Origin of the sequence: Chryseobacterium polytrichastri (assembly GCF_900142445.1) — a bacterium.
Taxonomy (GTDB): Bacteria; Bacteroidota; Bacteroidia; order Flavobacteriales; family Weeksellaceae; genus Chryseobacterium; species Chryseobacterium polytrichastri.
The window spans coordinates 1-57,671 of sequence record NZ_FRAV01000009.1 but is presented as its reverse complement, the minus strand read 5'-3'; the positions used below and the strand labels follow the sequence as shown (position 1 = coordinate 57,671).

Sequence of the window (57,671 nt, the reverse complement as noted above, 5' to 3'; positions counted from 1 at the left end):
AATGATGGTTTCCTTATCATAAGAACGGTGAGATTGGTTAAACAACTGGGTTTCTTTATCCTCCGTTCCAAATATTTTTTCATTAAGATGGAGAATGTCTAAACTAGATAATTCTTTCTTATTGAGTATATTTTTACACACTTCTCTTTTTTCAGGATATTTCATTTGGATCATATCATTGAAAATTCTTTTATAATCTGGAGCTGTTAATTCTTGATTTTTCAACTGAAGTATCATAAGGCTGTATTTTAATTATTATCTGGTCTTTTATATTTTGCAATCCACTTATAAAGGGTTGTTTTAGGTATTTTATAATCTTTAATAATCTGTGTTTTTGTTTTCTTTTTTGTATCAATCATTTCGATAACAAAATCAACAATTTCTTTAGTATAGATGCTTTTTCTAAACTGAGGCAAACTGGTTTTTTCTATTTTAGATTGATTAGATTGGATTGATGCCTGTGGTGAATACAGAATCAAATGCTGAGAATAGAGTCTGAAAAAATCATATTCTAGGAGCTTGCTCCATTTTAATAAATGATAAGAATTCAATGAATCGCTTAGGTACATTTCATTAATGAGATCTTCGTCACAGTTTAAAAAGTTACAGATTCTGGACATGTTGATATCACATTCCGTAACTCTTTTTTTGATAAGTGATCCTATATGGATGTCTTTTAGATTTTGCATTGCTTATGTTTTGTATCATTCTTTTGAAAACGGAAGAATATAATATTCTTTATTAAACTCTAGAATGAATTGGTGTTTAGAAAATAGATGAATTTATAAAGGGTTGAATAGTATAGTTTTATTGAACCTCATCATCTATATGATTTTGTATTTTTCGGTTTTTATAAATTATTTTTATTTTGTGAATCAATTTTTGAAATTTTCTAATCATTTTATTTTAGATTTTCTGTCGGTTTTTGCAAATTTTCATTGAAAGCTTATTTCTGGAAAATACAGAACAGATTATACAATTTTGGAAGGATTAGAGCTAGCTGTAATTAAACCTGCCAATCAGAAGTAATAAAAAGTAGTGAACTTACTTTTCAGTGCATCCACTACTAAACCCTTACTATAAACAAAACTTTTTCAGTTTGAAAAAGCGGAAGCAAATACTCATATAAAATGGGATGAATTTTTATAATACATATTTGCTTTCCAACTTTCATTTCACTTTAATTAATATGTAAATTATTAAGAACGTGAAAATTTAAATAACCAAATAACTTTATTATGTTACTCTGCATCAATTTTTAGTGTAAAAAATAGTGAGTGTTTTGTTGGGGCTACACTCACTATTTAAATCCTTATTAGGGAACAAATTTGTGTTTTTAAATACTAACTCTAGAATGTGATACAAATGTATTGTGAATTGTGGAGAAATCTATTACTGCAAATGTACTCTTGTGTTTTAATTGCTTGATTTTTAGCTATATGTGTATTGTTGTGTAGTATGTTTGATGTAGTTGTTAATAATTGTTTTGTGGACTTATTAATGTTATAATACAAAAACCCTTTACAATATTTCATGTAAAGGGTTTTAGAATAAGTTTTATTTGGAAAAATTAAAGTTCCATCATCCATTTATTAAGATCTACATCTGAAGGAAGATCTAATTTTTTTCTTAGTCTGTATTTTCTAGACTCTATGGTACGGATTGATATGTTTTTATATTGTGCAATAGTTTTAGTAGAAAGGTTAAGTTTTAAAAAAGCAGAAAATTTAATATCATTGGCCGAAAGATTTGGGTATTTTGTTATCAAAGTTTCATAAAAATCTGGATATATTTCTTTGAATCGTGTAAGAAAGAATGGGTCATTCGTCATCGCCAACTTAGATAATTCTTCAAATGCTTCGTTGAGTTTACTTTTTAGTTCATCTGTTTCATGCAGGCTCTCAATAATTATTTCTTCAGCCTGTTTCTGTTTCTTTATATATCTTCTTGTAACGATGATAACGATAATAATAGAGGCCACGATTAATACTGATATTAATAGCAAATATTTAGTTCTCTCATTTTTTTCTCTTTCTTTTTCTTCGTTGATTATTTTATCTACAGGTATTCTTAAAGCCTGTCTTTCAGCTTCTTTGATGCTGTCTGAAATAGCAGAATATTTTTCCAGATATTCATTCTTTTTATCAGGATTATTAAGAGAGCCATATGTATCTGAAATAATTTTATAGACATTCTTAATATCGTTTTTTCTTGATATCTGCTGTAAAATAGATAACGATTGTAGATAGTAATCTAGTGCTTTTTCAGGATCCTTTTTTTCTGTATAGAGCTTACCGAAAGTTAGTAAGGTCATAGATTTCTGATAATGGCTAAAATCTCCCGAGATTTTAGTGGCCTTATTCAGATAATATTCCGCTGAATCTGTTTTTTTATTTTTTATAAAATTTTCAGCAATATAAACATAGGTAAGCGGTTGGATGGTCAGCTCCATTCGTTTTTTTAGAACGTATTGAATAGAATCTTTCTCACCAAGTTCTTCAAAATTGGCTAGCTTCCAAGTATAAAAGAAATACAGAAGCTTTTCTCTTTCTTTTTTCTCAGTAATTTGTTTTGCAAAATGAATGGAAGTGGTTAGGCTGCTGTTAGATTGGTCCAGAAGTCCTAAAGAAGCATAATTTCTGGCATATTCTCCATACATTTTTGCACACAGTGTTAGATTGGTTATTTTTCTTAACTGCTCTTCTGCATTTTCCAGATATTTTAAACTCTCTTTATACTTATGTAGATTCCAAAATAGACCACTCATATTAATATAAGAAGCTGCTATACCATCTTTATTACCTTGTCTTTCATACTGTTTTAATGCGTTGAGATTTAGTTCTATACTTTTCTTGATGTTGCCTTCCATTCTATATTTTTCTGTAAGGCTGTCGAGCTCTTTTATAGAATGTACTTGCGCTTCATAGTTAACTATAAATAATAGAATAAGAACATATAATGTTTTTTTTTGGTATTTTTTTAAAAACATGATTTGTGGTTTTGCAATACAAAAGTAGTTTTTATAGTATATGATTGTATAGTTTATAGATGTAAATTATTATTATTTATTTGTTCTTAATATAAACTAATCTGTTTTTGACTTGTTTTTACGACTATTTTTTAATTTAAAATAGGTATGAATGCGAAATACCTAAAACAAAAATCTTCTCTAAGTGTAAGTGTTAAAGGGATAAAATCTGAATTTTGAAATTATTAATGAGTATGAATTTTTTAAAGAATAGATATTGTATCCGCAATACTTAGTTTTTTATGTTGTCACATTATTTACTATTATGCATTTCTTTTAATTGATTTATTCTAAATAATAACTCTACTATTTGAGTCTTTTTTATCTGATTTTTAATCACTTCATGATTACTTCAAGTGTGTTTGTAATTAATTGATAATCAATTATCAATTGTATTTGAGTAGAATTGCAGTATTCATTTTTTCACTTTATGGTTCTACATTTGCAACATGATTTAGTAGAAGTATTAATTTAACTTATAATTGTTATTCTGTTGATATTTTCCCAAAATCTATTCAATTGTATAAAATACAAATTTAACATAAAAACTAAAGATCTTCTGAGATTAGAATAACGAAGAAATCTTTAAACAAACTCCTAAACATAAAATACTGTTGGTCTACACTTTCAATAAGATTATTAATGTCACAGGAGTAAACACTAAATGCTAGGACAAATGAAAAACAAGATTACTTTACTATTTGCCATTACTATGGCTGGTATTATTCAAGCGCAAGTTGGGTTTAATACATCAACACCAAGAGCTACCTTTGATATTGTTGCCAAAACAGCTACAGGTACTTCTGCGACTCCGGAAGGATTAATAATCCCGAGAGTAGACAGACAAAAGGCACAGTCCATGACTGGACTGACGACTTCCACAATGATTTATGTAAATAGTATTGCCACAGGAACCGCCGTGGGAACTGCAGTTAATATAACAGCTGTAGGATATTATTATTTTAATGGATCCGTTTGGGTTAAATTAGATACTGATACCAATATTTATAATGCTAATGGTAGCCTTGATGGAAATCGTATAGTGACCCAAAATACCAATACGTTGGCATTTACGAGTAGTGCTACTACGGGAACAAATCATTTCTCAGTAGACGGAGCAACATTATCTGTGGATGCGGTAAATGATAGAGTTGGAATAGGTACAACTGCTCCTAATAATAAATTGGATTTGGGGACATCTACTGGGAAAAAATTAGCAATATGGAATAGTACTGCAGGAGATGATTTTTATGGTTTTGGAGCAGCACAAAATGTTATACAGTTTTTTGCGGGAGCTCAAGCTACAGGAGATGCATTGATGACTTTGAATAAGAATGGAAGAGTCGGGATTGGAACTGGTAATCCGCAAACTAACTTTCATACTATCGGAACAAGAAGATTTGAAAATGCAACTGCAGGATCTGTTTCTACAGGATCTGTGTTAGTTGCTACAGATACTAATGGTACTGCTGAATGGCAATCTCCTAGAACACAAACTACAATGGGAAATTTAGGGGGAGGATATGATGTTCCGTTTGCTAAAATTAATGATTTTAGATATACAGGTTCTTCTATTACTTTACCTCCCGGAAAATGGATGGTGACAATTACTATGTTGGTAAGACCTCAAAACGGAACTTTAGCAGCTGACGATTGGTTGTTTGTAAGAAGTACTTTTTCGCATGAAAACTTAACTACCATCGGACAAGTTGGAACGTCATCGAGTGATGTTATTAGACCTACATTGATGAGTTTTCAAGTAGCTGGACCATATACTTCAGGTCAAAAATTTAATGTAGTAACAGGTGCAATACAAGTTAATAATACAACTTCAGCAAATAGAACATATAGATATATTGTAGGAAATACTGAAGTAAGTAGAACGGTTGCAGGTGCCTCTATTAGTACAGTTGGAGGGGGTTGGTCTGAGAATTCCATTGTTGCAACAGCAATTAATTAAATATTTAAGATATAACATAGATTTTTGATGAAAAATAATTGATCCCTCAATTAGAATGATTAAAACACAAAAGAAAATGTAGTGGGTTAAGATGTGGTTGAAAAAAAATGAGAGTCACTTTACGAAATGTAAAGTGACTCCTTTATGATGATGTGTTTTATGAAAAAGAATTTATTTCTGCCATACAAATTTGGCTAAAGGAGCCATTTTAGCCTTGTTAAGGCTTAAGGTATTACCGTTTACAGTATAATTATCAGCTGTTAATAAAGCCTTTAGAAATAATTGTTCGGTTTCCAAATCTTCGCAGGCGATCATGGTAGACATTCCTTGGTTGAATTTAATGCGCATTATTTCAGGTTTAATCTCAAAAGTACCTCCGATACCATTGCAGCTGCCGTTTCCTTCGTATCTCATATCTTTCATATGTAATGAAAAATGAGGATTACTTTTTGGGTTTTTAAGAGTGATGGGTCTTCCGTTGAGTTCTGTGAGTTTCCATGTTTTTCCAGTGATATCATTAGGTGAGGAAGGAGGTGTAGTAGGTTTGCTCATACATGATGCCATCAAGATGACAAACAATAAGCTGGTGATATGAGTGTATAAAAATTTCATGGTTATCGTTTTTTAGGAGTGAAGATTTTTAATAAGATGCCATCTTTGTAGGGCCAGGTTGTTTGTCATCTTTTTTGTGATGAAACAGTACCATGTCTACATTTCTTTTCAGAAAAGTAATATTCCCTCTGATATTGGAATATAGATATTCTGCGTTGGATGCTGTGTAGTCAGGAAGATCTTCGTTTTTTTTTAATTCATATGTTTTACCGTCCAAATGTATAGTGATGGTATTTTTAGAATTATTCAGAGCAACTTCCATTTGTTCGCCATAATTATCTGTAAAAACATTTTTAATAATATCATCAGTTTTAGTTTCTACAGGTGCAGCATTATTGGAGATTATTTCAGGGTCTTTTGAAGAGTGTCTACACGCTGTTAATGAATAGGCAAAAATGCCTATAATAAGGATTTCTAATAATTTTTTCATAGTGATAGGTGATTATGTGTTTCATTTGTCTGGTGCTAATGTTGTATAAATTTACGTATATTTTTAATTCTAATGTGTTAATTTTGTATAAATTAAATAATAATTTTCATTTTATGGTTTTTTAAGGCAGATTAACTAGAGATTTATTTCATGCAGAAAAAGGAGTTATTGTTCATTCTTAATTTTTTATGAAGCAGTAATTTGATGTGTCATAAAAAATGATATTATCGTCTTTCTCGTACCAGTAAAGCAATGGCAAGAATTATAGATCTTTGAGATTTGCTAAATCATTAATTTTTTATACATCACTTTTTCACTAAGTGAAACCTTCCCGGTTTTCTCAATGGACATGTAAATAGGCTCTAAAATATTTTCAGAAATTGATAGTTTAGTGTAATGTATGTTAAAAAGAGTACCTCTTTGGGATAAACTGAAATCATACAAAAGAAGTTAATCTAAAGTTTTTAGTCTTTCATGTGATAGATGAGATATTAAAATTAAATGATTCTTAAATGTGTTTTATTCGTAATAATTGATTGGAATTATTTTATAAATGATAAATATATTTAAGTATTGTAAATTTTAATTTGAAGTGAAAATGTGCGTTTTTATTAAAGAATCCTATTCATCGGTTTTCATGTTATGTAAAGTAGAGTTAAATTTTGTTAATCCGTTATGTTTATATCTAAATCTAAGTGTACCTTTGCCACTTCAAAATGAGAAACTGCATAGTATACTTTTTGACAGGGTTATTTCTGCTTTTTATTGTAGGCAGCAAAATTCAGGTCAACACTTTACGAAACGATTATTCGGGTCCGGTTTCTCATCATATGCCTAAAAGAGCTAATCGTTTAAATCAGACCTACGAAAAACTTTCTGTTCAGCAAAAGATGGATGATGTAGGAAATTATTCTTTAGAATTTGATGAGAATGATTTTCAATTGTCCGACACTGTACAGGCTTTTGTGGTTTTTGCAAGCGTTTTTGGGTTATTACTTATTTTCGGTTTACAGTTTCGTGAACGTCTTAAGCACACATTAGATAGTTTCCTATCTGATCCATTATCCGTAAAAAAATACATTCTAATACGTTCTATTAGAATATAATACTCCTTTTTATCGATTTATTTTCTGCTCTTCATTCTGGGTGGGAAATATTCTGCATTGTGTTTGTTGGTAAGTTGCACAATATAACTACTCATTACCACCTCTTTATTTCTATTTAAAACATTAACGATTTATATAAACTCTAGTATTATGATGAAAAGAGTTGTCTCGAGCCTCGCGCTTGGCAGTCTTTTGTTGTTCGCAAGCTGTAACAGCAAAAAAGAAGAAAAAGAAGAAGCTACAATTTATCCGGTGACCAACCCTATGAAAATGGATACGGTGATTAATAAAGAATTTGTAGCGCAGATACAATCTGTAAAAAACATTGAAGTTCGTGCACAGGAAAAAGGTTTTCTTGAGAAGATTTTTGTAGACGAAGGTCAGTTTGTTCATCAAGGTCAGACATTATTCCAAATTATGCCTAAATTATATCAGGCAGAATTGTTGAAAGCTCAAGCTGAGGTAGAGCAGGCTTCCATTGAGTTAAAAAATGCAAGTACATTAGCCAACAACAACATTGTTTCTAAAAACGAAAAAGCAATGGCAAAAGCAAAACTCGATGCTGCCAACGCTGAAATGAAATTGGCTCAGACGCACTTGTCATTTACAAACATTAAAGCTCCGTTCTCAGGAATCATCAACAGGATTCCATTGAAATTAGGAAGCTTGATTGATGAAGGAGCTTTGTTAACATCACTTTCTGATAACAATGAAATTTACACGTATTTCAATGTATCAGAACCTGAATATCTGAATTATCAGACACATGTGAATGATAGAGGAAGTAATCAGGTAACATTAATTATGGCGAATGGAGAAGCTTTTCCTCAAAAAGGCGAAATCCAAACCATAGAAGGTGAATTTGATAATGAAACAGGGAATATTGCTTTCAGAGCAAAATTTCCCAATACAAATAAACTGTTGAGAAACGGGCAGACAGGAAAAATCCGAATGACTTTACCTCTTCAAAATGCTTTAATTATTCCGCAAAAGGCAACTTACGAAATTCAGGATCAGAAATATGTTTTTGTAGTAGACAAAAATGGTGTGGTGAAATCCAGAAATATCAAAGTAGCCTATGAACTACCTGATCTGTATGTTATTGCTTCCGGAATTTCAGGAGAAGATAAAATTCTTATTGAAGGAGTTCAGAAAGTAAAAGACGATCAGAAAGTTAAGGTGACATTCCAGGATCCGAAGAAAGTTCTTCAAACATTGAAATTAAAAGCAGAGTAGGATTATATCTAATAATGAAGAAGTATGTTTAAAAAATTCATTCGCAGACCTGTTCTGTCTATCGTAATCTCATTGATTATCGTATTTATGGGGGTTTTGTCTTTGGTAAAGCTACCTATAACCCAATTCCCTTCCATTTCGCCGCCTAAAGTAAATATTACGGCAGAATATCCGGGAGCCAACAATGAATTGTTGATCAAATCCGTAGTTATTCCTTTAGAAAGAGGATTAAACGGTATTCCGGGGATGAAGTATATGACTTCAAATGCCGGAAACGACGGGGAAGCTGCTATTCAGGTTGTATTTGATTTGGGTACAGATCCAAACGTTGCAGCCGTTAACGTTCAGAATCGTGTATCTTCGGTTGTTAATAAATTACCACCATTGGTTGTTCGTGAAGGGGTGAAAATTACCCGTGAAGAACCCAATATGTTGATGTATATTAACTTGTATAGTGATGATCCTAAAGCAGACCAGAAATTCCTGTTCAATTATGCAGATATTAATGTAATGTCTGAATTGAGAAGGGTAGGTGGAGTAGGATTTGCCGATATCTTGGGAACTCGTGAATATGCAATGCGTGTTTGGCTAAAACCAGATAGATTAACTGCTTATAATATCTCGGCAGATGAGGTAATGGAAGCGTTGAATCAGCAGAGTTTGGAAGCGTCTCCCGGTAAAACTGGAGAGAGTTCTGGAAAGCGTTCTCAATCATTTGAGTATATCTTAAAATATTCAGGGCGTTTCAGTAGTGAAAAAGATTATGGAAATATTATCCTTAAAGCAAAACCGGGAGGTGAGTTTGTAAGGTTAAAAGATGTTGCAGATATAGAATTCGGTTCTTCCATGTATGATATCTATTCTACATTAAACGGAAAGCCTTCTGCGGCAATTACGGTTAAGCAGTCTTACGGTTCCAATGCAAGTGATGTTATCAAAAATGTGAAAGCATTGATGACTGATCTTCAAAAAAATAACTTCCCGAAAGGAATGCATTATGATATCAGTTATGATGTTTCCAGATTCCTGGATGCTTCTATCGAAAAGGTAGTGCATACGCTATTTGAAGCATTTATCTTGGTAGCTATTGTGGTTTTCTTATTCTTAGGAGACTGGCGTTCTACGTTAATTCCTGCTCTGGCAGTTCCTGTTTCATTGGTAGGAACATTTGCAGTAATGTCTGCATTTGGAATTACACTGAATATGATTTCACTCTTTGCTTTGGTAATGGCAATTGGGGTCGTCGTCGATGATGCGATTGTGGTTATTGAGGCCGTCCATGCCAAGATGGAGGAGAAAAACCTTTCTCCATTGAAAGCAACAGAAGAGGCAATGCATGAGATCAGTGGAGCAATTATCGCGATCACTTTGGTAATGGCATCCGTGTTTATTCCTATTGCATTTATGTCTGGTCCTGTTGGGGTATTTTACCGTCAGTTCTCTATTACGATGGCTTCTGCAATTATCCTTTCAGGGGTGGTAGCATTAACGTTGACACCGGCTTTATGTGCTTTAATTTTAAAGAATAACCACGGAAAAGCGAGAAAGAAAACTCCAATTACTATTTTCCTTGATAAATTCAATAACTTATTTACAAAAGGAGCTGGAAAATATGAGAAGTTACTGAATAAAACAGTTACTAAAAAAGCATTTACATTACCCCTATTATTGGCCTTTTGTGTAGGTACTTTTTTCCTTACGAATTCACTTCCTTCAGGATTTATTCCAAGTGAAGACCAAGGGATGATCTATGCTATTATTCAGACGCCTCCTGGTTCTACACTAGAAAGAACAAACCAGATTGCAAAAGAATTATTAAGAGAATCTGAGAGTGTTGATGGGGTGCAGTCTGTATCTTCATTGGCAGGTTACGAGATTTTAACGGAAGGTACAGGTTCAAACTCGGGTACATGTTTGATCAACCTTAAAAGCTGGGAAGATCGTAAAGAATCTGCTGCGGAAATTATAGAAAAGCTAGAAGAAAAAGCTAAAAATATTCCGGGAGCCAATATTGAATTCTTCCAACCGCCATCCATTCCGGGATATGGTGCGGCAGGTGGTTTCGAACTTCGTCTGTTAGACAAGGCAGGAAGTGGAGATTATCAGAAAATGGAAAAGGTAAGTAATGACTTTGTAAGGGAGCTTAAAAAGCGTCCTGAATTGGGTTCTGCATTTACTTTCTATTCTGCAAGTTTCCCACAGTATATGATGAAGATTGATAATGATCTGGCAGAACAAAAAGGGGTTACCATTGAAAATGCAATGGACAATATGTCTACGTTGATTGGATCTAACTACGAAACCAGTTTCATCCGTTTCGACAGACCTTATAAAGTAATCGTTCAGGCTGGGCCGCAATATCGTGCGTTGCCGACAGATTTACTGAAATTATATGTGAAAAATGATAAAGACCAAATGGTTCCTTATTCTGATTTTATGAAATTGGAAAAAGTGTACGGTTTATCTGAAATTACAAGACATAATATGTATAACTCTTCTGAGGTGAGTGGTACTCCTGCACCGGGCTACAGTTCAGGACAGGCAATTGCAGCTATTCAGGAGGTTGCTGATAAAACACTTCCGAGAGGTTTCGGGATCGACTGGGCTGGTATCTCAAAAGATGAGGTAAGCAGAGGAAATGAAGCGGTGTTTATTTTCTTGGTGTGTTTAGGATTCGTGTATTTGATTCTTTCTGCACAGTATGAAAGTTTCATTCTTCCACTACCGGTAATTTTATCATTACCGACAGGTATTTTCGGAGCTTTCTTATGTTTAAAATTATTAGGATTAGAAAACAACATTTATGCACAGGTGGCAATGGTCATGCTAATCGGGCTTCTGGGTAAGAATGCTGTATTGATTGTTGAATTTGCTGTACAGAAGAAAGCCGAGGAAGGTATTCCGATCGTGCAAGCAGCTATTGAAGGGGCTACGATCCGTTTCCGTCCTATCTTGATGACTTCATTTGCATTTATTGCAGGTTTGATTCCGTTGGTGATGGCAACAGGTCCGGGAGCTGTTGGAAACAGAACAATTGGTACTGCGGCAGCAGGAGGGATGTTAATCGGAACTATTTTCGGATTGATGATTATTCCTGGATTGTATTACATCTTCGGAACAATTGCAGAGAAGTCTAAACTGGCAAAATATGAAGAAGAAAATCCTTTAACAGAACAAACAGAACCTTATGAACACGATGGAAAATTTGAAGACTAAAAGTATTATTACAGCCATCGCTCTATCGCTTGTTGTAGCAAGTTGTAAAGCACCAATGGCAACCGTTATAAAAGATGAGGTTAAAACAAATATACCTCAGAACTTCCAGCAGGAAGAGCAGCAAGATGCTAATAACAATAGTGGAACAACGCCTTGGAGACAGTTTTTTACTGATCCTAATCTGGTGAGTTTAATTGAAACAGCTTTAAAAAACAATCAGGAATTACTGATCACACTTCAGGAAATTGAGATTGCTAAAAGCGGTGTTTTGGCTAAAAAAGGAAGATTAACGCCAATGGTTTCTGCTGGGATAGGAGCCGGAGTTCGTAAAGCCGGACGTTATACCAGTGAAGGAGCTGGTGATGCCACAACAGAGATTGAACCAGGGAAATCAATCCCAGATCCATTGGGTAATTTTGAAGGAGGTTTAACGGCCAATTGGGAAATTGATATCTGGAAAAAGCTGAGAACGGAGAAAGAATCGGCAGTAGCTCATTATCTTTCTACGGTTGAAGGAAAAAACTTTGTTCTTTCTAATCTTATTGAGGAAGTGGCCAATAACTATTATGACTTATTGGCGCTGGATAATCAGTTGGATATTATTCAGCAATACATCAAGCTTCAGCAAAAAGCGTTGGAGATTTCTAAAATTCAGAAAGAGGCAGCAGCAGCTACGGAATTGGCTGTGAAAAAGTTTCAGGCTGAGTTAGCAAAGTCAAAAGCTTCGGAATATACAATTCGTCAAAGTATTACTGAAAAAGAAAATCAGATTAATGCGCTTTTAGGAAGATATCCTCAAACGATTGTAAGAACGAAAGAAAGCTTTATGTCCACCATTCCGCAGACTGTTTATACAGGAATTCCGTCACAATTATTGGCGAACCGTCCAGATATTAAACAGGCTGAATTTGAATTAAAATCATCAAAACTAGATGTAGAAGCAGCTCGAAAAGAGTTTTATCCTTCATTGGAAATTTCTGCAACATTAGGATTGGAAGCTTTTAAACCTTCATATTTAGTTAAGTTGCCGGAATCAATTGCCTCAAGTTTAGTGGGTGAATTGGCAGGACCGCTTATTAATAAAAGTGCGATTAAAGCTAATTTTCAGGCGGCGGATGCTAAACAGATTCAGGCTTTATATGAGTATGATAAAACGATTCTGAATGCGTATTTGGATGTGGCTAATTTAATGTCGAAAGTGAAGAACATAGATCAGTACTATCAGCTAAAGTCTCAGGAAACAAAGGCTTTGGATGAGTCTATCGATATTGCGAATCAATTATTCCGAAATTCAAGAGCAGATTATCTGGAGGTTCTTTTGAATCAAAGAGATGCTTTAGATGCCAAAATGGAATTGGTTGAAGCAAAACAAAAACAGCTGAGTACAGTTGTTGATATTTATAAGAGCTTAGGCGGAGGCTGGAAGTAATTATAAATCCTTAATGTTTTAAAAAGAAAAGAGGCTGCCTGCAATAGACAGTCTCTTTTCGATTATTATAGACGTTGATTTGGTAAAGGTGAAGTAAAAAGGGTTCGGTAAAACTGAACCCTTACATTCATTTGCATAATAAAGCAACTAAATTAGATGTTTTCATGGTTACTAGTTTTTATCATCTTAAAAAATTTAAAAAGGATATTTGGCTTGCATTGTCTAAGATGAAGATGATAATTCGGTTTTTAGTTTTTGGTTCTCCAGTGGGTCCCATTTTTTACCGGAGGGTCTGCTTCTTGAAGATCGGGTTTTATGCCATCTGAAGTAGTCTCTTTTTGGGGCCTACTGGTTACTTCTTTATTTATAATCGTGTTTTTTTCTATTATAATATCATTCTCATCGTCTTGCCTGCAGGATATTAAATTCATAGATAAAATGGTTATCGCTAATAATGAAAATGTTTTTATTGAGATAAGCTTTTTCATAAAATTTTAATTTTAAAAGGTTATCCCGGCCAGGTTTTCGATTAGAATTCTGGGTTCGAAATTATCCTCATAAATCGATATAAAAAAGCACTTGTTGTCACTATTCGGAAATTAAGACGTCCTTATTTATGAATTAGGACATATTTATTTTATTGATAATCAATTATTTAATTGTTTGATTTAAGACTTGATGATTATTGAGATTAATTCATCAGCGAATGATAAAATTTGATGGATTTTCTGTATTTTTGGATGTAAATTATATAGCGATTAACAACTTAAAGTGATTAAAAAACTACTATTTATATTTCCTCTAGTAATTTTTCAACTTTTCCTTTCTCAGAAAGGATATAGTGACTATTATAAATTGAGAGAAAAATATGAGAATTTCGAAGAAAATAATGAGAAGGCATTTTCATTTATTCAACCTTATATCAACAAAGCAAAAAAAGAAAAGAACTATGAGAAGCTAGTTCAGGGTTACAAAGACGCTGTTTTTTATACTACATCCAAGGATAAGAAATTGATGTATTCTGACAGTGCAATTGGAGCTGCAAAATTATCTGAAAATAAAGATTTAATTAGTATTGCTTACCTTGAAAAAGGGGTTGTATATTATTATCATTATAAAAAATACCAGCAGGCGCTGAATGAATATTTGTTGGCATATGAATATTCAAAAGATACCAAAAATGAATTTTTAAAATTTCAGAATCTATATTACATTGGTGTTGTAAAAAGTTATCTTGGCTATTATCTGGAAGCTGCAGAATTATTTAAACAATGCATTGATCATTACAGTTCTCAAGCAAAATCAAATCTGCATCCTAACGAAATTTTCAATAATAAGAAAGGGTATTTGAATAGTTTACGACAGTTAATTATCTGTTATCGACATTTAGGTAAAAACAAAGAAGCAGATTCCGCAGTAGAAATCGGATTATCAGAAGTTGGAAATAATAAAGACTATGCTCAGGAAAAAGGATATTTTCTTTTATCTAAAGGAATTTCAAATTATAAGAAAAATGAATACAGCGCTGCTATAGAAAGTTTTACCCAATCTTTAATTCCTGTTAAAAACAGTGATGATTTTGCGTGGCTGTCTGTAGATTATTTTTATATGGGTAAAAGCTATCTTGGGCTGAAAAATAATTCGGAATCCATTTTATACTTCAAAAAAGTAGATTCTATCTTTCAAAAAAATCAATTCATTCTTCCTGAATTAAGAGAAAATTATGAGTTGCTAATCAATCATTATAAGAAAGAAGGAGATAAAGAGCAGCAGCTTTATTTTACAGGCCAGTTGCTAAAAGCAGATAGTATTATTTCAAAAGACTTTATGTATCTATCTTCAAAAATTCATAAAGAATATGATACTAAAACCTTATTAGATGAAAAAAAGAAATTGGAAAAAACGAATTCCTGGGGAAGTTTTATCATTATTGGATTAGTAATTCTTGCGATAGCATTGGCAATTTTATTGATCATAAGATATAGAAGAGAGAAAGATATTCAGCAGAAATATATTTTGTTAGAAGAGAAATTCTCAACTCATCATAGTGTATCAGAAAAGCCACTTCCAATAATTGAAGATAAAAGAATAGGATTAGATGAAGGGAAAATTGAAGAGCTTCTTAAAAAATTAAAATCATTTGAAGATAAAAAAGACTTTACTCAAAAAGGATTAACGATTAATAAATTGGCAAACCAAATGGGAACCAATTCCAATTATCTTTCTCAGGTCATCAATGATTGTAAAGGAATGAATTTCAATAAATACCTGAGCGAATTGAGAATTAATTATATCACCAATTTATTATTTGAAAATAAAGAATACCTTAAATATGGCATCGAAACGTTAGCCAAAGAATGTGGTATTGCTTCAAGACAGAACTTCTCGGATCTTTTCTATGAACTCAACGGAATCCGCCCCACAGATTTTATCCGAAAAAGAAAACAGGAACTGGATAGTAAGAATAATTTTACAGGTTTGAATCCTGTGTAGATATTTTTAAGCTTAATTCTTCGGAATTGAGCTTTTTTATTATGAATGAAATTTCAGACCTCAATAAACTTACCTCTTTGATGAGGCGTTGGCAAATAACATTTCTGATTGGCCAGTTTCATTCTGTTTCTGGAAACCATATCGTAAAAGATATCACTAAAAGATATTGGAAAAATTTTTCCAATACCAGAAAGGGTATAAATTCCGCCTAATATACCTGCAATTTGCAATACAGCTCTTGACTTGATCATGTAATATTGATTGGGTTTCCAAAGATATAAAGTGTTGAATACTTTTGTTTCAAGCCCTCTTTCTGATAAAAATTTTTGGCCAAAATCTGATTGTAATGACGCAAACATAAACTGGTCTTTCTTATCTCTTTCCAGGATCCATTGAACCCAAAAATTACAGACACCACATTCTCCGTCAAAAAATACAATATGTTTATGTTGCCAATCTTCCTGCATGTTGTTGTTTTTAAAATACCATTGATCTTTCAGTTTCCTCTTTTACTTTTTTAAAGTAATTAACTAATTCCTGCCTTTGTTCGGTGGTTAATTTAGCATCTTGATGTCCCAGAAAATAAGAATCTAGAGGCATTTCCTCTTTTTCTACCATCTTAATACATTCTTCCAGCTTATGGACCTGTCTTTTAGGCTCGTACATAGCAAAGGTAGAAAAATTAAAATGTTTTCTGCCTTCTGTGATATGATTTTTCAACAACCATGAAGAGGGAGCAATATCTGCATACCAAGGATACTTTGATTCATTGGAATGGCAGTCGTAACAGGAAGTAGTGATTATTTTTGCGATTTCTGGTGATGTTTTTTTTATTCTTAAAAAGTCCATACCGGGAGTTGGTGGAGGATTCGTTTTATCAATCGGGAAAAACTGAATGAGAATAAATGCGACAAGAATAACAACAATTGCTTTTTTCATACACTGTGATTTGGGTTTCTAAACAGATAAAGGTATTAAATTTTTAAGTATAAAAAATGTAGAAAATATTTAAATGACGAGGCTAAATTGAATTATTCTAAATACGCCTCCATCTTATTAGTTTTTATCTAAGGTAATACCAAATTTTATTAACTTAATTGCATTATTGTATTTTTTGTTATACTGGCAATTAGAAATCAATAGTTTATGATATGTTATAGTTTTTAACTATTGTAAAAATATTTTCGATAGATTGTATTTATTGGTCAAGCGTTGTAAGTTTGCAGAGTTGTTAAACAAAACAAATTAGTAAAAAGTTAAAATCCAACATAAAAAATTAAGCGATAATGGAAAACGATTTAAATGACATCAGCAAGTGCCCATTTCATAATGGAACAATGAAAAAAGAAAATGTTGCAGGAGGTGGAACTCATAATAAAGACTGGTGGCCGGATCAGTTAAGAGTTGATATTTTAAGACAGTATTCGTCTTTGTCGAATCCTATGGAAGAAGATTTTGATTATGCTGAAGCTTTTCAAAGTCTTGATCTTGAAAGTGTGAAAAAAGATCTTCATGCGTTAATGACAGATTCGCAAGATTGGTGGCCTGCAGATTTTGGACATTATGGACCTTTATTTATCCGTATGGCTTGGCACAGTGCCGGAACATATCGTGTAGGTGACGGAAGAGGTGGAGCAGGAGCTGGTCAACAGCGTTTTGCACCCTTAAATAGCTGGCCGGATAATGTGAGTTTGGATAAAGCAAGAAGATTACTTTGGCCAATCAAACAAAAATATGGTAAGAAAATATCGTGGGCAGATCTTTTAATTCTTACAGGAAATATTGCTCTTGAATCTATGGGCTTCAAAACATTCGGGTTTGCAGGAGGTCGTGAAGATGTCTGGGAGCCGGATCAGGATGTATACTGGGGAACAGAAAAAACTTGGCTAGGCGGGGATCTTCGTTATGCTCACGGTTCTCCGGGTGTTGAAGGTCATGGTGTTCTTCCGGCGGAAGATGATTCTGAGGTTAATCACTCCAGAAACCTTGAAAAACCTTTGGCAGCAGTACAAATGGGACTTATTTATGTAAACCCAGAAGGACCAGACGGAAATCCAGATCCTATTGCAGCAGCAAAAGATATCCGTGATACGTTTGGAAGAATGGCAATGAATGATGAAGAAACTGTAGCATTAATCGCAGGTGGACATACGTTTGGAAAGACTCACGGTGCTGGTCCGGCAGATCATGTTGGAAAAGAACCAGAAGCAGCAGGTATTGAAGCACAGGGATTTGGATGGAGTAGTTCTTATAAATCAGGAAAAGGACCAGATGCTATTTCGAGCGGATTGGAAGTGACATGGACTGAAAAACCAACAGAATGGAGTAATCTTTTCTTTAAAAATCTATTTGAAAACGAATGGGAATTAACTAAAAGTCCTGCAGGCGCTCACCAATGGGTAGCGAAAAACGGCGAAAAAATTATTCCTGATGCATTTGATCCCAATAAAAAGCACAGAGCAACAATGCTTACAACAGATCTTTCACTAAGATTTGATCCTGTATATGAAAAAATATCAAGAAACTTTTTTGAGAATCCAGACGCTTTTGCAGATGCCTTTTCTCGTGCTTGGTTTAAATTAACGCATAGAGATATGGGACCAAAGGCCCGTTATTTAGGTCCTGATGTTCCGGCAGAAGAATTAATCTGGCAAGACCCGATTCCTGAAGTGAACCACGAATTGGTTGATGATTCTGATGTTGAGTCATTGAAAAGTAAAATTTTAAATTCAGGATTAAGCATTTCTGAATTGGTTTCTACAGCTTGGGCTTCAGCCTCAACTTTCAGAGGAAGCGATAAACGTGGTGGTGCTAATGGAGCGAGAGTTCGTTTGGCTCCACAAAAAGATTGGGCTGTAAATAATCCGGCTCAGTTGCAAAAGGTTTTGAGCGTATTAGAAAATATTCAAACAGAATTTAATAATGCTCAAGGCGGAAATAAGAAAATTTCATTAGCAGATTTAATTGTTTTGGCAGGAAGTGCAGCGGTTGAAAAAGCAGCAAGAGATGCCGGACAAAATATTAACGTTCCTTTTGCTCCAGGCCGTATGGATGCTTTGCAAGCGCAAACAGATGTTGAATCTATGCAGTATTTGGAACCTGCAGCAGACGGTTTCAGAAATTACTTGAAGAAAAAATATTCGGTTTCAACTGAATCTTTATTGATTGATAAAGCGCAATTATTGACGCTTACTCCTCCTGAACTAACGGTTTTGATTGGTGGAATGCGTGCTTTGGATACAAATTTCGATAGTTCCAAAAATGGAATATTCACACAACGTCCCGGTGTCTTAACCAATGATTTCTTTGTTAATCTTTTGGATATGAAAACCCAATGGAAAGGCATTTCGGAAGATAATGAATTGTATATGGGAACAGATCGATCAACGGGGCAACCAAAATGGACGGCTTCAAGGGCAGATTTGGTGTTCGGTTCAAATTCTGAATTGAGAGCATTGGCAGAAGTGTATGCAAGTTCTGATGCACAAGGAAAATTTGTAAAAGATTTTGTAGCAGCTTGGACTAAAGTAATGAACTTAGATAGATTTGATTTAATCTAATTTTTATATTCATCTAATTTTTGAAGACAGCCGCTTTGGCTGTCTTTTTTCTTAAACTTCATTTAAATTGATTGCTTATTTCTTAAAAATAGTAAGCAGTTAGATTTACAAAAACAAGCTATTCAAAATATCAAATTCATAATCTGAGAGATTATTACTGCTTAAATAATAAAAGCCTATCTTTGCAAAAAATTGAGCTCCAAAAGTTGGAGTAACTCATTAATAATTATTTATTAAACATTTTTATGTCAAATATTGTTGCTATCGTTGGGCGTCCCAATGTAGGAAAATCCACGTTATTTAACCGTTTACTGGAAAGGAGAGAAGCTATTGTAGATTCTACTGCTGGGGTTACAAGAGACCGTCATTACGGGAAATCAGACTGGAATGGTGTAGATTTCACTGTTATTGATACAGGAGGTTATGATGTGAACAATGATGATGTTTTCCAGGAGGAAATTTCAAAGCAGGTTCAGTTAGCTATTGATGAAGCTACATCTATCATTTTTATGATGAATGTAGAGGAAGGTCTTACAGATACGGATTACGAAATTCACGAACTTTTAAGAAGATCAAACAAGCCGGTTTACATTGTTATCAACAAAGTAGATTCTGCTAAAGAAGAAATTGATGCTACAGAATTCTATCAATTAGGAATTGAAAAATACTATACTTTATCTTCTGCTACAGGTTCTGGAACAGGAGAAGTTTTAGATGATATCGTTAGAGACTTCCCAACTACAGATTATAAAGATCCATTTGAAGGGTTGCCTAAAATTACAATTGCAGGTCGTCCAAACGTAGGGAAATCTACATTAACAAATGCTTTATTGGATGCAGATAGAAATATCGTAACTGATGTTGCAGGAACTACAAGAGACAGTATTCAGACGCTATATAATAAATTCGGACACGAGTTTGTATTGGTAGATACGGCAGGAATGAGAAGAAAGTCTAAAGTAAATGAAGACTTGGAATTCTATTCTGTAATGAGATCTATCCGTTCTATTGAATATTCAGATGTTGTTATTATCATGGTGGATGCTACTTTAGGGTGGGAATCTCAGGATATGAACATCTTCGGTTTAGCACAGAAAAACAGAAAAGGGATTGTAATTGTGGTTAACAAGTGGGATCTTGTTGAAGATAAGCACACCAATACAGTGCGTGATTTTGAGGAATCAATTAAAAATAAAATTGGTCAGTTCAGCGATATTCCAATTCTTTTTGTTTCAGCATTAACGAAGCAGAGAATTCTGAAAGCGGTGGAAATGGCAATGTTGGTATATGAAGATCGTAAGAAGAAGATCAAGACTTCAAAATTAAATGAAATCATGCTTCCTATTTTTGAGCGTACTCCGCCACCAGCAAATAAAGGTAAATTCATTAAAATCAAATATTGTGTACAGCTTCCAACGCCGTCTCCACAATTTGTATTCTTCTGTAACTTACCACAGTATGTAAAAGAACCATATAAGAGATTTGCTGAAAATCAACTGAGAAAAGAATTCGGATTTACCGGAGTTCCAATTGAGGTTTATTTCAGACAAAAATAAAGAAATAAAGATGGAAGTTTGGGTAGCGTATAGTTTCCTAAATAAGAATAATTCTGAAAGAGTAGACGAATTATTTGATGAACTTCCTGTTTCCATTAAGCAGTCTGTAGAAAGATATCAAGATCCGAACGATAGACTGGCTAGGAAAATTTCAAAATTATTATTAGAAACTCTGATAAGGAAAAGTAGTCCTTATCAGAGTTTTTTTTGGGATTTATATCAAAAAGATGATTTTTCAAAACCTTACATTAAAGGATCTGAATTTGATTTCAGTAGCTCTCACAGTAAAAACCTAGTGGTATCATGTCTTTCCCTAAAAGGAAAATGTGGAATTGATACGGAGTTTATTCAGCCTTTGAATATTGAAATTTACAATAATTTTTTACATCTTGAAGAAAGGAGATTTATAAAGTCTCATCAAAATCCTCAAGCTGCTTTCTATGAAATATGGATAAAAAAAGAAGCCTCGTTAAAGGCTTCAGGTTTTGGTATTTCAAAAGAATTGGGAGAGATTGATGCTCATCAAGAAAAAGTAATCATTGAGGATGATACTTACTTTACAAAGCCTCTGTTTTTATCTCCTGATTATATAAATTTTATTGCTTCTGATTTCAGGATTACCGATTTACATACAGAAGAAATTATTTTCTGATTTTTTTATAACCATTTTTCATACACTAATCTTACAGGTTGGTAACCTTGGTTTCCAAGCCACTTTTGCATCGTGTCATTATTGCATAAAGTATAGCGATAAATTTTTCGGATATTATAGTCTTTATAAGTCTCTTCAAAAGCTTTGTTAAGAGCCGAATAAATTCCATGTTTTCTGAATTCCTGTTTTACATATCCTTCTGAAACATACAAATCATCGGCATCACCAAGTTCAAAATTGCTGTCATCTTTTTCGTCGATGTATCCAAATATAAATCCGATGGCTTTCCCTTCAATTTCAGCAATAAGAAAGGTGCCATCATTTTCTTCTTCGCATTCAGACATAAAACGAAGGTAGTTTTCTCTAATCAAATTCCAATCAGCCGTTTTATCATTCATGCTTTTTTCGGAAATATGAAGTTCACCCACCAGTTCATCTGCGATGGCTATATTTTCTGCGATTTTTATTTTTTTAATTATATAATCCATGTCTCGTTTTTTAGATTATTTACCTCTTAACGGGCTTCCATGCCATGAGGTATTATCGGAAAGAGCTTCTCCTTTCATTACTAGAGAAAGAGCATCAATGTGCACATTATTGCCAATCTCAGTATCGTATAAAATAATCGTTCGCGAGTGAATCGTTGTCTGGCTTCCTATTTTCACCCCGCCTACTTTCATAATTCTGTCTTCAAAAAGGTGGGTTTGAGGGCCACAGTCTTCATTTAACATCGCTTCATCTCCGATGGAAACCATATCATATTCTGTGATGTCAGTGGTGTTAAGCCATACTTTCTTTCCTATTTTTACCCCTAAAAATCTCATGAAGAAAGGCAGCCACATGGTACCACGAAGGAAATCCAAAAAGAAAATAACAGGCAGCGCTTCATAAATTGTGGTAATGCCTTCACTGAGCCATACTTTAAGGCTGTACATTGGCATTTCGGTCTTTTTATATTTTCCGATTAATATCCATTTTAATAAAACGGTAAGGAAAAATGAAGGGAGTGCCACAATTCCTAAATAGTAAAATGGGGCAAATATCAAAAGATACAGGATTTTTCCTTCAAGGTAATTACTGGTATAGGCAATGAATAGCACGCTGCAAATAATGATTACCGTTTGTGGCAGGATAATTCTTATTCCCTCTACAATAGCTCTTGCAAGCTGAAGACGAAGTGGAGGGTTGTAGGTAAGACTGTCTTTAAATGAATCTGATTTCTGTCTGGAAGGTAGCCCAATAGGAGGAGACCCAAACCAATCTTTTTCAGATGAATTTTCAAGTTGCTCTTCTGTTGGCGCTTTGCTTAAAACTCCAATCAACATATTGTCACCAAGTTCATATCCTTGGGGAATCAGTCCGCTGTTTCCTACAAAACTGTTGTTTCCTATTTTTGTTTTTGCTAAAATTAATTTTTGATTTCTTATATCATGTTCTCCAAGAATCACGGCATCGGCAATAAATGAACCTTCCCCAATTTCCAATAGATTATGGGAAACATCGCTGGCCGTTGATATTTCTGAATTCTTCCCAACCTTGGCACCCATCATTCTATAAAATTTACTGATATAGATTGATGCAAAAAGAGGATGAACAATGGTTAATGATAAATTAAATATTTGGTCTTTGATCCATTTTCTATAATATATAAAGCTGTAAACAGGGTAAACTCCGGGTTTCATATTGTATTGCAGTAATCTTGTAATAATACTTACAACACCAATGAACAGCAATATATACACCGTAGAAAGTATAGGAGCCTGCCATAGGTAATAAAAACTGTAATCAGATGAACGATCATCTAAATAATACAGCGTATACAACGTTGGAGCCAGAGGTAAAACGATAAGTAGCGGAAAGAAAAATAATGAACATGCATACAAAAGAGAATATCTATTTCTTTTTTGTGCAGAAGCTAATATTGGAGTTTCTACTTCTTCAGCACTTTTTGTTCTTAATTTTTCGGCAGGGCTACCATCCCATATTTCTCCAAAGCCAATGGTCTTTCCTTCATTCAGACAACTTAGATCCTGAAGTTCTCCAAACTCTTCAATCGTAGTTTCTCCACAAACAATAGCGGAAGACCCAAGATAAGCGTGCGCTTTAATATGTACTTTTCTTATTTTTAAAATACCATTTTCTACAGATGCATTATCAATACTACAGCCGGAACTGGTGGTTACATTCTCATCAATGGTTACTAAGTCTTCAGCAGCAATTGGCAAAAGGCTCAGTTGAGCACTGGGATGCACTTTTACCCCCAATAGTCGTAAATATTTTGGATATAAAGGAGTTTCTACAATAAATTCAGAAGGCATCAGTCTTTTAACCGTTTTCCAAAGCCACCATCTGAAATAATACCATCCCCAAAGCGGATAGTCTCCTTCTTTTATTTTTCCAATAATAAGCCATTTGGTTAAAAGAATAATAATGGAATATACCGGAGGAATTAAGGTGTATAAAAGAACAGCACTCAATAACGCATACGTCGTTCCATATCCGTTAATCTGGAAATAATAATAACTTAAATAAGGGAAAAATATCTGAATACTAAATAACGCGAATATAGCCATTAAAGAAACGGTCTGCGCTGCATTACAGGCGTAATATTGAAACGTAGAAACTCTTTGAAATGGTTCTTGTTTTACAGGTTCTTGTTCGCGCTTATTTTTAAGACATTCGGCATAAGCTGACAGCGGACGGTTTTCATAAATGTCTTTTAATGAAGCATAAGGAATACCTGCTTTTTGTCTTAAATGTGAAACAAGAGTTGCGGCCAACAAAGAGTGTCCGCCCAAATCAGTAAAAAAATCATGTTGTAGATTAATATCTTTTCCGGGAAACACCCATTGAAGGGTCTGGATTAGTTTATCTTCAACAGAAGCTGCAGTGTCTATTTTAATATCTTCATTCTTTTCATGAAGGCTGAAACTTTCAGGAATAGGAAGTTTTTTTCTGTCGATCTTTCCGCTCGGCATCCTTGGCATTTCCTTCATTTGAACAATAGCGATAGGAACCATGTATGGCGCTAGAAATTTTGCTAATTCTTTTCGAGTTTCATTTTCGTCAAAAGAAACATCATTTTTTATAACAGCATATCCTACAAGTTGCCCTTGCCCGTTGGAATCTTCTTTTACACAAACAGCAGCCGAAGAAATATTCTGAAGCTGGTTGAGTCGGGATTCTATTTCGCCAAGCTCAATTCGGTAACCTCGAAGTTTTATTTGATCATCAATTCGTCCTTGAAAGTCGATAAATCCATTTTCTCTTATAACTACAGCATCTCCTGTTTTATAGATAGTATCACCTGGAAGATCAGAAAAAGGATTGGGTAGAAATTTTTGTTCCGTAAGCTCTGGAAGATTAAAATATCCTTTGCTTACACCAGGTCCTGAAATAATCATTTCCCCACGTTCACCTCTTGGAACGATATTCATATTTTCATCTACCACAGCAAGGTGGTAATTAGGTAATGGCCCTCCGATAGTCAGTTCTTCTGTACTATTCAGAATAATCATATTGGAAGAAACGGTAGTTTCTGTAGGTCCATAACTGTTGATGAAAGTTCGGTAAGGTTTTGCCCATTTCTCTTGTACCTGCTTGGTACAGGCCTCTCCACCTGTATTGATTAGTCGTATAGAAGGCACCTCATCAATAATGGCAAGAATACTGGGAACAGCGTGAAGAACGGTGATGTGATTTTTAGCTAAAACTTCACTTAATTCGTCTATTGCTTTCACTGTTGTAGCATCAGCAATCCAGATAGTAGCACCTGAAAAAAGACTGATCCAAACTTCCTCACACCACATGTCAAAAGAAACCGAGAATCCCTGATAAATGATATCGGTATCTTTTATTCCTATAAAATCTTCTTCAGATCTGATCAGGTGACAAATATTGCGATGGGAGATCGGGATTCCTTTAGGGTTCCCGGTGCTTCCTGAAGTAAATAAAACATAAGCCCAGCTATCAGGCATATTTTCAATAGAAAGTGCGGGAATGGTATCTTTCGGCTCTTGGGCTATTGATAAAGGTGTACAGTGGATATGCGCATCAGTATCTGAGAAATATGTTTTTACCTGAATGTCTGTAAAAACCTGTTTAATCCGGTCTTCCGGCATTTCTCTGTCTAAAGGAACGTAGGCTGCTCCTGCTTTTAATATTCCCAATATGGCGACAGGAAGCTCCAAGCTTCTTGGGTACCATACTCCAACGCTGTCACCCGGTTTTACGCCTTCATTTTGTAATTGTAGCGCAATTGCATTACTCCAGCTGTCTAATTCTGCATAAGACAGCTTTTTATTTCCAAAAATAAAAGCTGTTTTGTCTTTATATTTCTCAAATATGGGTGCTAAAAGCTGAGGGAGGGTTTCGTCTATTATAAATTCAGGGGATATTTTCCCTAAAATAAGGCTTTTCATCATGATTAAAGTATTTGGTCTATGGTATTCTTGGAAACTTCCATAAATATAATCCATTTCTCTTTAGTTTCAATGTCTAAATTTGTAATTTTGCAGAGAATTTATACTAATTATTCCCCTTAAAATAAAATTAAAATATTCCATGCTTACTATTTTATCAGAAAAATTTTCCTTAGTTAACCAATGGATCAACGAATTACGAAATGTAGAGATTCAACATGATCGAATGAGATTCCGTAGAAATATGGAACGTATTGGAGAAATTGCTGCTTTTGAAATTAGTAAAGGCCTTGAAACAAGAGAAGTTGAAATTCAAACTCCTTTAGATACCATTAAAGTAACAGAAATTGCTGTTCAGCCAGTTATTACAACGATTTTGAGAGCCGGAGTTCCTTTATTTGAAGGGATTTTAAATTATCTTGACGGTGCAGACTGCGGATTTGTTGCTGCCTACAGAAAACACGATGCCAATGACTATTTTTCTATAAAGCAGGATTATTTAACGTGCCCAAGTATTGAGGGGAGACCTTTGATCGTTGGAGATCCCATGTTGGCAACGGGAGCTTCTTTAATAGAAGCAATTAAAGATTTGTTGACACACGGGACGCCTTCTCAGTTGCATATTGTTGCGGCAATTGCTTCAAGGCAAGGAGTTGAAACGATTCAGAATGCTTATCCAGATGCAGAAATTTGGGTAGGAGCGATTGATGAGAATCTGACTTCAAAAGGATACATCACTCCAGGGTTAGGAGATGCAGGAGATCTAAGCTATGGAGAAAAGCTTCAAAGATAAATTATATAAGAGATTTCAGAAATCTTTTATTACAGAATACTATATTGTTCGTACTTTTTACGGCCATTTTTTATGAGAATATTTGTCATAATATATAAAGTTAAAAATGCACAACAACATATTGTTATTGTGCATTGATGAATAAAAAAGTATAAAGATAGATGTGTTTCTACATAGTTTAAAAATCATTATACAAAGCAACTGCCTGAAAGTTGGTTCCCGGCACATTTCCTCCTTGTGTACATAAAACATTATTAAAGCATAAACCCTCTAAAGAAATTGAATGTGTACCTGCAGCCAATTCAATAGAGAAAGAACCGGTATTGTAAAAGAAACCAGTAAGGTTGGTCCCTATTCTTGCGCTATTGGTATAGGAATTACTTGCCCTTATTTTTGTATTACCATCTACTGTAAGATGAGTCATTAGTAGTTTAGCCCTTCCGTCGCTTGCTGCGGTTGATAAGTTTATGGGTACTGAAAAATTGATAATTACTAATGCTTTTTTAGGAAGTGTTATAGATTGGGTAGATATTGTTGAAGGTGTAGTGCTGCTATTATTTTGGGAAGTTGGTAATGTTGTGAGATTAAATAATTGTACATATTGTTGATTCAAAGTGCTTTTAGGAACGTAATCTATATTTCCATTCGTATCTGTTGTTAAAACCTGATCATAATTTATATCGGCTGATTTATCAGTAAGTGTTCGTATTCTAGATGTACCATTTACATCCAATATTCTTGTTGGAGTGGTTGTTTTTATACCAACTTGAGCGTTAACAGTAATTGCTAACAAAATTAAAATATTACAAAATTTTTTCATCATTTTATCTTTAGTTATAAATGCTATTGGTGCATTACCCGTATTCTTTCTTTACTATTTTCTGTTGTAAGAATGATTACGTACGGATGTTGTCTTTGTGTTTTCTATGGTAATTATCTCGTGGCTAAAAGAATTGTGAAAAATAAGTAGGTGTACCTACCTATAATTACATAGCCAAGATATTTATGCTTTTATTTGCAGAATATAAAGCACAGTGAAATTTACGGGTGTATATTTAGTCAATAGCAAGAACTACCACACATAATGTGGGGTTTAATTATATTAAAAATTATTGTATAAAGCAGTTGCTTGGAAATTAGTTCCAGGTAAGTTTCCGCCCTGTGTACATGAAGTATTATCTGCGCAGAATCCCTCCAGAGAAATGGAATGCGTGCCTGGATTTAGTTCGATGAAGTATGACCCTGTATTATAAAAAAGTCCAGAAAGATTGGTTCCTGTATTTGTACTATTGGTATAAATATTACTTGCCTTCACTGTTTCATTCCCATCTACAAGTAAATGAGTTCTTAATATTCTAGCTCTTCCGTCACTTGCTGTAGTTGATAAGTTGATAGGAACTGAAAAATTAACCATTACCAAGGCTGTTTTAGTAAGTGTTATAGATTGTTTTGATATGGTGGAAGCTGAGGTATTACTATTAATCACTGTAGAAGGTAAAGTTCTGAGATTAAATAATTCCACATATTGCTGATGCAAACTACTTTTAGGAACATAATCTACATTTCCATTGGCATCAGTTGTTAGTACCTGATCATAATTTATATCTGCGGATTTATCAGTAAGTGTACGTATTCTGGATGTTCCGTTAACATCTAAAGTTCTTGTTGGGGTATCGGTTTGTATCCCGACTTGTGCATGAGTCATGACTCCTAAAAAGATAGAAATTGTGCAAAGTTTTTTCATCACTTTTGTTTTTAATTATGAATGTTATTTATCTATTGCCATTACCAGTATGCTTACTTTATTATTTCCCATTGTAAGAATTTCCCATACGGCTGCTGACATTGTGTTTCCTGTTGTGAAAACATCATCTACCAAAAGGATATGTTTTCCCGAAATATTTTTATTGGCAGAAAATATATTTTCTGTTTTTAAACGATGTTTTTTATCTTTTAAAGCCTGTGCTTTAGAATAATGTACTTTGGTGATTATTTCATGGTCAAAAGGTATACTATAAAACTCAGATAAAGTTTCAGCAAATAGATGTAATTGATTGTATCCTCGTTCTTTTAATTTCTTTTTATGAAGAGGAATACTTGCTATTAAGTCGGGCTTTTCATTTTTAAAATCTATGCGTTTTGTTATCCAATTAGCTATAATATGCCCTGTTTTTTCTCTGCTTTTGTATTTTAATTCATGGATGATTTTTTGACTAACACTTTCTTTTTCAAATTGTAGTAAAGCATAAGCATTTTCTATCGGAAAAAGTGTTTTACATATTTCTTTAAGTATATTCTCTCCAAAATAATCAAAGTGTGTGAATTGAATTTTTTCAAAACATAGAGTACACGTAAGAAAATCAGCATCAATAATCATATTACAATGTAAACAACGATTGGGGAAAAATAAATCAAGAAACATATGTTTTCTAATCATTAAAATCAATTAAATTTAGTAATTAAGTTTTTAATTAAATGTTAAATATTGATTTATTTTACGTATTTGATATTTATTGCTGTATGATTTTAGTTTTTTAATAAAAATTAAAGTAGAGTTGATTTGTTGTAGTAAAAAATAAAGTTATTTTTACAATCGATTGTATTTTAACATATTAAGCTGAATAAATTAAACCAGAGCTTAGTTGTTATGAAAAATTGAAATTTGAAATTAAAAAATGTAGATTAAAATTAATGATTTTGATTTACAGTGTATTATAAAAGTTCTTTTCTTATTTTATCGACAGCATTTTTCATACTCAAATTAAAGTACTCTTTTTCCAAGCGAATGGGTGGAGCTTGTCTTACCTCACAATCCGCAACACTGCAAGACTCACAAGTCACTCCAACATTGATTGTTTTCAACGTTGAAGATTTGATAAAATTAATTTTTTTGATTGTGTGAGAATTCAATAAAATTCCAAGGCAATAACTTCTGTTACTCCCGTCAGAAAAAGGGTTTTTCTGAGAAGTTGAAATCACAAGATAACTGATTCCTTGGTCTTTATAATGGGAGATTTGAGCATCAGTTAATGTTTCATTTTCTTTTAAATGCGCTAAATTTTTCACCGCGATCCATCTTCTACAATAATGCTCATTGGTGGCGTTGGCGTGTGGAGCTTGTTGATGATTAAGATGTAGCTCTTTTAAAATCTGAATTTTATCAGAGTTTTTCTTCTTTACCAAACACAAATAAAAGAGATCTTTAATTCCTAATTCGGAAGAAAGAACATTTGTTAATCGGTAATAAAAAGTTTCCGGAGAATGGGTGAAATTTTCAATCAGATTTTCGAAACTTTTAGGTTCCCACGTATTTTGTAAGAAAAAATTAGAGGTATTTTCAATGATTTGCTCTTTTGAAATTAATAAGGCTCCGGCAAAATAAGACGCGTAAAAATTATTCAAAATTTCTTCAAAACTTCCAAAATCTAACCATGAATAAGTGTTTGGTCTGTTTTTCAATTCTAAAACATTGAAACCTATTTCTTTCGCCAGAATAAAAGTCTTCTGATCTTTTTCAAGTTTATCATTCAGCAACAGTAATTTTTTCTCTGGAATGAATAAAGAACGGAGATTGTCTAAAGCGCCGTACGTTTCAAAATTGTTTGATTGAATGGTGTAATTAAATTTTTCAACCAAAATATTTTCCAAGACTTCGGCTTTTATATTTTTACTGATTTCCAACAAATTTTCTTCTGCAAAATGCACTACTTTTTCCTCTATTTCAGGGAAATAATTGTCATACAACTCTTGGAAAGATCGCAGAACAGCAAAATAAAAACGTTCTTTTCCTAAATTATAATTCTGAGAAATTTCAATTAATGCATTAATAAAAGCAGTCACTTTTTTAGGCGCATCACTGATAATACTGATTAAATTATTCTTATTAATTCCGAAAAGTTCTAACGGAACTTCTTTAAAAAAGTCTGATTGCAGAATTTCATTAAATGGCGCTAGGCTTTTATCCAATTTCGTAGAAACCAGATCATCAAAAGTACAGTTTAATGATTCTGAAAGTTGAATGATCTTATCGTGTTTCGGATATTTTTTACCGTTTTCAATTTCGTTTAAATAAGATTTAGATAAACCTGTTTTTACGGCAAGGTCTTGTAAAGACCAATTTTTCTTTTGTCTTTGTTGTTTCAGTTTCAATCCGAAAACCGTTTTGATAAAGTCGCTGTCAGAATTCATTACTCAAATATAAAAAATAGAAGCGATTATTCGCATAATAGTTTTTAAAAATATTTAGCGAACGTTCGCTAAATATTAAATATTTTTATTTATGTTTGTATTATCAAATCACAAAATCAATTGGTTATGGAAACTAAGACTCAGTTAAAAATAAAATCTGTTAATCAGTTTGAAGAAATTTTTACTCTCGAATTAATAGATTTCCTAGTGGAGCTTCATCAAAATTTTAATCCCAAACGATTAGAACTTTTAGAAGAAAGAGAAAAAACGCAGCAGGAATTTGATAAAGGAAATCTTCCTGAATTTTTAAAAGAAACAGAAGAAATCCGAAATGAAAATTGGGTTTGTGCTCAACTTCCGGATGATTTATTAGACCGAAGAGTGGAGATCACAGGGCCTGTCGACCGAAAGATGATTATCAATGCTTTGAATTCTGGTGCGTCAACTTTTATGGCAGATTTTGAAGACAGTAATTCTCCGACTTGGAATAATTGTATGCAAGGGCAAATCAATCTTTCTGATGCCATTAACCGAGAAATTGATTTTACCAATGAACAGGGAAAATCTTATCAGCTTAATGAAAGAATTGCTGTTCTTTTAGTTCGTCCACGAGGTTTACATTTAAATGAAAAACATTTGGAGATAAATGGAGAAGAAGCCTCTGCTTCGTTAGTTGATTTTGGAATCTACTTTTTCAGGAATGTAAAACAATTGTTGAAAAACGGAAGTGGACCATATTTCTACCTTCCAAAATTAGAACATTACAAAGAAGCCCGTTGGTGGAACGAAGTTTTTGTTTTTGCTCAAAATTATCTAGGAATTCCAGAAGGAACGATTAAAGCAACTGTTTTGATTGAAACCATTACCGCATCTTTTCAAATTGATGAAATTTTATTTGAATTAAAAGAACACAGTTCAGGTTTGAACTGCGGACGTTGGGACTATATTTTTTCTTTCATTAAAAAGTTTAGAAACCTACCCGAATTTATTGTTCCCGACAGAGATCAGGTGACCATGACTTCACCTTTTATGAGTGCTTATTCGAAAAGAGTGATTGAGATTTGTCACAAAAGAAATGTTCACGCAATTGGTGGAATGGCAGCACAAATTCCAATTAAAGATAATTATGAAGCGAACAGTTTAGCGTTCGAAAAAGTAAGAAATGATAAAAAGCGTGAAGTGAAAAACGGGCACGATGGAACTTGGGTAGCACATCCTGCTTTGGTTTCTGTTGCCAAAAAGATCTTTGATCAATATATGCCTTCAGAAAATCAGATTGAGAAAAAATTTCATTATCAGATTAAAGAAAGTGATTTATTGGAAATTCCCAAAGGTGAAATTACAGAAAAAGGGGTCCGAAAAAACATCAACGTTGGAATTCTCTATATCGAAAGTTGGTTAATGGGAATTGGAGCTGCCGCTATATATAATTTAATGGAAGACGCAGCAACAGCAGAAATTTCAAGAACACAAATTTGGCAATGGCTGAAAAATGAAGCGGTTTTAATTGATGACAGAACATTAACCCGAACGATGATTCTTCAATGGGAACTCGAAGAAATGGAAATCATCGAAAAATATGTAGGGGAGGAACGTTTCAAAAACGGAAAATTCAATCTGGCAAAAGAGCTTTTCAATGAATTGATTTTATCTGAAAACTTCGAAGAATTCTTAACCTTAAAAGCATATCCATTTATATAAATTGATTTTAACCATTAAGATCTTATTTAAGAATTTAAGTGTAATTAAGTTTAAATCATTCTGATTTTTAAGCTAAAAAAATAACCTTAATATTCTTAACAACTTAATTTAACCTTAATGGTTCCGATTTTCAAGTGAAAAAACTCTAAATATCTAAAATCCAATTATTATGAAAACAAGACAAGAACAAATTCAGGAAATAGAAAAAGACTGGCTGACAAATCCACGTTGGAGCGGAGTAAAAAGACCTTACACAGCAGAAGACGTCCTCAAATTAAGAGGGTCTTATCAATTAGAATATACGATTGCGAGAGAAATGTCAAAGAAATTCTGGGATAAATTAAACAATCAGGATTTCGTTGCAGGATTGGGAGCATTAACGGGAAATCAGGCCGTGCAGGAAGTTGATGCAGGCTTGGAGGCTATTTACCTTTCAGGATGGCAGGTTGCTGCAGATGCTAATTTATCAGGAGAGATGTACCCTGATCAATCTTTGTATCCCGCGAATTCAGTGCCTTCTGTGGTGAAGAAAATTAATAATGCTTTATTGAGAGCAGATCAAATCCAGTCCGTAAATGGAGGAGGAGATAAAGAATATTTAGTTCCCATCATTGCAGATGCAGAAGCAGGTTTTGGTGGAAATCTGAATGCCTACGAATTAATGAAACAAATGATCGAAGCGGGCGCTGCTGCGGTACATTTTGAAGATCAGTTGTCTTCCGCTAAAAAATGTGGTCATTTGGGAGGAAAGGTATTGGTTCCGACTCAGGAAGCGATTAATAAATTGATTGCAGCCCGTTTGGCAGCTGATGTTTTAGGAGTTCCAAGTTTGATTATTGCCCGAACAGATGCGGATGCAGCAGATTTATTAACTTCAGATATTGACGACAGAGATAAGAAATTTGTGACAGGTGAAAGAACTTCCGAAGGTTTTTATGTGGTGAAAAATGGAGTAGAACAGGGAATTGATCGTGGTTTGTCTTATGCTCCTTACGCAGATTTAATTTGGATGGAAACTTCAAATCCTGATTTGGAACAGGCGAGAAAATTCGCAGAAGGTATTCATGCCAAGTTCCCCGGAAAAATGTTGGCTTATAATTGTTCGCCTTCTTTCAATTGGGCGGCAAGACTTTCTGTGGATGAAATGTTAAATTTTAGAGAAGAACTTGCAAAGTTGGGCTATAAATTCCAGTTTATTACGTTGGCGGGTTTCCATGCGTTGAATACAGCAATGTTTGAATTGGCATTAGCATATAAAGAAAAAGGGATGGCTGGCTATTCCGAACTTCAGGAACGTGAATTTGCTTTGCAGAAAAAAGGGTTCAGAGCGGTGAAACATCAGTCTTTTGTTGGAACCGGATATTTTGATGAGGTACAGAATGTTGTAACAAGCGGTGCTTCGGCAACAGTAGCAATGAAAGATTCTACGGAAACGGCACAATTTCATTAGATCATTTTTTCCTATTTAAATAAATTTTTTAGATGTGAACCTTCTCAGTTTTGGGAAGGTTTTTAGGTGGGAATTAAAATTAAAAATTTAAAGTTCATATATTTGAATAGTAATGAAGACGTGAAAAATAATGAGTTTAATTTATCAAAAAGAAATAAAAGTTACCAAAGAACATATTGACCATAACAATCATGTTAATAATGTTCAGTATGTGCATTGGGTAGAAGAAATTGCCGGTGAACATTGGGATTTTGTGAAATATAAAACGGAATATCCCGGAGATATCTGGATGCTTCTGGATCACCATATTCAATATAAAAAGCAGGTGTATTTGGGAGATGTTATTACCGTAAAAACCTACCCTAAAGTTCCTGAAGGAGCTAAACAACCTAGAAAAGTTGAATTTTACTGTAATGATCAGCTTGTGGTAGATTCATTAACCTTATGGATTTTGATTGATGTAGAAACTCATAAGATCAAACGTTTGGGAAATGATTGGTTGGATAAGATTTAGTTATTTATTTGTTTTTCATTTGTTTGTTATACAAAATTATCTGTGGAATAATTAAAATAAATATCGATAAAGAATAAGGCTGGAAACCTTTAAAGATAGTCAGAGTAATAAAAACTATCATTAAAATTATTGTTAGAAAAGAATTTATTAGATATGCTTTTCTCAAATATCCTTTTTCAGAAAATTCTTGCCAACTATCTATAACTTTATTTCATTTTTCAATCTTGAGATAAGCTTTTCAGCATCTTTTGATTTGATTTTAGAATTATTGATATAGATTGTATTTTTATCTGTTTTAATTTTTCGCAAGAATTGATTATCATCTAAAATGATAACTTTTATATCTCTAAATTCAATTTTTGAGATTGGTTTATAATTAAAAATGAGCTTCTTTTTCCAAGTAAATGCTACCACATTTTTATCAACAGCTATATTGAGGTGTCCTACTGAAAAATAATACATCAAGAAAAGTATGATAGCTGAAAATACTAAAGATATAATGATATAATGACTTTCAACTCCGATAATAAGAGCTATAAATAGGAATATGGGTAACGTAAAAATGCAGGTAATTAGTCTTGACTGCCTAAAAATTGTTAGCTTATATTCCTCGTGCATTAAATTATTTTTGAATATATGGCAAAAATATATAATTATGTATTAACTCTTAGAATAATTAGATGTATAAGTAATAATTCATATCAAATTTTATATCATTAATAATTGTTGTTATGTTTACTGTATTTCCTATTCTTTTATATTTAAAGGTAAAAAAATGCTATTCTAATAATCAATATAAATCTTCTAGACTGTACGAAACAAATTTATAACTCAAACCAAATTTCTTACCTTTGCAGTATGATACGTATTACAAAGATTTTCACATTTGAAACAGCCCACGTGTTGTATAACTACGATGGGAAATGTAAAAATATGCATGGACATTCTTATAAGCTGTTGGTAACAGTGAAAGGAAAGCCTGTAAATGATTTGGAGAACCCTAAAAATGGGATGGTAGTTGATTTTGGTGATATTAAAAGTATTGTAAAACCCGAAATTGTTGATGTTTGGGATCATGCAGTTTTAATCAACGGATTGTCTCCACATAGAGAACTGGGAGAGAGTCTTGAGAGTCAGGGGCATAAAGTGATCTATTGCAACTTTCAGCCAACATGTGAAAATATGTTGTATGCTATTGCTGCAAAAATAAAATCAAAACTTCCGGAAGGAATTTCTCTTGCTTACCTTAAACTTCATGAAACCGAAAACTCTTACGGAGAGTGGTTTGCAGAAGATAATCAATAATATATTCAACAAAAAACTCAATAGGTGTTAAAAACTACCATCAATTTAGAACCTGGTAAAAAAGTATATTTTGCCTCAGATCAACATTTTGGAGCTCCTAATCCCAAGGACAGCAAAGTGCGTGAAGAGAAATTTATCCGTTGGATGGATGAGATCAAAGAAGATGCTCAGGTTTTGTTTTTAATGGGTGACCTTTTTGATTTTTGGCATGAATGGAAGCACGTCATTCCCAAAGGATATGTACGTGTTTTAGGGAAAATTGCAGAATTGAAAGACCGTGGAATTCACGTTTATTTTTTTGTAGGAAACCATGACTTGTGGATGAAAGATTATCTGGAAGAAGAAATTGGGTGTACGGTTTTCTATCAAAAACAATATTTTGAGATGGGTGGTAAACAGTTTTTACTGGCTCATGGAGATGGTTTGGGACCTGGTGATAAAGGATATAAAAGAATGAAAAAAGTCTTTACCAATCCTGTAGCACAATGGTTTTTTAAATGGATTCATCCTGATATTGCGATGAAAATCGCTTTGTACATGTCTCAAAAGAATAAAATGATCTCTGGTGATGAAGACAAAGAGTTTTTAGGAGAAGAGAAAGAGTTTTTAATTATCTATTCAAAAGAAAAACTGAAAACTCAGCAGATTGATTATTTTATCTATGGTCACCGTCATCTTCCAATGGTGTTGGATTTGGAACCAAAAGCAAAGTATATCAATCTTGGAGATTGGATCTCGTATTTTACATACGGTGTTTTTGAGAAAGATTTTGAATTGATGACTTTTGCGGATGGAACAAAAAAAAATTACCCCTAAAAGAGGTAATTCTCGGAAGGAAATAAATTTGCTTCCTGTTTTTAATCCATATTCCGGATAAGTATTAGCAATAATCTGACCAAAAAAATAAATTGAAGGTTAAAAAATATTAAAAGAAAAAGGGTTTTCTTATGACTTGCTTCAAATGGAAGTCGTAAAAGAGGCGAATAAAATTTTATAAAAGATTGGAAAATATATTCAGCATACAGTCAGAGCAGGATTTTTTGGATGCAGCATTGAAAACCTTTCGTTATCAATATGAAAATATTGAGATCTATAGAAAGTTTGTTGATTACCTGAAAATAAATCCTGATGAGGTGAGTGAACTGACAAAAATTCCGTTTCTGCCCATTGAGATGTTTAAGAATCATCAGATTGTGGACAAAAATGTGTCAGCAAATCTTTATTTTCAGAGTTCGGGAACGACACAGATGAATTTGTCTAAGCATTTTATCGCAGACGAAAATATCTATCAGGAAAGTATTTACAAAAGTTTTGAACAGTTCATCGGTAAACCGGAAGATTTTATCTTTTTAGGGCTGCTTCCAAGTTATTTGGAAAAACAAAACTCTTCCTTAATCTATATGGTAGATTATTTAATGAAAAAATCTGCCAAGCCTGAAAACGGATATTTTCTTTACAATCATTCAGATTTATTTGAATTGTTAAATACATTGAAAGATAAAAAAGTGATTCTTTTCGGAGTTTCTTTTGCCCTTTTAGATTTTCTTGATTATTGTGATTCAAATGCTCAAACCCTTGCATTATCAGATACTCTTACAATTATAGAAACGGGTGGAATGAAAGGGCGTAAAGAAGAAATGACCAAAGATGAGTTACTGACCATTTTACAGGAAGGTTTTAAAACGGATAAAATTTATTCAGAATATTCAATGACAGAACTTCTGTCGCAAGCCTATTCTTTAGGTGAAAATGTATATCAGTGTCCAAACTGGATGCGGATTTTGGTGAGAAATGCCGAAGATCCTTTTAATTATGAAAAAGAGGGAAGGACTGGCGCTATCAATATTATAGATCTGGGCAATATTCATTCTTGTGCTTTTATTGCCACGCAGGATTTAGGAAAAACACTTCCGGATGGTAAATTTCAGGTGTTGGGAAGAATTGATCATTCTGATATTCGTGGATGCAGTTTGTTGGTGAGCTAGTGAGTTGGAGTGTTTTAGAGTGATAGTGTTTTAGAGTTGTAGGAGTTAGGTGTATCATTTATCAATCATTATTTATCATTTATTTAGAAATTCATGTTAAAAATAGAAGAACTTGTTCATGCATATATTCATTCTCACTGCGATTTTGAGAAGGAGATTGTATTGACCAATCATTTTCATTCTGATTGGGAGGCAGATATATTAATCATTGATGCGGAAGGATTCAGTCATGAAATTGAGATCAAGTTTTCGAAAAGTGATTTTAAAAATGACTTCAAAAAATCATATCTAAATACAAAAACGGGAGAGAAGTTTCTGAAACACGATAAAATTTCCTGTGGAGATTATGTTTGTAATTCGTTTAGTTTTTTACTTCCGATGGGCATGATTGAGCATGCTGTAATTCCTGAACATTGCGGAATTATTGAATTTTATCACAATGTTGATACTTGGGAAACAGAGTTTTACCTAATCCGAAAACCTAAAAAAGTTCATGAAGATTCTTATTGGAATTTAAATGATAAAAATCTTTTTATTCGAAAAATGGCTTTAAATCTCCTTCAGAGAAAAATGGAAATCAAAGGAAAACATGAAGAACTCATTTTTAAAAATCCTTTTGATATTAAAAAAATAAAATAGAAAATCCTGGTCTGCTGCCGGGATTTTTTTTGATGCTTTCTTTTTGTACATTCGCCGTGCGTCAATATCTTTGAATATTGGGTGTAAATGAAATACAGATGATGAAATAAATTAGATTTAATTTATTAATTGAAAAGAGAGTATGAAAGAATTAATTTGTCCTTATTCATGGGATTGTGGAAAAATATTTTCTCCGCAAGAGCTGAGTGCATTTGACTATAATTTTGTACAATCTGCAGTAGAAAAGAAAATGACTTTTATGATCATTCATTGTCCCAATTGTTCGAGAGAGTTCAAGTTTGATACCGTACAATGGAAAGCAGATGAATTCGGGTATTCTAATCCAAATACGGTGGTCAAAAAGAATGACAAAACCATAAAACAGTTGACTGCTATTCTCAATAAAGCTAAAATTGAAATTCCCCTTCCGTATTTTGAATATTTGATTAGTGATAAATTTGAACCCCAAATTTCAATTTTCCCTGATGAAGAAAATTTTAGTCTTTTTACTCTGAATGAACTTTGTGAAAAAACAAATATAGACGGTAAATCTTATCTTACGATTAATCAATTAAAAGGATTTACAGCGCCATTGTTGGAAATGGTTGATGACAGTTCTCAAAAAAATCAAGAAATACAGTATAAAGAATTGGCAGATTGTTTAGCAATTGGTTTCGAAAATACAAGAATTTTATTGATAGATCATAGAGATCAGAATTCTTTATGGATTTTTCATCCAGACGGTGGAGATATTGAAAGAACCGCTGTTACACTGGAAAGTATTGTAAACCGAATGGATTTATAATCTGAAAAAAAATTTGGAATTTCAATGTCGAGAAGCGGAAAGATATTGAAGACTAACAGTTACAAAATAAATTATCGCTTGAATACTAGATTTTTAAAACAAAAACTCCCCACATATAATTTCTCATGAAACAAATGATTTTTCTCCTTTTTACGGTTTTTAGTAGTACAGTAATATGCCATGCTCAACAGCAGATTCATTTTAAAAATGATAGTGTAAAACAATACATAGATAAAACGCTTGTATTGATTCATGATCATGCATTAAATAAAGATAAAATAGATTGGAATTCTTTACAGACAGAGGTGTATAATAAAACAAAAGAGGCAGGAAATATTCAGGCGGCCCTTTCCGTATATCCTTATTTATTTGAAAAAATAGAAGATCATCATGGATGGTTAAGCTATAAAAATAAGAATTACCGATGGATCAAAAATGTGAAAAGACTAGATAATGAAGTGGTGAAGAATGCTGTAAAGAAGTATGAAAAAGTAGAGGCGGTAGTGATTAATAAAAATATTGGTTATCTAAGAATTCCTGGAAATAGTGATTTTAGCACGAAGAAGATGGATAGCATTGCTGGAAACATTGTTGATGAAATTGATAAAATAAATTCTGGGAAAATAAAAGGATGGATTATTGATTTAAGACTGAATACGGGAGGTAATATGTATCCGATGATTGCAGGCATTAGCGATCTGATTGGAGACAATGAAAAAATTGGCGGATTCGTAACATCTGAGAAAAAGTCTGAAGGAGATTGGATCTTGAAAAATGGGAACATATATGTTGATAATAACCAGGTTCTAAACAGAAGAAAATTAAAAGTACCTGTTGGAAAACAATTGCCCGTGGCTGTTTTGATTAGTGGATATACTGCTAGTTCAGGAGAGATGACCGCTGTAAGCTTAGTTGGCAGAAAGAATACTAAAATGTTTGGTGAAGATTCTGCAGGATACACCACAACCAACGAAGGTTTCAAGGTTGATTCAAATTCAGGATTAAATTTAGCTGTAGGATATGTGGTTGACAGAACGGGGAAAATCTATATTGAAAATGTAAAACCTGATATGGAAATCATAGGTGGGGATAATTTTGAAGATCTAAATACAGATAAAAAAATTACAGCATCGGTTGAGTGGATTAAGAAAATTAAATAATCATTACTATAAATTAATCATATACAATGAAGAATCTCTTTTTAAGCCTTTCGGTCTTATTATCTTGTTTTTACAATGCACAAAGTTCGGGGAAAACAGAAGTTTATATTCTGGGAACGGTTCATGAGCCAACATCTTCTATATTAAATCCGCAAAGCCTTTTTGAAATATTAGACAAGATAAAACCGGATGTAATCTTGCAGGAACTTGATACGGAGCAAATGAAAGATTTCAAGAAAGAAAGTATGTCTAAAAACTCCAATGAAGTAAGTGCAGCGATATTATTTTTAAATAAATACCCAAAAACCGTTAACCTACCATTCGAATTTGAAGGAAGAAATCAATACCGAAAAGACCGCGGAATGGTTCCTGCAGATAATCTGACCATAAAATTAATGGATAGCCTGTATCAAAAGAAAGCATTAAACCCAGCCAATACAATCATTTTTGAGAAATATAAAGAAGCGAATAATGCGCTGAGAGATTTTGCTAAAACAGATATTAAAACTTTAAATTCATTAAGCTTTGAAATGGTCAACAGATACCGTCAATTTGTGCAGCATCATGAAATTCCTAAAATTTCTAATTCTGAAGATATTTTCGCTCATCAGTTTGTAACGAAACCTGATGGTGAAAAAATTTCATACCGTGATGGGTATCAACTTTGGTGTAATTTCTGGGATTTAAGAAACAACACGATGGCGTTAAATATAATCAAACAAGCCAATCTGTATAAAGGAAAGAAGATTGTGATTTTAACGGGTGTACAGCATAAATACTACTTGAAAGAGTTATTGGATAAATACCAGGATGGAAATTATACCGTCGTTGAATATTTTAAATAAAAATATTTAGCTTTTTTATTATATTCATAGAAAATAGAATGGCCCGAATTTTGAAAACAGCTGGACAGAAATGGATCAAAATGTTTCCAAGAGCTTTTAGTATGTACTATGTAATTCTTGAGATTTGAGATTTTAATTTCTTTAATTTTAGATTTACTTAAATATGCTAAAAATGAATTTAATTATTTTGACTTTGCTTGCCGTAATCAGTACTTCTTGCGATGAAAAAGAACAATACCCAGATGATACTATGACAGAGACTCTTTATAGAATGCCCGAAGAAAGTGAAATGCATGAAGGAACCTGGTTGCAGTGGCCTCATCAATATCAGTATGGTACTGCATATAGAAACAGTTTAGATGCTACTTGGGTGGAGATGACAAAGGCATTGGTTACGAGTGAAAAGGTGCATATTGTGGCCTACAATGAAGCAGAAAAGAATAGAATCACTCATTTACTTTCAAATTCAGGAATTCCTATTAATAATGTTGATTTTAAACTCTACAAAACAGATGATGTCTGGGTACGAGATAACGGACCTATTTATGTAAGAGATAAAAGCGGAAAGTTGGTCATCGAAGATTGGGGTTTTAATGGATGGGGAAATAAAACAGATGAAGATTCAGGTGAGTTGATTGAATCTGCGAACTGTAATAAAATTCCTGCAAAAATAGCAGCCGATCAGGGGCGAACGTTAATCGATCTGAATTCTACAATGATCAATGAAGGGGGAAGTGTTGAAGTTGATGGTCATGGAACATTAATGGCTTGTAAAAGTTCTATTCTGAACAGCAATAGAAATCTGGGAATGACCCAACAACAGGCAGAAGCAATATTCAAAAAATACTTAGGGGTTACTCATTTTATCTGGTTGGATGGCCAGGCTGGTCTTGATCTTACTGATCAGCATATTGATGGTTTTGCCAGATTTGGAAATGCTTCCACAATTGTGACGATGGAGCAGGAGGATTTATTAGATTTTGATGTAAAACAATCTGATATCAATACATTATATGCTGCAAAAAATAAAAATGGTGAAGCATTTCATTTTGTGAAAGTTCCTTTAACGCAGCATAACGTAAAAAAGACCGACGGAAAAGATTTAGGCTACAAAGGTTCTTATATCAATTATTACATCGCCAATAACAAAGTGTTGGTTCCTAATTATAATGATCCCAATGATGCGGTAGCCAATCAGATTATTCAGAAATTATACCCTACAAGAACGGTTGTGGGTATTGATGTAAGAAATCTGTATGCTAATGGAGGAATGATTCACTGTGTGACGCAGCAGCAGCCTGCCGATTAATCTGGGGTATGCATAAAAAATAAACTATCTCATTTAGGGATAGTTTATTTTAAAATTAAATTAAAACTGAATTTTTATTCAGCTACTTCCAATTGATCTTTTTGAAGTAAAAATTTATAAATTAATCCTCCTACTATTCCTCCCAAAATTGGAGCTATCCAAAACAGCCAAAGTTGAGACATTGCAATGCCGCCTACAAAAACAGCTTGTGAAAGTGATCTTGCGGGATTTACAGAAGTATTGGTAATAGGTATTGAAATTAAGTGAATTAATGTCAAACCTAAACCAATTGCAATTCCTGCAAATTTTCCGTTTGCCCATTTGTCTGTCGCTCCCATGATGATGATTAGGAAAAACGCAGTTAATAAAAACTCTGCTAGAAAAGCTGCCCCCATTGAGAAGCTTCTACCATGGTAGCCTGCCATTTCATAAAAGTTGGAGGCAAATGCACCAGGACCTTCTGTTGTGAAGGCATTGGCTCCATTTAAGATGGTGTAAAGGCATCCCGCTGCAACAATGGCGCCAACGCATTGGGCAACAATGTAAGGGATCAGGTCTTTTGCGGGGAATCTCCCGCCTGCTACCAAACCAAAAGAAACGGCTGGGTTAAAATGTCCTCCAGAAATATGACCAACGGCATAAGCCATTGTAAGAACGGTAAGACCAAAGGCTAAGGCAACACCTAAGATTCCAATACCACTGTCGGGAATTCCGGCAGCGAAAAGAGCACTTCCGCAGCCACCGAAAACAAGCCAAAAGGTGCCGAAAAATTCAGCAAATAGTTTTTTTATCATGTTGTTAATTTTAAATGTAAATCAAATTTAAAATTAAAAATGGAAACTAAAAAGCTAAATTATTAAAATATTTCAAACGTATGTGATGAATAATTGAGATATTGTTAATGTAGTTGGGCAAATGATATGGAAAATAATTTTATAATATTGGCATTATAGTTGAATTGTATAACATAAATGTTTACTTTTCGTTTATAATTTAAAAGCCTTTTTAATGAGAAAGTTGTGGTGTGTGATTTCGGTGCCTTTTATTTTTAATTTTTATCATTCTCAGGCTACAAAAAAAAGACTGCCTTGCTATGATATAAACCAAGTCTTAAAAGTTCAAGCCACCCCTCTTTACCAACCTCATTTGAACGCTTCAAAAAGTTTTGGAGTAAAATTACTTACAGATGCTAAATCCGTTCAGAAATATATTGGTAATGGAAAGTTCCATAAAATAAAAAAAGCGGCAAAGGGCTATCGTATTCAAAAACTAGATTACAGCAGAGCCTATATGGTTTCTAAAGCCAAGATAACATTAGAAAATATAGGAATTAAATTCAGCAAAGAAACGAAAGGTCATACTTTTACGGTTTCATCCCTCACAAGAACTTTGGAAGATCAATGCAGATTAAGAAGGGTGAATTCTAATGCCTCAGTTGGGATTAGCTCCCATAATTACGGGAATTCTTTCGATATTTCTTACATCCGTTTTAATGATGTTTTAAAGTATAATCCAAAAATGGAGGCAGCCTTAGAAAAAGTCTTGAAATACTATGTTGCTATAGGTCGTATTTATTACATCAAAGAAAAACAACAAAGCTGTTATCACATAACGGTAAGAAATTATTAAAGCAAATGAGTGGTATTTGTTTTAATAATTTTGCGATTATTAATTATTCTTCAATTATGAGTGAGATATTTGCATAGTTAGTTTACTTTGTATAATTTTATGCGACTAAATATACCATGAAAATATGACAACTTTTAACAACGAAGACTACGCACAAGCAGTTTCAGAATGGGCAAGATGCTGTGCTAATTATCAAACATTAGAAAAATTAATTCCTACAAATTTTGTTTTTGAGCTTGGGTTAGACCAAATCAACTGGCTTAAAGATATAAATAAAAACCTAGATTTCTGTACAGAAATTGGAGTATACAAAGGGAGCATGGTTTTAATCCTTTGCCCTCTTGATGATCTTGGTAAGAGAGTTCCTGTAACAGACTATCCATACTCTGTCTTAGCTGAAATGAAAGGGGACTTAAAACTTTTTGAAATACAGGAGTATACTGTTGTGAAAAATGCAATTCTTTCTAAGGAACTTCGTAAGGTAGATCATGATGCGAATATGTTTCTTCCAATCGCTAATACTCCGCTTTTAGATCAGGATAAAGCATTGGATGCAATTGAATTATGGAGAGACCAGGGGATGACTTGGTTCTACAGAGAATGCAGCGAGTTCAAAGGAGAGAGAATTTTTAGAAAATTTCTTGTACCAGCTGAAGACTTAACGCCGGTTAAAGAAAATTTATCAGGATTTGTTTGTTCATTCGGGTTAAGATATTCGGATATTTACCAGAGAATGCTTGTTACTCTAATCTTTATTTCTCAATACGGAAAAGATGCAGAAAATAACGGAAGCGCTCAAACGATTTCTAATACTTATGACTGGTCACAACCGTGCCCGCCAATTTGTAATATTTAAAAAAATAAGTAAAAAATAAATTAAATGGAGGATGCTTTTAAAGTAATACTTTATTTTAATAACAGTTTTCTTTTTATTAGTGCTCTTATAGGACTTATAAAATTTAAGCGTTTAAAAAACACGGAAAAATGGTATGTTTATTATATCATTTTTCTTTTTTTAATAGAAGCTGCGATTAAAATTTCAATCTATGTTTTCAAACTAAAAAATATAGATTTCCTTTATCCTCTCTATGTATCGGGCGAGTTGTTTTTATTGGGAAGCTTGTTTATAAGAAAATCTAATCTGTCTAGGTATTGGTATATTCCTATAGTTGCTTTGGTGGGATACTTTTTCTTCGTAAACAATGCAGAAACAAATGAGCTAAAGAAAGTAATCTCAAATATTGTGGTAATCTGTTTTGCGGGTTATTCGCTTTTAACAGAGATTAAAAAAAGCGAGACAAATAATGACAGATTTATAGTGGCCGATGCTTTTATATTCCTTTATTATGCTGTTTCCGTGTTTATATTCTTTATGCTTCGTCAGCTGAAATCATTTTCTAACGATGAAGTGTATATGATTTGGGGTATGAATAATATCCTGTGTTGTTTCCTTTATATATCAATCATTTATACCTTTTTAAAATTAAAGAAATAACATTAAATATCAGCTTTTTCATTACTTTGATCGTTGTTTTACTGATCATTGTGATTTTCGTTTTATTGGCCTATAAGTTTTTCATAGACAGAATTATTAAAGAAAAAAATGCACAGCATGAGGCAGAAGTTCTTCATCAGAAAAAATTGGTATTAGAAAATATCAAGGCGCAGGAAGAAGAGCGTAAAAGAATTGCGGTGTTGATTCATGATGACATAGGAAACCGTCTCAATATACTTTCTTTATGGTTAAATAATTTAGACACAAAAGGAGATGAATTAATTAAAAAAAATATTTCCGGCCAGATGTCTTCTTTGGTAGATTCGGCGCGAAGTATTTCCCATTCATTATATCCTGTAAATCTGGAGTCGGTAGGTTTGGTTTTATATATCGAAGAGCTTATTAACAATCTAGCCAACAGAGTGAATATCTCATTAACGGTTAGTTCTAAATTTCAAAAGAAAAATATTTTCATTGAAGTGCAGGTGTACAGGATCATACAGGAGTTTACAACCAATGTTCTAAAACATTCTGAAGCCACGAAAATTTGGATCTATATTAAAGATAACCACGAAAATGTTGCGGTTGTAATTTCTGATAACGGACAGAGTTTTGACTACGAAGCCGTGAAAAAAGGAATGGGAATTAAAAATATTGAATCCAGAATAAAATCCATGAATGCTCTCCATAAATGGAAGAACATTTTAAATAAAGGAAGCCGTTTAATTATTAAAATTCCATGTAACGATGAGTCGCCAAATCAAGATAGCGCTAATTGATGATGAACAATTGATCCTCGAAGGGGTGAAAATGCTATTGTCAACCGAGAAAAATATTTCAGTGTCCCTAACGTGTAATAACGGACCTCTTTTTATCGAAAGTCTAGATACTTTATCGAAAGAAGAATTTCCTGATATTGCATTAGTAGACGTACAGATGCAGCCAATGAACGGATTTGAATTGGTAGAGATTTTAAAAGACAAACATCCCGACCTTAAAATAATTATTCTTTCGTCTCATTATAAAAGTTCAATTTTAGGCTATATGGTAAAGCTTGGTGTTTCTGCTTTCCTACCTAAAAATTCTGATAGAAAAACCTTTATAGAGGCCATAACGATGGTTCATAAAAACGGAGTTTTCTTTACTTCTGAAGATCACCAGATGTTGTTCTCTTATATGAATAGCTCTAGCAAGAAAAAATCATTGTTTGAAATGGATGATGAACTTTCTGAACGTGAGAAAGACGTTGTAAAATTGATCTGCCAGGAGCATACCAACAATGAAATTGCCGAAAAACTATTCATCAGTCCACGAACAGTTGAAAGTCATCGACAACGGGTTTTAGAAAAAATTGGTGCCAAAAATACAGTAGGCATTGTGATATATGCCATCATTAATAATATTTATTCGTTAGAAAAAATTTGATTCCGTAGAAATACGGAATTTTTTATTTGGTGTTTTCTACTGTAGTATGTTTTCTCATTTCGATGTTATTTTGAAAGTGTTATTTAGAGAGGGTTTTTAGGGGTTGAAATAATTCTTTTTGTCTTACTTTTTTTGAATAACAATATTTAAAAAACAAACAGGATGGAAAATAATATAGTCTCTATCGGAATTTTTTTCGATGGAACCGGAAACAACGGAATTAACGCTTGTTCCCCTCAAAAGCCAAAGGCCAAGAATAAAAGCTATCATAATAACATTACCAATGTGTATAAACTTTTTGGACTTTTCAATGGAGATGAAAAAATCTATATTGAAGGAGTTGGAACGGTAACAGGCGCTGAGGATAGTAATTTTGCAATGGTAACGTGTAGAAATCCGTATCGTTTTACAGGATATTCTTCAGATGATAAACTGGCTAAAGCAAATGCTTTTGTTAATGAAATAGTAGGAGATGATACGAAAGAATATCATTTCTATGTGTACGGATTCAGCAGAGGATCTATGTTAGCAAGAAATTTTTGCTATGAACTGCTAAAACCCAATTCAAAAATATCAGGAAATTGTAAAGTGAAATTTTTAGGTGTTTTTGATACTGTAGAATCTACACCTTTTAATGATTATAATGTAAGTCTTCTTCCGGGAATTGAAAGGGCTTTGCAGATTTGTGCGGTTAATGAATGCCGATATTTTTTTCCATTGACAGGCTTTTTTGAATACTCAAAAAGTAAAGAAGATACAAAGTCTGAGATTGGGAATTCCGTATGGAAAGAAATTTTTGTTCCCGGGGCTCATGCTGATGTAGGTGGTGGATATCTTGAAGGGCCGCAATCGGTTTATGTTTCGCATGATTTTGTAATCACCGATGAAGTTGATTCTTATGTCTCCAATGTGAAAAATACAGCAACAGATGCTGAAGGAAATAAAATTTGGGATTCACTTTTAGAAAATTACCATATAGACATGGGAGATTTTTTCTCTCAGGCATATGTAAAAAGAGATATTGTATATAATGATCTTCCAAAAGTATACGGAAAATTAATGTTGACAGAAACCAATGCACAGCAACCTATTTTTAATACAGATTTTGATGAATCAAATTTTGATATTGATCCTAAGTTGCATCAGTTTTTATTGTCATTCTCTGATGAATTGGAGAAATATGTTAAAGAGCTTTCTTTTCATTTAAAACCCGTTTATAACTATGAAAGGTTTGTGAATTATACCCACTTTTCATCTAATTTCGGGTTGTATGAAAAAGCTTTATTGCTGAGAACAGAAGAGGAAATTTTCGTTGAAATGCTTAATGACGGGTTGAACGTTCCTGGCGGTGCGGCGGTAAAACATGCCGAAGCTTCAGAATCAAAGTTCCAGAAGGAAATTCACTTTTTGGAGCATAATGTTCTTACAGATTATGCTTATGAAGGGAATATTCCGAACAATGATAATTGGAGCCGCTCTATATTAATTAAATAAAGATTTTATAATAAATGTTAGTACTTTTTCAGTTTTAAATTTAGGTGTGAGCTGTCTGTGGTGGGCAGCTCTTTTTTTAGAAAAAATCATTATTAAATGATCAATATAAAGTTCCTATTTATTTTTTAGATTAATGCAAAAAGCTATTCATAAGAATAGCTTTTTTATCAGATAAATATATTAATAATATCAGATAGTTTGTGCTTCTCTATTAGTAACACTCAAATTATTTTCCTTCTTAAGATCCAGTACAAAACGATCTATCATTTTCTTTGTAATGCCGGGTCTCATAATGACATGGCTTACACCATCATGGGTGGCCAGTTGCCATTTATGTTGTAAGTGTTTACTAACATTGGGGATGATTATGGTTAAAGCATTAGGATTACGCCAGGTTTTAATACCCATATTTCTTAGTTTCCCTATAGTGTATGAGGCGAGATCCAGACATTCATAAAGGCGCTGACGTAACCCATCTCTACCTATCATCTTAATGGCATACCATAGAATTAAAGGAGTAAATGAATTACGTGATCCTGTAATAGAACCGTCTAAACTGTCAATCACATTTACGTAATTTGAAATTTTTTCTTTATTGTGTTTAAGGACGATAACAATCCCGCATGGAATAGGGGAGCCTATGAATTTATGGCCACTTATGATAATAGAATCTGCACCTTCGCTAAAATCAAAATGAGGTTTTGGAGATAGAAACTGAGCATAGCTGCCAGAAAAAGCAGCGTCACAGTGGATGTAGCGTTCAGTTACCTTCAGTTTATCGAGTATTTTATGAATCTCTTTAATATCATCTTTTGCTTCTTTCACGGTGGTTCCTATATTAGCAACAACAATTGCTGGTAATCCTGGGTAATCCTTAATTTTATTCTCGAGATCTTCGTAATCTATTTCTCCATTTTTTTGTGATCTTATTTTTTGAGATTGCATTCCAAGGATTTCTATATTTTTTTCGATGCTGTAATGGGCGTCTTCAGAAAAATAAACAATTCCGGAAGGATGTAGTCGTCTGGCCAAATAAAGTGCATATAAATTACCTTCTGTGCTTCCGTTGGTAATATAGCCCCAATAGTTATTTTCGGGAGCTTTTAATAATTGGGCAAAAAAATCAACAACTTCTCTTTCGAAAGAATGGGTGTTGATATGGTAGGTTCCTCCTAAGTAAAAAGAATCCCCAACATTGTTCATGGAGTGCTTTAAAAACTTATTGAGCATTGAATAATCAAAATCTGTAGTACAAGGATAGCCTAAAAAATGAGTAGATCTTTCCTGTAAACAAGTCTCTAGCTGGTCTAGTTTAGCCGAATCTTCTGGCATTAAATTTTTGTTCATGGTGTTGAGTTTTAATAGTATTAAAGATACAATGAAAAATATAAATAATGAAAATAATATTCATGAGAATGAGATTAAATGTAATTCATATTCTTTATTTTGATGTTAAATGGTTGAAATAATAATTTATTTCAGATCAATCTAAAATGCTTTAAATCAATATTCTCCTATTCATTTCTTTTTCCGTATTTTTGCACCCGAAAAATATTCAGTATTAATTCTTAATTACATCATTACATGCTTTCGGTTCAAGGTCTAGGATTACATCATTCGGGAAACTATTTGTTTCAAAACGTTAATTTCACCATTAAAAAGGATGATAAAGTTGGTTTGGTAGGTAAAAATGGAGCGGGAAAATCCACTTTGTTAAAAATGCTTTCCAAAGAAATTACTTTTTTTGAAGGGGTTGTAGTTCCGGAAGGAAACATCACCATTGGTTTTTTGAAACAAGATCTTGATTTTGTAAAAGGAAGAACGGTTTGGGATGAAACAATGCAGGCATTTGAGCAAATCAATGCATGGAAGAATGAACTGGAGGAGGTAAACCATCAGTTGGCTACCAGAACAGACTACGAAAGTGATGCTTATACGGATATCATTAATAAAATGACCGAGCTGAACGATATGTTGATGCATCATGATGCCTATAATTTGGAAGGTGATGTAGAAAAGGTATTATTCGGGTTAGGTTTTAAAGCTGATGATTTTCAAAAAATAACGGATGAATTTTCGGGAGGTTGGAGAATGAGGATTGAATTAGCAAAATTACTTCTTCAAAAGAATGATCTGATGCTTCTGGATGAGCCTACCAACCACTTGGATATGGAATCTATTATTTGGCTGGAAAACTTTTTGAAAGATTATCCTGGTGCTATTGTATTGGTGAGTCACGATAAACAGTTTATGACGGCGGTTTGTAACAGAACTTTTGATGTAAATAACAGAAAAGTTGATGATTATAAAACCAACTATACAAAATATCTTGTAATGCGTGAAGAGCGTCGTGAAAAATTAGTTCAGGCTAAGAAAAATCAGGATGCTGAAATTAAGCAAATGGAAGACAATATTAATAAGTTCCGTGCAAGTGCTACTAAAGCATCTTTTGCGCAGTCGCTTATTAAAAAATTAGATAAAATTGACCGTATTGAAATTGATAATGAAGACGTTTCTAAATTCAACATCCGCTTCGTACAGTCTGTTATTCCGGGGAAAGTAATTTTTGAAGCTGAGCATTTAGGAAAAGCGTATGGAAAGAAACAAATTTTTGATGAGGTTGATTTCATTGTTCAGAGAGGAGACAGAATTGCTCTATTAGGACAAAACGGACAAGGGAAGACTACTTTAGCTAAAATTCTTGCAGGAGATATTAAAGATTATTCAGGTTCATGGAATCTTGGACACAATGTGAATATTGGATATTTTGCCCAAAATCAGGAGGAAGTTTTAACACCCAATAAAACCGTTTTAGAAGAAGCAGAAGATTCTGCAACTGAAGAAACAAGACCAAGAGTAAGAGATTTATTAGGATCTTTCTTATTTCAAGGGGAAGCGGTAAACAAAAAAACAAAAGTACTTTCCGGAGGAGAAAGAAACCGTCTGGCACTTTGTAAACTATTGCTTCGTCCGTTCAACACCTTGATTATGGATGAGCCTACCAATCACTTGGATATTCAGTCTAAGGAGATTATTAAATTGGCTTTACAGAGATTTGAAGGTACATTGATTGTAATTTCTCACGATAGAGAATTCTTGGATGGATTATGTGATAAGATCTACGAATTCCGTGACGGTAGAATGAAAGAATTCTTGGGAAGCGTTAGTGAATATTTATCATATAGACAAAAAGAAACGTTGAGAGAGATCTCTGCTGAAAAAGCTAAGCTTCATACAGAAGACGTTAAAGTTGTGGTAAAAGAAGCACCGAAGCCAAAAGTTGAGGAGAAATCTCAAATCGTTAGCAAAGAACAAAAAAATATTCAAAATAAATTAAAGAAAGTAGAAGAGAAAATTTCTGAACTTGAAACCAAAGTAGAAGAAATGGAAGCTACGTTCACAAAAGAAAATCCTTCAGAAGAAACCTTAGCAAAATATAATGCAACGAAGGAAGAGCTGGAAGGAGCTTTACAGGAATGGGAATATTTAGGTTCTCAATTAGACTAATTTTTATTTGAATTGTAAAATATTAAGATCCTTCGATTCTGCTCAGGCTGACACTGGTAAATTATTCTGTTTAGATAACATCTAGTATTAGCGATGTCATCCTGAACGGAGTCGAAGGATCTAGAAATAAAATAACTCTAATTTTTTGAGTGTCTTTTGTAACAAAACACTAAAGCGTACGACTTACTATATAGTTTACAAAGGATTTAATAAAACTTTAATCTAAGTTTTAAATTATTATTTATACTTTTGAAAGATGATTTTTAAAGAAAGCAGAAATCTGAAGAGTTTTATCTCCAAGCTATTGTTTGGGATATACTTCATTGCGCTGTTTTCTCAAAGTTTTCACCATCATGAGTCTGTAGATCTTTTTAAGGCATTTCATCTTAAAAAAACAGAAAATAATATTTCCAAAAACGAAGCGAAAGAAAAAGCCGGAGACTGTTTGGCTTGTCATTTCTTAGCAACCGGACATACTTTAGTTCCGGAAGAGTTTAATTTTACTTTTGAGCATTATACGCATGAAGTAGAATTGATTCTTGCTGTTCAGGAAAAAATCTGGTCTCAGACTAAATTCAGTTTTCAACTTCGGGGTCCTCCCACAATTTCATAGTTTTTTAGATTCTTTTTTGGCTTTAATGGGTTAAAGTTTATATTTAAAATTGATACTATTTTCCTTTTGAATTTATCTTAATCAGCCACGAAGTGGCGAAATAATAATAGCATTGGGTGAAACCCGATGAAAGAAAGATTAGTGATAATATAGCCCTGAAGGGGCGGGATAATTTAAAGTAAAATTTTAGAGATAAAATGGTATTAGTGTCGTCTTTTTTTAATGATGATCATTACCAGTTTTACTTTACCGAAGATTAATCAGCCATAAATTTCACATTTTTTACGAAAATGTACCTTCATTGAGGTACAAAACCTATCTATTTACAATGAAATTGATATATAGTTTAATGCTGATCTTTTGTGGATTGGTATTTACAAACGCACAAAAAACCTATACTGTAGAAGGCGCTGTTCAGGACTTTCACGATAAAACCATGCTGGAAAATGCGGTGGTGAAAATCGGGGATTTTACAGCCAAAACAGATAAGAAAGGAAAGTTTTCTTTTGAAAAGATTCCTGCAGGAAAATATATACTCATTGCTAAACATCCTGATTGTAATGATTATACTGAAAATATAGCAGTTGCTCAGGATATGCATGTAGCAATTATTCTTGAACATCATGTTCAGGATATCGAAACGGTGACCATTCATGGAAACCACAAAAAAAACGGTTCTTTAATTATCAAAACCCTTGATAAAACAGATATCGAAAGAAATTCTACCGATAATCTGGGGAATTTATTATCTAAAATTTCGGGAGTTACGGCATTAAAAACCGGAAATAATATTTCAAAACCTATTATTCATGGGCTTTACGGAAGTAGAATTGCTGTTTTTAATAATGGTGTACGTCTTGCCGAGCAAGAATGGGGAGTAGAGCACGCACCGAATGTTGATATTAATAATTTTCAACATATTGATGTGATCAAAGGAGCTTCTGCTTTAAAATACGGAAGTGATGCCATCGGAGGAGTGGTGGTCTTAGAACCTGAGATTTTCCCTAAAAAAGATACCATCAAAGGTTCTGTTGGGCTTACTGGAATCTCCAACGGAAGGGGACTTGGATTAGATGTAGATGTAGCCAAAGTCTGGAAAAACGGATGGGCTGTAAAAACAGGTGGAAGCATCAAAAAGTTAGGTGATCAACATACGCCTGATTATAATTTGATGAATACGGGTATGGATTTCTCTTCGTTTAACTTTACTGTTCAGAATAATACGTATGAGAGAGGAATTTCATTTGATTATTATTTAACCAATCAGAATATTGGAATTTACAGAGGTTCACATGTTGGAAACAATGAAGATTTTTATAATGCAATAACTTCGAAGATTCCGGTGTATACAGGAAACTTCAGTTATGATATTAATAATCCAAGACAGCTTGTTGAGCATCATATTGCTAAAATTTCAGCATTTAAAAGGTTTGAAAATATCGGGAAATTATCTGCAACATACAGTTATCAATATAACCACAGACAGGAATATGATATCAGAAGGGGAGAGTTGAATGAAGTTCCGTCTCTGGATTTAGAATTGATGACGCATCAGCTTAACCTTAATGATTTAATAGAAAGGGGAAAATGGTCATTGGAAACAGGAATTGATGCGAGTTTTCAAAACAATTACTCGGATCCTGCGACAAAAGCAAGACGTTTGATTCCTAACTATGATAAATATTCTGCAGGCGCTTATTCGATTTTTAAATACAAAATTTCAAGTAGTCTGAATGTTGAAGCAGGAGCACGATATGATTTCACCCGTTACGATGTCACTAAATGGTATGATAAAAGTGACTGGGATAAATTATATGCAGATACTTACCCTCAGTTCTATGTGAGAACAAATCAAAACAGAGTGTTGACACGTCCTCAGCTTAACTATAATAATGTTTCTTTCAATGCAGGGTTGGAATATCGTCCGAATTCGAATTTTGATTTGAAATTCAACTATTCAAAAGTGGGCAGGACTCCGAATATTGCGGAACTGTTCTCAGACGGTTTACACCATTCTGCAGCAGTGATCGAAATCGGAGATATGAGCTTAAAAAATGAACAAGGGCATCAGTTTAATCTAACAGCGGATGCAAAATTCAATGTGTTGAGAGGACTGAATATTTCTGTGAATCCGTATTTTTTCATTACTAAAAATTTCATTAATGAAATCCCGACAGGCGTACAAAATACAATCAGAGGGGTATTTCCGGTTTGGTCTTATCAACAGATTGATGCCAAAATGTATGGGATAGATTTGGATGTCAACTTTAAGCTTACAGACAACCTTACCTATGTAGGAAGAGGAAGTTATGTGTACGGAAAAGATGATACCCACAACGAGCCATTGATTTTAATGATGCCACCGAACTTTTCAAATGCTTTGCAATTCAATAAGAAAGAATGGAATAATTTCTATTTTACCCTTGAAAGCCAAGTTTTTGTAAAACAAAACAGATTCCCGATTCATAATGCGACAGTGCCTATTTATGAAAACGGAGATGAAGTACAAAAGACTGTAGATTTCAGTACTCCACCAAACGGATATTCACTTTGGAATATTCAGACAGGTGTGAATATCAGTAAAAATCTTTCTGCGGGGCTCATCGTGAATAATCTTTTCAATGTTTCATACAGAGATTATCTTAACAGAATGAGATTCTTTGCAGATGAGGCAGGAAGAAACTTTATCCTGAATGTTAGATATCGTTTCTAATATTCATAAACCGATTATCAATTTTTAATAAGTTATGAAAAGCTTCATCATTATTAAAAACAGATAATCAAATCAACAATTATCAATCAAAATTTTACAATTTTAAAATTCTTAAAAATGAACAATCTATTCAATACTAAAAATATTATCAAATTATTAGCTGTTTTATTCATTACAATCACTGTTGTTTCTTGTCAGAGAGACGGTTCAGCGCAGGAAGATGACCTTCCGCAGGAAGATCTCACCAATATTATTCTAAATGTAAAGGATATTACACCTGGTGGAACAGGAGCAACAACATCATATAATTATAGTATGGGAGCTGGAGGTGCTCAACCCATTAAGTTACAGGATGGGAAAACGTATGAGGTAACTGCACAGTTTAAAAACGGAAACGATGATGCTACAGGAGAAATTGAATCTGCAAAAAATGAACATTTCTTAGTATTTAATTTTCCTAATTCAGATATTACTTTAACACGTACAGATGGTCCTAATTCTACAAGAGGAGACGGAAAGCGTGTAGGGCTAAAAACAGAATGGGTAGTGAATAAAGCCGTAAAAAATCCAGCAGCAACAAGCCAATTGATTTTTACTTTGTTTCATGAGCCTGCAACCGTTTCAGAAGCTTCTACTGTGAGTGGAAATGGAATTATTTATGGAACTCAGACAGGAGGTGAAACAGATGCTCAGGCAAACTATAACATTATAAACTAAAAGTATTTAGTATTCTTAATCTTGTTACACAAACCACTGAAATTTTCAGTGGTTTGTTATTTATATATATTTGATGGCGAAGAATTTGTGTTTAATAGGATATTTTGATAAAAAATTCATATTTTTGCAACCTAAAATTTTAATCAATAATGAAGGTTACCGCACAAAACCATGATGATGTAAGTTCATTGCTTACAGTGACATTGGAAAAATCTGACTACAAAGAAAAAGTAGAGAAGCAGTTGATTAATTATGCTAAAAATGCGCAAGTTCCTGGATTCAGAAAGGGGAAAGTGCCTTTGAGTATGGTTAAAAAACAATATGAAGCAGGTATTGCATTCGAAGAAATCAACAAACAAGTTTCTGACGCTTTAAACGGCTATGTTAATGATAACAAATTAAGATTAGTTGGACAGCCTGTACCTCAGCCCGTAAACCAATTGGATTACAATGCTGATAAAATAGAAGTTGCTTTTGAAGTAGGGTACGAGCCTGAATTCTCAATAGATCTAGCTAAATACGAAGCACCTCACTACAAAGTAGAAGCTTCTGAAAAAGAAATTAACAAGAGCATTGAAAACATGCAGAAGCGTTTCGCTGAGCAGGTTCCTCAAGATAAAATCACTAAAGATTCTTACATCGCTTTAGAAATTTCTCAGGTTGTGGAAGAAGATGCTGAAGGTGAGCACCACCACCAGCCAAAGAACGCTGCTATTACTGCTGAAAACAAAGAAGCTTTCAAATTGGTAAAAGCTTTGAAAATGGACGGTTCTGTAAAAGTTTCTAAAGAAACTCTTGCAACTAGCGAAGAATTAGCTAAAGAATTAGGATTCAGCAAAGAAGAAGTTGAGCACTTACACCACAACGAAGTTGAGGTTAAAGTAAAAGATTTCTATTCTTTAAACTTAGCTGAACTTAACCAAGAACTTTTTGACAAAGTTTATGGTGAAGGAACAATTACTTCTGAAGATGAGCTTAAAGAAAAAGTGAAGTCTGAATTAGACGAGTATTTCCAACAAAATGCTGACGTACACTTTGTAAACAAAGTATTAGAGCAAGTAACAGAGAAAGAAGAAGTGAAACTTCCTGAAGCTTTCTTGGTTAAATGGTTGTTATTCTCTAACCAAAACGTTCAGACTGAAGAGCAGGCTAAAGAAATTCTTGAATCTGAGAAAAAACAATTAAGCTACCAGATCATCGAAGGTAAATTAATGTCTGAAAACGAAATTCAATTGGATTATGCTGATGTTTTAGCACAAGCTGAGCAATTAGTAAGAAACCAATTGGCGATCTACGGAATTCACCACCTAGGAGATGAAGAAATCCAAAAATATGCTGTTGAAATGTTGAAAGACCAAGAGCAAGTAAGACAAATCTCTTCTGAAGTTGCAATGACTAAATTGAAAGATGTAATTCTTGAAAAAGCATCTAAAAAAGAAACTGCAATCTCTCATGACGAGTTTTTGGAAGAACTTAAAAAATAATTTATAGTATTATAAATATTTCAAAACCCACCGCAATTGCGGTGGGTTTTTTGTTTACTTTAATGAAATTTTTACTTAAAATTATACTCTCACGCTAGCGCGAGCGCAATGTCATTAAGTTAGTAAAATATCACAAGCTATCTTTTTGATTTTTAGATATTATGGGTTTAGCTCTTGCTCTGTATTTACCAATGTTTCTTT

At 33.4% G+C, this 57,671-nt stretch carries 49 protein-coding genes (1 of these 49 running past the window's edge); 32 read left to right on the top strand and 17 right to left on the bottom strand.

All coding sequences use genetic code 11. The features are described from left to right. The 3 genes from BUB80_RS07490 to BUB80_RS07480 form a co-directional block, all read right to left on the bottom strand. Window positions 1–237 carry the 5' portion of a transposase gene (locus BUB80_RS07490; RefSeq protein WP_073292321.1) on the bottom strand. It extends 123 nt beyond the left edge of the window, so the window shows 237 of its 360 coding nt (coding positions 1–237); it begins with the start codon at window positions 235–237; its stop codon lies off the left edge, out of view. A gap of 11 nt (window positions 238–248) precedes the next feature. Then, window positions 249–689 carry a transposase gene (locus BUB80_RS07485; RefSeq protein ID WP_073292320.1) on the bottom strand — a complete coding sequence of 147 codons (441 nt, stop codon included), beginning with the start codon at window positions 687–689 and terminating at the stop codon, window positions 249–251. Between the two features lie 881 nt (window positions 690–1,570). After that, the gene (locus BUB80_RS07480; protein WP_073292319.1) at window positions 1,571–2,989 is read right to left on the bottom strand and encodes a tetratricopeptide repeat protein; all 1,419 of its coding nucleotides are present in this window, start codon (window positions 2,987–2,989) and stop codon (window positions 1,571–1,573) included. Between the two features lie 715 nt (window positions 2,990–3,704). Between BUB80_RS07480 and BUB80_RS07475 the strand changes: the two genes are divergently transcribed. After that, a complete protein-coding gene (locus BUB80_RS07475; protein WP_139262604.1) occupies window positions 3,705–4,988 on the top strand; it encodes a hypothetical protein in 1,284 nt (427 codons plus the stop codon). 171 nt (window positions 4,989–5,159) lie between these two features. Here BUB80_RS07475 and BUB80_RS07470 read toward each other — a convergent pair whose 3' ends face one another. Both BUB80_RS07470 and BUB80_RS07465 read right to left on the bottom strand, forming a co-directional pair. Further along, entirely contained in the window at window positions 5,160–5,600 is a 441-nt protein-coding gene (locus BUB80_RS07470) for an META domain-containing protein (protein ID WP_073292317.1), read from the bottom strand. A 28-nt stretch (window positions 5,601–5,628) separates the two neighbouring features. After that, complete coding sequence (locus BUB80_RS07465; protein WP_073292316.1) at window positions 5,629–6,030, bottom strand: hypothetical protein; 402 nt, start codon at window positions 6,028–6,030, stop codon at window positions 5,629–5,631. A 716-nt stretch (window positions 6,031–6,746) separates the two neighbouring features. Between BUB80_RS07465 and BUB80_RS07460 the strand changes: the two genes are divergently transcribed. The 4 genes from BUB80_RS07460 (at window position 6,747) to BUB80_RS07445 (ending at window position 13,017) form a co-directional block, all read left to right on the top strand. After that, window positions 6,747–7,136, top strand: a complete 390-nt coding sequence (locus BUB80_RS07460) for a hypothetical protein (RefSeq protein WP_073292315.1) — start codon at window positions 6,747–6,749, stop codon at window positions 7,134–7,136. Window positions 7,137–7,289: 153 nt separating this feature from the next. Then, window positions 7,290–8,372: an efflux RND transporter periplasmic adaptor subunit gene (locus tag BUB80_RS07455; protein ID WP_073292314.1), complete on the top strand. Its 1,083-nt coding sequence runs from the start codon at window positions 7,290–7,292 to the stop codon at window positions 8,370–8,372. Window positions 8,373–8,396: 24 nt separating this feature from the next. Continuing rightward, window positions 8,397–11,588, top strand: a complete 3,192-nt coding sequence (locus tag BUB80_RS07450) for an efflux RND transporter permease subunit (RefSeq protein WP_073292313.1) — start codon at window positions 8,397–8,399, stop codon at window positions 11,586–11,588. Further along, entirely contained in the window at window positions 11,560–13,017 is a 1,458-nt protein-coding gene (locus BUB80_RS07445) for a TolC family protein (RefSeq protein ID WP_073292312.1), read from the top strand. Before BUB80_RS07450 ends, BUB80_RS07445 begins: the two co-directional genes overlap by 29 nt. 248 nt (window positions 13,018–13,265) lie before the next feature. On the opposite strand, the gene BUB80_RS07440 is transcribed toward BUB80_RS07445, so the two are convergent. Next, the gene (locus tag BUB80_RS07440) at window positions 13,266–13,505 is read right to left on the bottom strand and encodes a hypothetical protein (RefSeq protein ID WP_139262602.1); all 240 of its coding nucleotides are present in this window, start codon (window positions 13,503–13,505) and stop codon (window positions 13,266–13,268) included. A gap of 283 nt (window positions 13,506–13,788) precedes the next feature. Here BUB80_RS07440 and BUB80_RS07435 point away from each other — a divergent pair, with 283 nt between their 5' ends. Then, a complete protein-coding gene (locus BUB80_RS07435) occupies window positions 13,789–15,510 on the top strand; it encodes a helix-turn-helix domain-containing protein (protein ID WP_083547106.1) in 1,722 nt (573 codons plus the stop codon). 53 nt (window positions 15,511–15,563) lie between these two features. On the opposite strand, the gene BUB80_RS07430 is transcribed toward BUB80_RS07435, so the two are convergent. Beyond that, a complete protein-coding gene (locus BUB80_RS07430; protein ID WP_073292310.1) occupies window positions 15,564–15,977 on the bottom strand; it encodes a thiol-disulfide oxidoreductase DCC family protein in 414 nt (137 codons plus the stop codon). Window positions 15,978–15,987: 10 nt separating this feature from the next. Beyond that, window positions 15,988–16,449 (bottom strand): heme-binding domain-containing protein, encoded by a 462-nt coding sequence (locus BUB80_RS07425; protein ID WP_073292309.1) that lies wholly within the window; start codon window positions 16,447–16,449, stop codon window positions 15,988–15,990. Between the two features lie 347 nt (window positions 16,450–16,796). Here BUB80_RS07425 and katG point away from each other — a divergent pair, with 347 nt between their 5' ends. The 3 genes from katG (at window position 16,797) to BUB80_RS07410 (ending at window position 21,278) form a co-directional block, all read left to right on the top strand. Further along, window positions 16,797–19,070 (top strand): catalase/peroxidase HPI, encoded by a 2,274-nt coding sequence (gene katG / locus BUB80_RS07420; RefSeq protein ID WP_073292308.1) that lies wholly within the window; start codon window positions 16,797–16,799, stop codon window positions 19,068–19,070. A gap of 245 nt (window positions 19,071–19,315) precedes the next feature. Next, on the top strand, window positions 19,316–20,626 hold the full coding sequence (gene der / locus BUB80_RS07415) for a ribosome biogenesis GTPase Der (protein ID WP_073292307.1): 1,311 nt from the start codon (window positions 19,316–19,318) through the stop codon (window positions 20,624–20,626). A gap of 10 nt (window positions 20,627–20,636) precedes the next feature. Next, on the top strand, window positions 20,637–21,278 hold the full coding sequence (locus BUB80_RS07410; protein WP_139262600.1) for a 4'-phosphopantetheinyl transferase family protein: 642 nt from the start codon (window positions 20,637–20,639) through the stop codon (window positions 21,276–21,278). Window positions 21,279–21,283: 5 nt separating this feature from the next. Here BUB80_RS07410 and BUB80_RS07405 read toward each other — a convergent pair whose 3' ends face one another. Continuing rightward, window positions 21,284–21,766, bottom strand: coding sequence for a GNAT family N-acetyltransferase (locus BUB80_RS07405; protein WP_073292305.1), 483 nt, complete (start codon window positions 21,764–21,766; stop codon window positions 21,284–21,286). 15 nt (window positions 21,767–21,781) lie between these two features. Further along, entirely contained in the window at window positions 21,782–25,756 is a 3,975-nt protein-coding gene (locus BUB80_RS07400) for a Pls/PosA family non-ribosomal peptide synthetase (protein ID WP_228433722.1), read from the bottom strand. A gap of 85 nt (window positions 25,757–25,841) precedes the next feature. On the opposite strand from BUB80_RS07400, the gene upp reads away from it, so the two are divergent. Next, window positions 25,842–26,492 carry a uracil phosphoribosyltransferase gene (gene upp / locus BUB80_RS07395; RefSeq protein WP_073292304.1) on the top strand — a complete coding sequence of 217 codons (651 nt, stop codon included), beginning with the start codon at window positions 25,842–25,844 and terminating at the stop codon, window positions 26,490–26,492. Window positions 26,493–26,670: 178 nt separating this feature from the next. On the opposite strand, the gene BUB80_RS07390 is transcribed toward upp, so the two are convergent. From BUB80_RS07390 to BUB80_RS07375, 4 genes are all read right to left on the bottom strand, one after another. Further along, complete coding sequence (locus tag BUB80_RS07390; protein ID WP_139262597.1) at window positions 26,671–27,315, bottom strand: hypothetical protein; 645 nt, start codon at window positions 27,313–27,315, stop codon at window positions 26,671–26,673. Between the two features lie 279 nt (window positions 27,316–27,594). Beyond that, window positions 27,595–28,236 carry a hypothetical protein gene (locus BUB80_RS07385; protein WP_139262595.1) on the bottom strand — a complete coding sequence of 214 codons (642 nt, stop codon included), beginning with the start codon at window positions 28,234–28,236 and terminating at the stop codon, window positions 27,595–27,597. Between the two features lie 24 nt (window positions 28,237–28,260). Further along, entirely contained in the window at window positions 28,261–28,929 is a 669-nt protein-coding gene (locus BUB80_RS07380) for a ComF family protein (RefSeq protein ID WP_228433720.1), read from the bottom strand. Between the two features lie 275 nt (window positions 28,930–29,204). Next, window positions 29,205–30,680, bottom strand: coding sequence for a helix-turn-helix domain-containing protein (locus BUB80_RS07375; RefSeq protein ID WP_073292301.1), 1,476 nt, complete (start codon window positions 30,678–30,680; stop codon window positions 29,205–29,207). A 126-nt stretch (window positions 30,681–30,806) separates the two neighbouring features. Here BUB80_RS07375 and aceB point away from each other — a divergent pair, with 126 nt between their 5' ends. The 3 genes from aceB (at window position 30,807) to BUB80_RS07360 (ending at window position 34,345) form a co-directional block, all read left to right on the top strand. Continuing rightward, complete coding sequence (gene aceB, locus BUB80_RS07370) at window positions 30,807–32,381, top strand: malate synthase A (RefSeq protein WP_073292300.1); 1,575 nt, start codon at window positions 30,807–30,809, stop codon at window positions 32,379–32,381. 169 nt (window positions 32,382–32,550) lie between these two features. Then, window positions 32,551–33,831, top strand: a complete 1,281-nt coding sequence (aceA, locus tag BUB80_RS07365; protein ID WP_073292299.1) for an isocitrate lyase — start codon at window positions 32,551–32,553, stop codon at window positions 33,829–33,831. Window positions 33,832–33,961: 130 nt separating this feature from the next. Next, the gene (locus tag BUB80_RS07360) at window positions 33,962–34,345 is read left to right on the top strand and encodes an acyl-CoA thioesterase (protein WP_073292298.1); all 384 of its coding nucleotides are present in this window, start codon (window positions 33,962–33,964) and stop codon (window positions 34,343–34,345) included. 198 nt (window positions 34,346–34,543) lie between these two features. On the opposite strand, the gene BUB80_RS23370 is transcribed toward BUB80_RS07360, so the two are convergent. Beyond that, window positions 34,544–34,963 (bottom strand): hypothetical protein, encoded by a 420-nt coding sequence (locus BUB80_RS23370; RefSeq protein WP_139262593.1) that lies wholly within the window; start codon window positions 34,961–34,963, stop codon window positions 34,544–34,546. A 240-nt stretch (window positions 34,964–35,203) separates the two neighbouring features. On the opposite strand from BUB80_RS23370, the gene BUB80_RS07350 reads away from it, so the two are divergent. The 8 genes from BUB80_RS07350 to BUB80_RS07315 all read left to right on the top strand — a co-directional run bounded on the left by BUB80_RS07350 (window position 35,204) and on the right by BUB80_RS07315 (window position 42,393). Beyond that, window positions 35,204–35,650 carry a 6-pyruvoyl trahydropterin synthase family protein gene (locus tag BUB80_RS07350; protein ID WP_054511142.1) on the top strand — a complete coding sequence of 149 codons (447 nt, stop codon included), beginning with the start codon at window positions 35,204–35,206 and terminating at the stop codon, window positions 35,648–35,650. A 24-nt stretch (window positions 35,651–35,674) separates the two neighbouring features. Beyond that, window positions 35,675–36,466: a UDP-2,3-diacylglucosamine diphosphatase gene (locus tag BUB80_RS07345; RefSeq protein WP_073292296.1), complete on the top strand. Its 792-nt coding sequence runs from the start codon at window positions 35,675–35,677 to the stop codon at window positions 36,464–36,466. Window positions 36,467–36,651: 185 nt separating this feature from the next. Then, entirely contained in the window at window positions 36,652–37,635 is a 984-nt protein-coding gene (locus BUB80_RS07340; RefSeq protein ID WP_073292295.1) for a long-chain-fatty-acid--protein ligase, read from the top strand. Between the two features lie 93 nt (window positions 37,636–37,728). Beyond that, window positions 37,729–38,274: a hypothetical protein gene (locus BUB80_RS07335; protein ID WP_073292294.1), complete on the top strand. Its 546-nt coding sequence runs from the start codon at window positions 37,729–37,731 to the stop codon at window positions 38,272–38,274. A gap of 142 nt (window positions 38,275–38,416) precedes the next feature. Beyond that, window positions 38,417–39,079: a hypothetical protein gene (locus BUB80_RS07330; protein ID WP_073292293.1), complete on the top strand. Its 663-nt coding sequence runs from the start codon at window positions 38,417–38,419 to the stop codon at window positions 39,077–39,079. Between the two features lie 134 nt (window positions 39,080–39,213). Further along, window positions 39,214–40,239, top strand: coding sequence for a S41 family peptidase (locus tag BUB80_RS07325; protein WP_175549575.1), 1,026 nt, complete (start codon window positions 39,214–39,216; stop codon window positions 40,237–40,239). A 26-nt stretch (window positions 40,240–40,265) separates the two neighbouring features. After that, entirely contained in the window at window positions 40,266–41,084 is an 819-nt protein-coding gene (locus BUB80_RS07320) for a hypothetical protein (RefSeq protein WP_073292291.1), read from the top strand. 172 nt (window positions 41,085–41,256) lie between these two features. Then, on the top strand, window positions 41,257–42,393 hold the full coding sequence (locus BUB80_RS07315; RefSeq protein ID WP_073292406.1) for an agmatine deiminase family protein: 1,137 nt from the start codon (window positions 41,257–41,259) through the stop codon (window positions 42,391–42,393). Between the two features lie 74 nt (window positions 42,394–42,467). Here the strand turns inward: BUB80_RS07315 and aqpZ are convergent, their stop codons facing one another. Then, window positions 42,468–43,184 (bottom strand): aquaporin Z, encoded by a 717-nt coding sequence (gene aqpZ / locus BUB80_RS07310; RefSeq protein WP_073292405.1) that lies wholly within the window; start codon window positions 43,182–43,184, stop codon window positions 42,468–42,470. A gap of 217 nt (window positions 43,185–43,401) precedes the next feature. Here aqpZ and BUB80_RS07305 point away from each other — a divergent pair, with 217 nt between their 5' ends. The 6 genes from BUB80_RS07305 (at window position 43,402) to BUB80_RS07280 (ending at window position 48,436) form a co-directional block, all read left to right on the top strand. Beyond that, window positions 43,402–44,022 (top strand): DUF5715 family protein, encoded by a 621-nt coding sequence (locus tag BUB80_RS07305; RefSeq protein WP_073292290.1) that lies wholly within the window; start codon window positions 43,402–43,404, stop codon window positions 44,020–44,022. Window positions 44,023–44,146: 124 nt separating this feature from the next. After that, on the top strand, window positions 44,147–44,878 hold the full coding sequence (locus BUB80_RS07300; protein WP_073292289.1) for a hypothetical protein: 732 nt from the start codon (window positions 44,147–44,149) through the stop codon (window positions 44,876–44,878). A gap of 24 nt (window positions 44,879–44,902) precedes the next feature. Next, a complete protein-coding gene (locus BUB80_RS07295; protein WP_073292288.1) occupies window positions 44,903–45,517 on the top strand; it encodes a hypothetical protein in 615 nt (204 codons plus the stop codon). After that, entirely contained in the window at window positions 45,463–46,296 is an 834-nt protein-coding gene (locus tag BUB80_RS07290) for a sensor histidine kinase (RefSeq protein ID WP_228433718.1), read from the top strand. The genes BUB80_RS07295 and BUB80_RS07290 overlap by 55 nt, the downstream gene beginning before the upstream one ends. Then, the gene (locus tag BUB80_RS07285) at window positions 46,265–46,942 is read left to right on the top strand and encodes a response regulator transcription factor (RefSeq protein ID WP_073292287.1); all 678 of its coding nucleotides are present in this window, start codon (window positions 46,265–46,267) and stop codon (window positions 46,940–46,942) included. Before BUB80_RS07290 ends, BUB80_RS07285 begins: the two co-directional genes overlap by 32 nt. Before the next feature lie 162 nt (window positions 46,943–47,104). Further along, window positions 47,105–48,436, top strand: coding sequence for a T6SS phospholipase effector Tle1-like catalytic domain-containing protein (locus tag BUB80_RS07280; RefSeq protein WP_073292286.1), 1,332 nt, complete (start codon window positions 47,105–47,107; stop codon window positions 48,434–48,436). Window positions 48,437–48,625: 189 nt separating this feature from the next. Here the strand turns inward: BUB80_RS07280 and BUB80_RS07275 are convergent, their stop codons facing one another. Beyond that, on the bottom strand, window positions 48,626–49,768 hold the full coding sequence (locus BUB80_RS07275) for a histidine decarboxylase (protein WP_228433716.1): 1,143 nt from the start codon (window positions 49,766–49,768) through the stop codon (window positions 48,626–48,628). A 252-nt stretch (window positions 49,769–50,020) separates the two neighbouring features. Between BUB80_RS07275 and BUB80_RS07270 the strand changes: the two genes are divergently transcribed. The 5 genes from BUB80_RS07270 (at window position 50,021) to BUB80_RS07250 (ending at window position 57,470) form a co-directional block, all read left to right on the top strand. Then, a complete protein-coding gene (locus BUB80_RS07270) occupies window positions 50,021–51,943 on the top strand; it encodes an ABC-F family ATP-binding cassette domain-containing protein (protein WP_073292284.1) in 1,923 nt (640 codons plus the stop codon). A 256-nt stretch (window positions 51,944–52,199) separates the two neighbouring features. After that, window positions 52,200–52,556: a hypothetical protein gene (locus tag BUB80_RS07265; RefSeq protein WP_073292283.1), complete on the top strand. Its 357-nt coding sequence runs from the start codon at window positions 52,200–52,202 to the stop codon at window positions 52,554–52,556. Between the two features lie 328 nt (window positions 52,557–52,884). Continuing rightward, window positions 52,885–55,269 carry a TonB-dependent receptor gene (locus tag BUB80_RS07260; RefSeq protein ID WP_083547104.1) on the top strand — a complete coding sequence of 795 codons (2,385 nt, stop codon included), beginning with the start codon at window positions 52,885–52,887 and terminating at the stop codon, window positions 55,267–55,269. A gap of 117 nt (window positions 55,270–55,386) precedes the next feature. Further along, entirely contained in the window at window positions 55,387–55,986 is a 600-nt protein-coding gene (locus BUB80_RS07255; RefSeq protein ID WP_073292281.1) for a hypothetical protein, read from the top strand. A 149-nt stretch (window positions 55,987–56,135) separates the two neighbouring features. Then, window positions 56,136–57,470 carry a trigger factor gene (locus tag BUB80_RS07250; RefSeq protein ID WP_073292280.1) on the top strand — a complete coding sequence of 445 codons (1,335 nt, stop codon included), beginning with the start codon at window positions 56,136–56,138 and terminating at the stop codon, window positions 57,468–57,470. The last annotated feature ends 201 nt before the right edge of the window (window positions 57,471–57,671 follow it).

Bases quoted from the DNA above. Each gene is read 5' to 3' on its own strand.
- BUB80_RS07485 (WP_073292320.1), bottom strand. From the start codon at position 689: ATGCAAAATCTAAAAGACATCCATATAGGATCACTTATCAAAAAAAGA.
- BUB80_RS07480 (WP_073292319.1), bottom strand. From the start codon at position 2,989: ATGTTTTTAAAAAAATACCAAAAAAAAACATTATATGTTCTTATTCTA.
- BUB80_RS07475 (WP_139262604.1), top strand. From the start codon at position 3,705: ATGAAAAACAAGATTACTTTACTATTTGCCATTACTATGGCTGGTATT.
- BUB80_RS07470 (WP_073292317.1), bottom strand. From the start codon at position 5,600: ATGAAATTTTTATACACTCATATCACCAGCTTATTGTTTGTCATCTTG.
- BUB80_RS07465 (WP_073292316.1), bottom strand. From the start codon at position 6,030: ATGAAAAAATTATTAGAAATCCTTATTATAGGCATTTTTGCCTATTCA.
- BUB80_RS07460 (WP_073292315.1), top strand. From the start codon at position 6,747: ATGAGAAACTGCATAGTATACTTTTTGACAGGGTTATTTCTGCTTTTT.
- BUB80_RS07455 (WP_073292314.1), top strand. From the start codon at position 7,290: ATGAAAAGAGTTGTCTCGAGCCTCGCGCTTGGCAGTCTTTTGTTGTTC.
- BUB80_RS07450 (WP_073292313.1), top strand. From the start codon at position 8,397: ATGTTTAAAAAATTCATTCGCAGACCTGTTCTGTCTATCGTAATCTCA.
- BUB80_RS07445 (WP_073292312.1), top strand. From the start codon at position 11,560: ATGAACACGATGGAAAATTTGAAGACTAAAAGTATTATTACAGCCATC.
- BUB80_RS07440 (WP_139262602.1), bottom strand. From the start codon at position 13,505: ATGAAAAAGCTTATCTCAATAAAAACATTTTCATTATTAGCGATAACC.
- BUB80_RS07430 (WP_073292310.1), bottom strand. From the start codon at position 15,977: ATGCAGGAAGATTGGCAACATAAACATATTGTATTTTTTGACGGAGAA.
- BUB80_RS07425 (WP_073292309.1), bottom strand. From the start codon at position 16,449: ATGAAAAAAGCAATTGTTGTTATTCTTGTCGCATTTATTCTCATTCAG.
- katG (WP_073292308.1), top strand. From the start codon at position 16,797: ATGGAAAACGATTTAAATGACATCAGCAAGTGCCCATTTCATAATGGA.
- der (WP_073292307.1), top strand. From the start codon at position 19,316: ATGTCAAATATTGTTGCTATCGTTGGGCGTCCCAATGTAGGAAAATCC.
- BUB80_RS07410 (WP_139262600.1), top strand. From the start codon at position 20,637: ATGGAAGTTTGGGTAGCGTATAGTTTCCTAAATAAGAATAATTCTGAA.
- BUB80_RS07405 (WP_073292305.1), bottom strand. From the start codon at position 21,766: ATGGATTATATAATTAAAAAAATAAAAATCGCAGAAAATATAGCCATC.
- BUB80_RS07400 (WP_228433722.1), bottom strand. From the start codon at position 25,756: ATGGATTATATTTATGGAAGTTTCCAAGAATACCATAGACCAAATACT.
- upp (WP_073292304.1), top strand. From the start codon at position 25,842: ATGCTTACTATTTTATCAGAAAAATTTTCCTTAGTTAACCAATGGATC.
- BUB80_RS07390 (WP_139262597.1), bottom strand. From the start codon at position 27,315: ATGATGAAAAAATTTTGTAATATTTTAATTTTGTTAGCAATTACTGTT.
- BUB80_RS07385 (WP_139262595.1), bottom strand. From the start codon at position 28,236: ATGAAAAAACTTTGCACAATTTCTATCTTTTTAGGAGTCATGACTCAT.
- BUB80_RS07380 (WP_228433720.1), bottom strand. From the start codon at position 28,929: ATGATTAGAAAACATATGTTTCTTGATTTATTTTTCCCCAATCGTTGT.
- BUB80_RS07375 (WP_073292301.1), bottom strand. From the start codon at position 30,680: ATGAATTCTGACAGCGACTTTATCAAAACGGTTTTCGGATTGAAACTG.
- aceB (WP_073292300.1), top strand. From the start codon at position 30,807: ATGGAAACTAAGACTCAGTTAAAAATAAAATCTGTTAATCAGTTTGAA.
- aceA (WP_073292299.1), top strand. From the start codon at position 32,551: ATGAAAACAAGACAAGAACAAATTCAGGAAATAGAAAAAGACTGGCTG.
- BUB80_RS07360 (WP_073292298.1), top strand. From the start codon at position 33,962: ATGAGTTTAATTTATCAAAAAGAAATAAAAGTTACCAAAGAACATATT.
- BUB80_RS23370 (WP_139262593.1), bottom strand. From the start codon at position 34,963: ATGCACGAGGAATATAAGCTAACAATTTTTAGGCAGTCAAGACTAATT.
- BUB80_RS07350 (WP_054511142.1), top strand. From the start codon at position 35,204: ATGATACGTATTACAAAGATTTTCACATTTGAAACAGCCCACGTGTTG.
- BUB80_RS07335 (WP_073292294.1), top strand. From the start codon at position 37,729: ATGTTAAAAATAGAAGAACTTGTTCATGCATATATTCATTCTCACTGC.
- BUB80_RS07330 (WP_073292293.1), top strand. From the start codon at position 38,417: ATGAAAGAATTAATTTGTCCTTATTCATGGGATTGTGGAAAAATATTT.
- BUB80_RS07325 (WP_175549575.1), top strand. From the start codon at position 39,214: ATGATTTTTCTCCTTTTTACGGTTTTTAGTAGTACAGTAATATGCCAT.
- BUB80_RS07320 (WP_073292291.1), top strand. From the start codon at position 40,266: ATGAAGAATCTCTTTTTAAGCCTTTCGGTCTTATTATCTTGTTTTTAC.
- BUB80_RS07315 (WP_073292406.1), top strand. From the start codon at position 41,257: ATGAATTTAATTATTTTGACTTTGCTTGCCGTAATCAGTACTTCTTGC.
- BUB80_RS07305 (WP_073292290.1), top strand. From the start codon at position 43,402: ATGAGAAAGTTGTGGTGTGTGATTTCGGTGCCTTTTATTTTTAATTTT.
- BUB80_RS07300 (WP_073292289.1), top strand. From the start codon at position 44,147: ATGACAACTTTTAACAACGAAGACTACGCACAAGCAGTTTCAGAATGG.
- BUB80_RS07295 (WP_073292288.1), top strand. From the start codon at position 44,903: ATGGAGGATGCTTTTAAAGTAATACTTTATTTTAATAACAGTTTTCTT.
- BUB80_RS07285 (WP_073292287.1), top strand. From the start codon at position 46,265: ATGAGTCGCCAAATCAAGATAGCGCTAATTGATGATGAACAATTGATC.
- BUB80_RS07280 (WP_073292286.1), top strand. From the start codon at position 47,105: ATGGAAAATAATATAGTCTCTATCGGAATTTTTTTCGATGGAACCGGA.
- BUB80_RS07275 (WP_228433716.1), bottom strand. From the start codon at position 49,768: ATGCCAGAAGATTCGGCTAAACTAGACCAGCTAGAGACTTGTTTACAG.
- BUB80_RS07270 (WP_073292284.1), top strand. From the start codon at position 50,021: ATGCTTTCGGTTCAAGGTCTAGGATTACATCATTCGGGAAACTATTTG.
- BUB80_RS07265 (WP_073292283.1), top strand. From the start codon at position 52,200: ATGATTTTTAAAGAAAGCAGAAATCTGAAGAGTTTTATCTCCAAGCTA.
- BUB80_RS07260 (WP_083547104.1), top strand. From the start codon at position 52,885: ATGAAATTGATATATAGTTTAATGCTGATCTTTTGTGGATTGGTATTT.
- BUB80_RS07255 (WP_073292281.1), top strand. From the start codon at position 55,387: ATGAACAATCTATTCAATACTAAAAATATTATCAAATTATTAGCTGTT.
- BUB80_RS07250 (WP_073292280.1), top strand. From the start codon at position 56,136: ATGAAGGTTACCGCACAAAACCATGATGATGTAAGTTCATTGCTTACA.